General features: G+C 64.4%; 56 protein-coding genes and 2 pseudogenes (2 of these 58 only partly in view). 29 read left to right on the top strand and 29 right to left on the bottom strand.

The annotated features are described in order from the left end of the window. The 8 genes from BV95_RS06415 to BV95_RS06385 all read right to left on the bottom strand — a co-directional run. Window positions 1–137 carry the beginning of a GreA/GreB family elongation factor gene (locus BV95_RS06415; protein WP_037448880.1) on the bottom strand. Its footprint begins 334 nt before the window's first position, so 137 of the gene's 471 nt are visible here — the first part of the coding sequence; it begins with the start codon at window positions 135–137; the stop codon falls past the left edge of the window. A gap of 114 nt (window positions 138–251) precedes the next feature. Beyond that, entirely contained in the window at window positions 252–2,078 is a 1,827-nt protein-coding gene (gene cobT / locus BV95_RS06410; protein WP_037448878.1) for a cobaltochelatase subunit CobT, read from the bottom strand. After that, entirely contained in the window at window positions 2,078–2,863 is a 786-nt protein-coding gene (locus tag BV95_RS06405) for a tyrosine-protein phosphatase (RefSeq protein WP_037448876.1), read from the bottom strand. The genes cobT and BV95_RS06405 overlap by 1 nt, the downstream gene beginning before the upstream one ends. Further along, complete coding sequence (locus BV95_RS06400) at window positions 2,860–3,282, bottom strand: OsmC family protein (RefSeq protein ID WP_037448874.1); 423 nt, start codon at window positions 3,280–3,282, stop codon at window positions 2,860–2,862. The genes BV95_RS06405 and BV95_RS06400 overlap by 4 nt, the downstream gene beginning before the upstream one ends. Window positions 3,283–3,285: 3 nt before the next feature. Then, a complete protein-coding gene (locus BV95_RS06395; RefSeq protein WP_037448872.1) occupies window positions 3,286–3,660 on the bottom strand; it encodes a hypothetical protein in 375 nt (124 codons plus the stop codon). Continuing rightward, on the bottom strand, window positions 3,639–4,064 hold the full coding sequence (locus BV95_RS23450) for a HEPN domain-containing protein (protein ID WP_156028587.1): 426 nt from the start codon (window positions 4,062–4,064) through the stop codon (window positions 3,639–3,641). Before BV95_RS23450 ends, BV95_RS06395 begins: the two co-directional genes overlap by 22 nt. Window position 4,065: 1 nt before the next feature. Next, window positions 4,066–5,073: a cobaltochelatase subunit CobS gene (gene cobS / locus BV95_RS06390; RefSeq protein ID WP_037448870.1), complete on the bottom strand. Its 1,008-nt coding sequence runs from the start codon at window positions 5,071–5,073 to the stop codon at window positions 4,066–4,068. Between the two features lie 123 nt (window positions 5,074–5,196). Beyond that, window positions 5,197–5,814, bottom strand: coding sequence for a J domain-containing protein (locus tag BV95_RS06385; protein WP_037448868.1), 618 nt, complete (start codon window positions 5,812–5,814; stop codon window positions 5,197–5,199). Window positions 5,815–5,858: 44 nt separating this feature from the next. On the opposite strand from BV95_RS06385, the gene BV95_RS06380 reads away from it, so the two are divergent. Together BV95_RS06380 and BV95_RS06375 are read left to right on the top strand one after the other, a co-directional pair. Then, entirely contained in the window at window positions 5,859–6,146 is a 288-nt protein-coding gene (locus BV95_RS06380) for a BolA family protein (protein ID WP_013848261.1), read from the top strand. A 33-nt stretch (window positions 6,147–6,179) separates the two neighbouring features. Beyond that, window positions 6,180–7,085, top strand: coding sequence for a pirin family protein (locus BV95_RS06375; protein ID WP_037448866.1), 906 nt, complete (start codon window positions 6,180–6,182; stop codon window positions 7,083–7,085). A gap of 359 nt (window positions 7,086–7,444) precedes the next feature. Here BV95_RS06375 and BV95_RS06370 read toward each other — a convergent pair. After that, a pseudogene (locus BV95_RS06370) lies at window positions 7,445–8,071 on the bottom strand (thioredoxin); the annotation flags it as partial. Here BV95_RS06370 and BV95_RS06365 point away from each other — a divergent pair. Then, window positions 7,981–8,427 (top strand): annotated as a pseudogene (locus BV95_RS06365) (OmpA family protein); the annotation flags it as partial. The pseudogenes BV95_RS06370 and BV95_RS06365 overlap by 91 nt on opposite strands. A 227-nt stretch (window positions 8,428–8,654) precedes the next feature. Beyond that, the gene (locus BV95_RS06360; protein ID WP_037448864.1) at window positions 8,655–9,206 is read left to right on the top strand and encodes a superoxide dismutase family protein; all 552 of its coding nucleotides are present in this window, start codon (window positions 8,655–8,657) and stop codon (window positions 9,204–9,206) included. Between the two features lie 93 nt (window positions 9,207–9,299). Here the strand turns inward: BV95_RS06360 and thpR are convergent, their stop codons facing one another. Next, on the bottom strand, window positions 9,300–9,875 hold the full coding sequence (thpR, locus tag BV95_RS06355) for an RNA 2',3'-cyclic phosphodiesterase (protein WP_037448862.1): 576 nt from the start codon (window positions 9,873–9,875) through the stop codon (window positions 9,300–9,302). Between the two features lie 121 nt (window positions 9,876–9,996). Here thpR and BV95_RS06350 point away from each other — a divergent pair, with 121 nt between their 5' ends. Then, window positions 9,997–10,734 carry a Bax inhibitor-1/YccA family protein gene (locus BV95_RS06350; RefSeq protein ID WP_037448861.1) on the top strand — a complete coding sequence of 246 codons (738 nt, stop codon included), beginning with the start codon at window positions 9,997–9,999 and terminating at the stop codon, window positions 10,732–10,734. A 175-nt stretch (window positions 10,735–10,909) separates the two neighbouring features. Here the strand turns inward: BV95_RS06350 and BV95_RS06345 are convergent, their stop codons facing one another. The 3 genes from BV95_RS06345 to BV95_RS06335 form a co-directional block, all read right to left on the bottom strand. Further along, on the bottom strand, window positions 10,910–11,539 hold the full coding sequence (locus BV95_RS06345) for a glutathione S-transferase family protein (protein ID WP_037448860.1): 630 nt from the start codon (window positions 11,537–11,539) through the stop codon (window positions 10,910–10,912). A 143-nt stretch (window positions 11,540–11,682) separates the two neighbouring features. Next, the gene (gene clpA, locus BV95_RS06340; RefSeq protein ID WP_037448859.1) at window positions 11,683–14,004 is read right to left on the bottom strand and encodes an ATP-dependent Clp protease ATP-binding subunit ClpA; all 2,322 of its coding nucleotides are present in this window, start codon (window positions 14,002–14,004) and stop codon (window positions 11,683–11,685) included. Window positions 14,005–14,161: 157 nt separating this feature from the next. After that, window positions 14,162–14,359 carry a DUF1192 domain-containing protein gene (locus BV95_RS06335; protein ID WP_013846196.1) on the bottom strand — a complete coding sequence of 66 codons (198 nt, stop codon included), beginning with the start codon at window positions 14,357–14,359 and terminating at the stop codon, window positions 14,162–14,164. Window positions 14,360–14,450: 91 nt separating this feature from the next. On the opposite strand from BV95_RS06335, the gene BV95_RS06330 reads away from it, so the two are divergent. From BV95_RS06330 to BV95_RS06300, 7 genes are all read left to right on the top strand, one after another. Next, on the top strand, window positions 14,451–15,455 hold the full coding sequence (locus BV95_RS06330; RefSeq protein ID WP_037448857.1) for an NAD(P)H-quinone oxidoreductase: 1,005 nt from the start codon (window positions 14,451–14,453) through the stop codon (window positions 15,453–15,455). Between the two features lie 269 nt (window positions 15,456–15,724). Continuing rightward, window positions 15,725–16,588, top strand: a complete 864-nt coding sequence (locus BV95_RS06325; protein ID WP_037448855.1) for a UDP-2,3-diacylglucosamine diphosphatase — start codon at window positions 15,725–15,727, stop codon at window positions 16,586–16,588. A gap of 14 nt (window positions 16,589–16,602) precedes the next feature. After that, window positions 16,603–17,631 carry a glycosyltransferase family 4 protein gene (locus BV95_RS06320; protein ID WP_037448853.1) on the top strand — a complete coding sequence of 343 codons (1,029 nt, stop codon included), beginning with the start codon at window positions 16,603–16,605 and terminating at the stop codon, window positions 17,629–17,631. Between the two features lie 113 nt (window positions 17,632–17,744). Next, window positions 17,745–18,428 carry a DUF1013 domain-containing protein gene (locus tag BV95_RS06315; protein WP_037448851.1) on the top strand — a complete coding sequence of 228 codons (684 nt, stop codon included), beginning with the start codon at window positions 17,745–17,747 and terminating at the stop codon, window positions 18,426–18,428. 137 nt (window positions 18,429–18,565) lie between these two features. Beyond that, on the top strand, window positions 18,566–20,272 hold the full coding sequence (locus tag BV95_RS06310) for a long-chain-fatty-acid--CoA ligase (RefSeq protein ID WP_037448850.1): 1,707 nt from the start codon (window positions 18,566–18,568) through the stop codon (window positions 20,270–20,272). Between the two features lie 42 nt (window positions 20,273–20,314). Then, window positions 20,315–20,848: a peptide-methionine (S)-S-oxide reductase MsrA gene (msrA, locus tag BV95_RS06305; RefSeq protein WP_037448849.1), complete on the top strand. Its 534-nt coding sequence runs from the start codon at window positions 20,315–20,317 to the stop codon at window positions 20,846–20,848. Window positions 20,849–20,923: 75 nt separating this feature from the next. Further along, a complete protein-coding gene (locus BV95_RS06300) occupies window positions 20,924–21,190 on the top strand; it encodes a hypothetical protein (RefSeq protein WP_037448844.1) in 267 nt (88 codons plus the stop codon). Window positions 21,191–21,287: 97 nt separating this feature from the next. On the opposite strand, the gene BV95_RS06295 is transcribed toward BV95_RS06300, so the two are convergent. After that, the gene (locus tag BV95_RS06295) at window positions 21,288–22,244 is read right to left on the bottom strand and encodes an L-threonylcarbamoyladenylate synthase (RefSeq protein ID WP_037448839.1); all 957 of its coding nucleotides are present in this window, start codon (window positions 22,242–22,244) and stop codon (window positions 21,288–21,290) included. A 99-nt stretch (window positions 22,245–22,343) separates the two neighbouring features. On the opposite strand from BV95_RS06295, the gene BV95_RS06290 reads away from it, so the two are divergent. Beyond that, a complete protein-coding gene (locus BV95_RS06290) occupies window positions 22,344–23,162 on the top strand; it encodes an ATP-binding protein (RefSeq protein WP_037448837.1) in 819 nt (272 codons plus the stop codon). Between the two features lie 381 nt (window positions 23,163–23,543). Here the strand turns inward: BV95_RS06290 and BV95_RS06285 are convergent, their stop codons facing one another. Both BV95_RS06285 and BV95_RS24270 read right to left on the bottom strand, forming a co-directional pair. Further along, entirely contained in the window at window positions 23,544–24,875 is a 1,332-nt protein-coding gene (locus BV95_RS06285) for a PQQ-dependent sugar dehydrogenase (protein ID WP_037448836.1), read from the bottom strand. Window positions 24,876–24,935: 60 nt separating this feature from the next. Further along, window positions 24,936–25,109 carry a hypothetical protein gene (locus tag BV95_RS24270; RefSeq protein ID WP_169804654.1) on the bottom strand — a complete coding sequence of 58 codons (174 nt, stop codon included), beginning with the start codon at window positions 25,107–25,109 and terminating at the stop codon, window positions 24,936–24,938. Window positions 25,110–25,337: 228 nt separating this feature from the next. Here BV95_RS24270 and BV95_RS06280 point away from each other — a divergent pair, with 228 nt between their 5' ends. Next, window positions 25,338–25,541 (top strand): hypothetical protein, encoded by a 204-nt coding sequence (locus BV95_RS06280; protein WP_037448976.1) that lies wholly within the window; start codon window positions 25,338–25,340, stop codon window positions 25,539–25,541. A 147-nt stretch (window positions 25,542–25,688) separates the two neighbouring features. Here the strand turns inward: BV95_RS06280 and argC are convergent, their stop codons facing one another. From argC to BV95_RS06260, 4 genes are all read right to left on the bottom strand, one after another. Next, the gene (gene argC / locus BV95_RS06275; RefSeq protein ID WP_037448833.1) at window positions 25,689–26,630 is read right to left on the bottom strand and encodes an N-acetyl-gamma-glutamyl-phosphate reductase; all 942 of its coding nucleotides are present in this window, start codon (window positions 26,628–26,630) and stop codon (window positions 25,689–25,691) included. Then, complete coding sequence (locus BV95_RS06270; protein ID WP_037448830.1) at window positions 26,627–27,535, bottom strand: C40 family peptidase; 909 nt, start codon at window positions 27,533–27,535, stop codon at window positions 26,627–26,629. Before BV95_RS06270 ends, argC begins: the two co-directional genes overlap by 4 nt. Then, complete coding sequence (locus BV95_RS06265) at window positions 27,495–27,902, bottom strand: MarR family transcriptional regulator (RefSeq protein WP_013846211.1); 408 nt, start codon at window positions 27,900–27,902, stop codon at window positions 27,495–27,497. Before BV95_RS06265 ends, BV95_RS06270 begins: the two co-directional genes overlap by 41 nt. 61 nt (window positions 27,903–27,963) lie before the next feature. After that, window positions 27,964–29,361 carry a leucyl aminopeptidase family protein gene (locus tag BV95_RS06260; RefSeq protein WP_037448828.1) on the bottom strand — a complete coding sequence of 466 codons (1,398 nt, stop codon included), beginning with the start codon at window positions 29,359–29,361 and terminating at the stop codon, window positions 27,964–27,966. A gap of 141 nt (window positions 29,362–29,502) precedes the next feature. Here BV95_RS06260 and BV95_RS06255 point away from each other — a divergent pair, with 141 nt between their 5' ends. After that, window positions 29,503–29,706 (top strand): hypothetical protein, encoded by a 204-nt coding sequence (locus BV95_RS06255; RefSeq protein WP_037448826.1) that lies wholly within the window; start codon window positions 29,503–29,505, stop codon window positions 29,704–29,706. Further along, window positions 29,706–30,548, top strand: coding sequence for a DUF4163 domain-containing protein (locus BV95_RS06250; protein WP_037448824.1), 843 nt, complete (start codon window positions 29,706–29,708; stop codon window positions 30,546–30,548). Before BV95_RS06255 ends, BV95_RS06250 begins: the two co-directional genes overlap by 1 nt. Before the next feature lie 287 nt (window positions 30,549–30,835). On the opposite strand, the gene BV95_RS06245 is transcribed toward BV95_RS06250, so the two are convergent. Beyond that, window positions 30,836–32,509: a GMC family oxidoreductase gene (locus BV95_RS06245; RefSeq protein WP_037448973.1), complete on the bottom strand. Its 1,674-nt coding sequence runs from the start codon at window positions 32,507–32,509 to the stop codon at window positions 30,836–30,838. A 182-nt stretch (window positions 32,510–32,691) separates the two neighbouring features. On the opposite strand from BV95_RS06245, the gene BV95_RS06240 reads away from it, so the two are divergent. The 6 genes from BV95_RS06240 to BV95_RS06220 all read left to right on the top strand — a co-directional run bounded on the left by BV95_RS06240 (window position 32,692) and on the right by BV95_RS06220 (window position 38,978). Then, a complete protein-coding gene (locus BV95_RS06240) occupies window positions 32,692–33,480 on the top strand; it encodes an SDR family NAD(P)-dependent oxidoreductase (protein ID WP_037448970.1) in 789 nt (262 codons plus the stop codon). A 46-nt stretch (window positions 33,481–33,526) separates the two neighbouring features. Then, window positions 33,527–35,002: an aldehyde dehydrogenase gene (locus tag BV95_RS06235; RefSeq protein ID WP_037448823.1), complete on the top strand. Its 1,476-nt coding sequence runs from the start codon at window positions 33,527–33,529 to the stop codon at window positions 35,000–35,002. A gap of 15 nt (window positions 35,003–35,017) precedes the next feature. Then, window positions 35,018–36,337 carry an MFS transporter gene (locus BV95_RS06230; RefSeq protein WP_037448822.1) on the top strand — a complete coding sequence of 440 codons (1,320 nt, stop codon included), beginning with the start codon at window positions 35,018–35,020 and terminating at the stop codon, window positions 36,335–36,337. 109 nt (window positions 36,338–36,446) lie between these two features. Next, the gene (locus BV95_RS06225; protein WP_037448820.1) at window positions 36,447–38,021 is read left to right on the top strand and encodes an AMP-binding protein; all 1,575 of its coding nucleotides are present in this window, start codon (window positions 36,447–36,449) and stop codon (window positions 38,019–38,021) included. Between the two features lie 58 nt (window positions 38,022–38,079). Further along, a complete protein-coding gene (locus tag BV95_RS24715; protein ID WP_051749638.1) occupies window positions 38,080–38,352 on the top strand; it encodes an NmrA family NAD(P)-binding protein in 273 nt (90 codons plus the stop codon). Beyond that, complete coding sequence (locus BV95_RS06220) at window positions 38,349–38,978, top strand: NmrA family NAD(P)-binding protein (RefSeq protein ID WP_081873294.1); 630 nt, start codon at window positions 38,349–38,351, stop codon at window positions 38,976–38,978. The genes BV95_RS24715 and BV95_RS06220 overlap by 4 nt, the downstream gene beginning before the upstream one ends. Here the strand turns inward: BV95_RS06220 and BV95_RS06215 are convergent. After that, window positions 38,968–39,819 carry a metal-dependent hydrolase gene (locus tag BV95_RS06215; RefSeq protein ID WP_013849434.1) on the bottom strand — a complete coding sequence of 284 codons (852 nt, stop codon included), beginning with the start codon at window positions 39,817–39,819 and terminating at the stop codon, window positions 38,968–38,970. The two genes, BV95_RS06220 and BV95_RS06215, sit on opposite strands and share 11 nt — an antisense overlap. A gap of 166 nt (window positions 39,820–39,985) precedes the next feature. Between BV95_RS06215 and BV95_RS06210 the strand changes: the two genes are divergently transcribed. Together BV95_RS06210 and BV95_RS06205 are read left to right on the top strand one after the other, a co-directional pair. Next, window positions 39,986–41,089: an epoxide hydrolase family protein gene (locus BV95_RS06210; protein ID WP_037448817.1), complete on the top strand. Its 1,104-nt coding sequence runs from the start codon at window positions 39,986–39,988 to the stop codon at window positions 41,087–41,089. Continuing rightward, window positions 41,086–41,835, top strand: coding sequence for an enoyl-CoA hydratase-related protein (locus tag BV95_RS06205; protein ID WP_037448815.1), 750 nt, complete (start codon window positions 41,086–41,088; stop codon window positions 41,833–41,835). Before BV95_RS06210 ends, BV95_RS06205 begins: the two co-directional genes overlap by 4 nt. 87 nt (window positions 41,836–41,922) lie before the next feature. Here the strand turns inward: BV95_RS06205 and BV95_RS06200 are convergent, their stop codons facing one another. After that, window positions 41,923–42,987: an amidohydrolase family protein gene (locus BV95_RS06200; RefSeq protein ID WP_234703106.1), complete on the bottom strand. Its 1,065-nt coding sequence runs from the start codon at window positions 42,985–42,987 to the stop codon at window positions 41,923–41,925. 328 nt (window positions 42,988–43,315) lie between these two features. Between BV95_RS06200 and BV95_RS06195 the strand changes: the two genes are divergently transcribed. Beyond that, complete coding sequence (locus tag BV95_RS06195) at window positions 43,316–44,296, top strand: TauD/TfdA dioxygenase family protein (RefSeq protein WP_037448809.1); 981 nt, start codon at window positions 43,316–43,318, stop codon at window positions 44,294–44,296. Window positions 44,297–44,346: 50 nt separating this feature from the next. Here the strand turns inward: BV95_RS06195 and BV95_RS06190 are convergent, their stop codons facing one another. Continuing rightward, window positions 44,347–45,159, bottom strand: coding sequence for an enoyl-CoA hydratase/isomerase family protein (locus BV95_RS06190; protein WP_037448803.1), 813 nt, complete (start codon window positions 45,157–45,159; stop codon window positions 44,347–44,349). 141 nt (window positions 45,160–45,300) lie between these two features. Here BV95_RS06190 and BV95_RS06185 point away from each other — a divergent pair, with 141 nt between their 5' ends. Continuing rightward, the gene (locus BV95_RS06185; protein WP_156028585.1) at window positions 45,301–46,554 is read left to right on the top strand and encodes an MFS transporter; all 1,254 of its coding nucleotides are present in this window, start codon (window positions 45,301–45,303) and stop codon (window positions 46,552–46,554) included. A 7-nt stretch (window positions 46,555–46,561) separates the two neighbouring features. Here BV95_RS06185 and BV95_RS06180 read toward each other — a convergent pair whose 3' ends face one another. The 3 genes from BV95_RS06180 to BV95_RS22650 all read right to left on the bottom strand — a co-directional run bounded on the left by BV95_RS06180 (window position 46,562) and on the right by BV95_RS22650 (window position 49,164). Continuing rightward, window positions 46,562–47,467 carry an acyl-CoA thioesterase gene (locus BV95_RS06180; RefSeq protein ID WP_174544432.1) on the bottom strand — a complete coding sequence of 302 codons (906 nt, stop codon included), beginning with the start codon at window positions 47,465–47,467 and terminating at the stop codon, window positions 46,562–46,564. Continuing rightward, entirely contained in the window at window positions 47,464–48,429 is a 966-nt protein-coding gene (locus BV95_RS06175) for an SDR family NAD(P)-dependent oxidoreductase (protein WP_037448960.1), read from the bottom strand. Before BV95_RS06175 ends, BV95_RS06180 begins: the two co-directional genes overlap by 4 nt. 96 nt (window positions 48,430–48,525) lie before the next feature. Then, on the bottom strand, window positions 48,526–49,164 hold the full coding sequence (locus BV95_RS22650; RefSeq protein WP_051749636.1) for a TetR/AcrR family transcriptional regulator: 639 nt from the start codon (window positions 49,162–49,164) through the stop codon (window positions 48,526–48,528). Between the two features lie 96 nt (window positions 49,165–49,260). Here BV95_RS22650 and BV95_RS06165 point away from each other — a divergent pair, with 96 nt between their 5' ends. Beyond that, window positions 49,261–51,003, top strand: a complete 1,743-nt coding sequence (locus BV95_RS06165) for an N-acyl-D-amino-acid deacylase family protein (RefSeq protein WP_037448800.1) — start codon at window positions 49,261–49,263, stop codon at window positions 51,001–51,003. A 75-nt stretch (window positions 51,004–51,078) separates the two neighbouring features. On the opposite strand, the gene BV95_RS06160 is transcribed toward BV95_RS06165, so the two are convergent. Beyond that, window positions 51,079–51,705 carry a TetR/AcrR family transcriptional regulator gene (locus BV95_RS06160; RefSeq protein WP_037448799.1) on the bottom strand — a complete coding sequence of 209 codons (627 nt, stop codon included), beginning with the start codon at window positions 51,703–51,705 and terminating at the stop codon, window positions 51,079–51,081. A gap of 84 nt (window positions 51,706–51,789) precedes the next feature. Between BV95_RS06160 and BV95_RS06155 the strand changes: the two genes are divergently transcribed. After that, on the top strand, window positions 51,790–52,941 hold the full coding sequence (locus BV95_RS06155; RefSeq protein WP_037448797.1) for a Gfo/Idh/MocA family protein: 1,152 nt from the start codon (window positions 51,790–51,792) through the stop codon (window positions 52,939–52,941). Between the two features lie 70 nt (window positions 52,942–53,011). Further along, complete coding sequence (locus BV95_RS06150) at window positions 53,012–54,004, top strand: alpha/beta fold hydrolase (protein WP_037448793.1); 993 nt, start codon at window positions 53,012–53,014, stop codon at window positions 54,002–54,004. A 46-nt stretch (window positions 54,005–54,050) separates the two neighbouring features. On the opposite strand, the gene BV95_RS06145 is transcribed toward BV95_RS06150, so the two are convergent. Continuing rightward, window positions 54,051–54,457, bottom strand: partial view of a DUF1214 domain-containing protein gene (locus BV95_RS06145; protein ID WP_051749635.1) — the end only. 904 nt of this gene lie beyond the right edge of the window; only the last 407 of its 1,311 coding nucleotides appear in the window; its start codon lies off the right edge, out of view; its stop codon occupies window positions 54,051–54,053.

Raw genomic sequence — 54,457 nt, 5'->3', positions numbered from 1 at the left:
GCTTCCAGCGCCTCCACCTTCTCCCGCGTCAGCCGCAGGCCCCGCGCCGTCACCCAGTTAGGGCCGGGCGGCAACGGAATCTCGAAAGTGGGTTCCAGATGCTCCTCGTCACTTTCGCGACGGAAGGCGACACTCATTGCACTCTCCTACTTAAACGCCCGTCGGGGCCTTTACGAGGTCGAGATTGCCGGTCTTCTTTTCAAGGGAAGGTCCGGGTCTCGACATCGTCGAAGCCCGAACGAGCAGGGCTTCTAATCTTCGTCGAACAGGCCGGCGAGTTGCTCCACCATGGTGCCGCCGAGCTGTTCGGCATCCATGATGGTCACGGCGCGGCGATAATAGCGGGTGACATCATGGCCGATGCCGATGGCGACGAGCTGCACGGGCGAGCGATTCTCGATCCACTCGATCACCTGCCGCAAATGGCGCTCCAGATAGGTGCCGCTGTTCACCGACAGGGTGGAGTCATCGACCGGCGCGCCGTCGGATATCACCATCAGGATGCGGCGCTCCTCATTGCGCGCGAGCAGGCGGCTATGCGCCCACAGCAGCGCCTCGCCGTCGATATTCTCCTTGAGCAGCCCCTCGCGCATCATCAGGCCCAGATTCTTGCGCGCCCGGCGCCAGGGTTCGTCGGCCTTCTTGTAGACGATGTGGCGCAGGTCGTTCAGACGCCCCGGCATCGGCGGACGCCCGGCGGCCAGCCAATCCTCGCGGCTCTGCCCGCCCTTCCAGGCGCGGGTGGTGAAGCCCAATATCTCGGTCTTGACGCCGCAGCGTTCCAGCGTGCGCGCCATGATGTCGGCGCTGATCGCCGCGATGGAGATGGGCCGCCCGCGCATCGATCCGCTATTGTCGATCAGCAGCGTGACGACGGTGTCGCGGAATTCGGTGTCCCGCTCGATCTTGTAGCTGAGCGAGCGGGTGGGATCGATCACGATCCGCGCCAGCCGCGCCGCGTCGAGCAGCCCTTCCTCCTGGTCGAAATCCCAGGACCGCGACTGCTGCGCCATCAGCCGCCGCTGGAGCCGGTTGGCGAGTTTCGTCACCGCGCCCTGCAGGCTGACGAGTTGCTGGTCGAGGAAGCCGCGCAGCCGCAGCAATTCATCCTCGTCGCACAGGTCTTCGGCCGTCACGACCTCGTCATGCAGCATCGTATAGGGCTTGTAATCGAAGCCCGGCGGCAGATCGCCCATCGGCCGGTTCGGGCGGACGGGCATCATGCCGTCCTCGCCCATATCCTCCGCGCCTTCTTCGCTGTCGGCGTCGAATTCGTCGCTATATTCGGTTTCGCCGTCCTCGGTGTCGCCGCCCTGATCCTCGGCGCGGGTCTCTGCAAAGGCGTCGCTGTCGCCCGCCTGATCCTCGCCGCTGTCGCCGTCCTCCTGTTGCTGCTCTTCCTCCTCGCCCTCTTCCTGCGGTTCGGAATCGTCGGTTTCGGGCGGCACGTCGGCGTCGATCAACTGGAGATGCTCCAGCATGGCCGATGTCAGCTTCTGGAAAGCGCGCTGGTCGTCTATCGCCATGGCCAGAGCGTCGAGATCGGCGCCCGCCTTGTCCTCGATCCACTGGTCGACCATGGCGAGGCCCGCCCGCACATCCTTGGGCGCGGCCTGTCCGGTCAGCCGTTCCCGCACCTTGAGCGCCAGCGCGGTCGACAGGGGCACTTCATCGGCGGAACGCGCCCGGCGGATCGGATCGGATTTCAGCTTGAGGTCGAGCGCATGGTTGAGGTTGGCGCGCACCCCCTCCATCGCCCGCGAACCGATCGCCTCTACCCGCGCCTGCTCGACGGCGTCGTAAACCGCCCGCGCCGTCGCGTCGCCGGGTGCGGCGGCGTTGTGGACCTTCGCATTATGGTGCCGCAGCCGCAGCGCATTGGCGTCGGCATAGCCCCGCGCCAGCGCCACCTGATCGGCGGGCAGGTTGCGGCCGGGCGTCGGCACCTTGATCGCCTTGCCAGCCATATGCGGCGTGTCGGCGGTGAAGCCCACCTCCACCTCCGCATCGCGGGCGATGGAGCGCGCCGCGCCTGACAGCACATCCTTGAAGGCGTCGAGGGGGGAACGGTCGGCCATCAGTCCAGCAGCATCCCGCGCATCGCATCCCGCGTCGCGGCGTCCACGCCCAGCATGTCGTTCAAATAGCCGTCCACGCCGCCATGGCTTTCATCCAGCGCCGCGAAGAACGTGTCCAGATAGACGGCCTCCGCGCTCAGCAGCGGTTCGAGCATCTCGGTCTTCGCCAGCCGCATCCGCGCCACCAGCGTGTCGCGCTGCGCCAACAGCCAGTCCCAATCGGCATGGGCGTTGGTCGCCAGATAATCCTGAACGATGGTCGGGCGCGGCACGCCCAAAGCGGCCAGGATCAACGCCGCACCCACGCCGGTGCGGTCCTTGCCCGCCGAACAGTTGATCAGCAATGGCACCCGCCCATCCGCGATCCGTTCGAACATGGCGCGGTAGGATTCGGCATGATCGACCGGAATGACGCGATAAAGGGCGATCATCGTCTGGCGCATGTCTTCGGCCGTGGCGCCGTCGCGCTGCAGCATCTCGCCCAGCAGGCCGCTGCTTTCCGTATAGTCGCGGCAGAAATAATCGACATCCGCCCCATGCCATGACGTGGGTTCGGCAGTCCGTTCGTTGCCCCGGCGGAAATCGCAGATCGCCTTGATGCCGAGCGAGCGGAGATGGTCCGCATCCCCGTCCGTCAGCAACGCCATCGTCCCCGACCGGTAGAGCATGCCGCGCTTCACGCAGCGCCCGTCGGCGGTCGCATAACCGCCGAAGTCGCGCAGGTTGAACGCGCTCTCCAACGGCAGGCGGCCTTCCTCCGGCGTCAGGGCGACAGTCCCGCTCACGGCCGCTCGCCCTCACCCACATAGGGCACGGCGATGGTTTCGATCTGCGTTTCGACTTCGCTCATCAGCTTGTGCACCGGGCATTTGGCGGCGACGGCGATCAGCTTGTCATGCTGGTCCGCGCTCAAAGGGCCGGACAGCGCGATGCGCGTCGTCAGCCTGTAGATGCCCTTGCGTTCCTGGCTGGCGTCGCGGACCACGCCGACATGGATGCCCTCCACCGGGATGCCGTTGCGCTGCGCATACCAGAGCATGGTCATCGCCTTGCACGCGCCCAGAGCCGAATCGTAGAGGTCATGCGGGTCCGGCCCGGCGTCATCGCCGTCCGGCGCCGACATGTCCGCGATCAGTTCATGCCCTCTGATGCTGATCCGATGGGCGGTCCTGCCCTCCGGATCGATCCGTTCGACCACGATCATAGACTACACGGCCATCCTAAGGACGACACCATCCGGAAGGAAGAAGCCGTTGAAACGATTGTTGCTGAACGTTGCCGCCCCAAGCCCTTCCATATGCAGAAATTTACCCAAACCCTGAACAACCGGATGGTCGGCCGACTTCAATTCAACCGACCCTATATCCAGAGTAGGCATCTCCACTCGATGCTTTGAGATAGTTTCGGAAACCAAGCGATAGAATTCGCTTTTGTCTGTAATTTGAGCCGAAGGCACAATCCACAAGCGCCATGTTTCGGTGTCCGAACTATACACCCATACGGCCCCACGTGGCTTCACCTTGCCTTCGTCAAGATAACGAACAAGGCACTGTCCTTCTTTCACCAATGTGTTTGTATCCATGGCAGGACTCCATGCTGTTCATTTTGAATGGCATTAATCAAATAATGGGCAGAACTTTTGTCAGTAGATTCGTAACGGGACTCTGGAACCCATTCCAATGTTATACCCCAATTTGCCGAAAACTCGCTGTCTTCATCCTGCTTGGCACGGAGGTCGGCTCTCAGGCCAGCAAGACCAACCAATGAATCGAGACTGTGCGTATGTAACGAATTTACAAGTTTCTTGTCGGGGATCGTTTCCGCCGAAAATTGGGTCGCCGCACACGCCTTCAGCCCCAGCTCCACGGCATAGCCCGCTAGATAATAGGCGCTCGCCCATCTTTCACATTGGAAGAGAAGAGCGGCGTCGTCCAATTTGGAAAGGCTAAGCGCTTTAAGATGCGCCCGTGAAAGGCCTTGAACCATATTACGCCGCCCGGTGCGCCACGCTTTCGGGCAGATCCTTGCCGAAGACGCGCTGATAATATTCGGCCACCAGCGGCCGTTCCGCCTCGTCGCATTTGTTGAGGAAGCTGAGGCGGAAGGCGAAGCCGATATTCTTGAAGATCAGCGCATTCTGCGCCCAGCTTATCACGGTGCGCGGCGACATGACGGTCGAGATGTCGCCGTTGACGAAGCCCTGACGGGTCAGTTCCGCCACCTTGATCATATTCTCGACTTCCTTGCGGCCGCCCTCATGATCATATTCTCCGGACTTGGCGAGCACCACCTGCGCCTCGGTCGCGGCGGGCAGATAGTTGAGCGCGACCACCAGGTTCCAGCGGTCCATCTGGCCTTGGTTGATCTGCTGCGTGCCGTGATAGAGGCCGGTCGTGTCGCCCAGGCCCACGGTGTTGGCCGTCGCAAACAGACGAAACCAGGGGTTCGGGCGGATGACCCGGTTCTGGTCGAGCAAAGTCATCTTGCCGTCGGTTTCCAGCACGCGCTGGATCACGAACATCACGTCGGGGCGACCGGCGTCATATTCGTCGAACACCAGCGCGACCGGCCGTTGCAACGCCCAGGGGAGCAGACCTTCGCGGAATTCCGTGACCTGCTGGCCTTCCTTCAGGACGATGGCGTCGCGGCCGACCAGATCGATGCGGCTGATATGCGCGTCCAGATTGATGCGGATGCACGGCCAGCGCAGGCGGGCGGCGACCTGTTCGATATGGCTCGACTTGCCGGTGCCGTGATAGCCCTGCACCATCACGCGGCGATTATAGGCGAAGCCTGCCAGGATCGCGAGGGTGGTGTCCGGATCGAACACATAGGCGGGGTCGAGATCGGGCACCCGCTCGTCCGCCTCCGAAAAGGCGGGGATTTTCATGTCGACATCGATGCCGAACACTTCGCGCGCGTCGACTTCGCGGTCGGGCGAGGCCAGCAGCGTTTCGGCGCGGGTATCGGGCTGGACGTTCGGGATGTCGGTCATCTGCTGGTCTCTTTGAACGGTCTGGTCGGCACTGCCCTAGCCATCGGGGACAGGCATGTCGATAGAGTGGGGCCTTAACGTGCGGGGATCAAGCGGCCCATTCGGCCAAACTGGCCTGCTGCCTCAGGCGAAGGCCTCCGCCTTCCGCAGAAGCTGATAGGCCTCGATCACCCCCTGCAACGACGCCTCATGGCCCCGATCGCCGCCATTATGATCGGGATGGAAGCGCCGGAGCAGTTCGGTATAGCGCTGCCGCAGCGCCTTGCGGTCCGCGTCGATCGGCAATCCCATCACGTCCAGCGCCCGGCGGTCGTCCCGCGACAGATATTTCCCGTCCTGCCGCATCTGGCTGTCCGCCCGCGCCTTCGCCACCCGTTCCTTGAACTTGGCGCCGATGGCGTCCAGCGGATCCTGAAAATCCGACCATTTGGGCGGCGGGCTGGCGGCATTGGAGGAAAAGGCCCGCGTCTCCCGCTCCCACCCCGCATAGGGGCGCTGGGCGGCGGCGATCTCCTCCGGGCTCATGCCGGTGAAGAAATTATAGCCCTGGTTGAACTCCCGCACATGGTCCAGGCACAGCCAGCGCCAATTCGGTCCCTCCCGGTTCGCCGTGCTTCCTTCCAGCGGCGGGGCGCGGAATTCGCCCGGCTCCTCGCAGCCGGGAACCGCGCAGGGCCGGTCGCTTTCCACGCGGCCGTGGAAACGGTTGAAACGGCGTGTCGAGAAGGGATCGCTGGCCAAGATTGTCCTGATGCAAGTGCGGGCAAAAGGCCTATATAGGCGTCATGACCGAGATTGTTAAAGGCCCCGTCGCCACCGAAATCGAAGCCCGGCTGCGTGCCGCCCTGACCCCCGAACGGCTCGCCGTGATCGACGACAGCGAGAAGCATCGCGGCCATGCGGGGCATGACGGATCGGGCGAAAGCCACTTCACGGTGGACATCGTTTCCGAACGCTTCACCGGCCAGAACCGGGTTGCCCGCCAGCGACTGGTCAACGCCGCGCTGGCCGACCTGCTGCGCGACAAGGTCCACGCCCTGGCGATAAAGGCCCGCGCCCCCGGCGAAGCATGACGCCATAGCGCTACTATCCCGACTGGAGTCAGCATGACCACGCCCGACCCGATCATCCAGACCATCACGCCGACCAGCCATAATCTGGGCGATTTCCGGGTCCATCGCTCCCTGCCGGCCAGGGAACGCACCATGGTCGGCCCGTTCATCTTCTTCGATCAGGCCGGTCCCGCCCGGATCGCGCCGGGACAGGGCGTCGACGTGCGTCCGCACCCGCACATCAATCTGGCCACCGTCACCTATATGTATGAGGGCAGCTTCCTTCACCGCGACTCGCTGGGCACGGAACAGTTGATCGAGCCGGGCGCGGTCAACCTGATGACGGCGGGCAAGGGCATCGTCCATAGCGAGCGGTCGCCGGACGAAGACCGGGCGAAACTGTCGAAACTTTCCGCCATCCAGACCTGGCTGGCATTGCCCGACCGTTATGAGGAGATGGACCCGGCCTTCGAACATGTCGGCGAGGGCGGCCTGCCCATCGTCGACGGCGGCCACGCAAGGGCCCGCGTGATCATGGGCAGCCTTTGGGGCCAGACCTCGCCCGTCACCACCTATGCGAACACCATCTATGCCGACATACAGCTTTCCCCCGGCGGCTCCGTCCCTATCGACGCGGATGCGGAGGAGCGGGCGATCTATGTCTCCCGCGGTGACGCGGCGCTGGATGGGGTGATGCTCCAGCCGCAGACGCTCTATGTGCTGCGTCCCGGCATCCGGGCGACGTTGATGAGCGTGGATGGCGGGCGCGTGATGCTTTGCGGCGGGGAAGCGTTCAAAACGCCGCGCCATGTCTGGTGGAATTTCGTGTCATCCTCGACCGACCGGCTGATGCAGGCCCGCGAGGATTGGGAAGCCATGCGCTTTCCGCTGATCCCCGGCGACGATCAGGAATTCATCCCGATCCCGCAGGGGCGGCCGAAGACGGTGAGCTATCCGTGAGCCAAATAATCCATCGTGCTCCTGCAAAGGCAGGAGCCTAGGCCGCTTGGACAAATTCGAGACTCGCAGGACTGAGTGATTTGGGTGGAAAGCGGACCCTATCCTATTCCTCCCCATCGAGAGATGGGGAGGGGGACCGGCCGAAGGCTGGTGGAGGGGAAGGTGGCACGACCTGCGTATTTCCCCTCCACCACCGCCTTCGGCGGCGTCGAAGAGAGTCACGTGCCTCTCTTCGACCCTCCCCACGCTTCGCGTAGGGAGGAATTGATGTCAGCTCATGGCCATCCGAATTGTCCACGCGGCCCAGGCTCCCGCCTTCGCAGGAGCAGGTTGCGCTTAAATGCTCGGCTTTCCGCCAATCACTGCACGAAGGTCAGCGACAGATTCTCGGCATTTTTCGGAATGTCGATCCGGCTTTCGTTGATCGACGCTTCCTCGCCCGGTTTCAGGCTGGTCCGGTCGGCCTTGGTGGTCCAACTGAACACCAGCCGGTTCTGCCGGTCGCGCAACTGCACCAGCACGGGCGGCACGGGAAGCGTCTGCTTGCCGCTGTTCACGATCCGCGCACCGAAGGCGAAATATTCCTCCCCGGTCGGCAGCTTGCGGCGCTCCGCAGGCTTGGAGAGATAGAAGAGCAGGTCGGGATCGCCCTCTTCGGGCACCAGCCCCAGATTGATCGCCCAGCTTGGCGTGCCGAAATACCAGAGCGCTCCGCCAGCCGCCCCCACCGCAAGGCAGAAGGCCAGCGCGGCATAGGTCCATATCTTCAATCGGTTGCGGCGCGGCCTGGCGGGCGCGACCTCGGCTTCGGCCCGGTCTTCCCGCGCCTCCGCTTCCGCGCGGCCGTAAATATCGTCGAACCGGTAATCGGGCCTGACCGCGACCGGCGTGTCCGCCTGCGAGACCGCAGGCTCCGCTTCTTCCTGCTCCACCGGCTCGACCACGGGGGCCGCGGCTTCCTCCACCGGCGGCGGAGGTGGCGGTGGCCGAGTGCAGCCCTGGGCCGTACATCGTGTTCTTCGAATGGGACAAGTCGGACATCACGCCTGACGCCGCCACCATTTTGGACAACGCGGTTTCGGCCTACAGCAACTGCGGCAGCGCCCAGGTCATGCTGGCGGGCTATGCGGACCGTTCGGGTTCGGCCTCGTACAACGTCGGTCTGTCGCAGCGTCGCGCCGACGCCGTTAAGGCCTATGTCGCTTCGAAGGGCATCCCCGACGGCGTGATCACGACCCAGGCGTTCGGTGAAGCGAACCCCCGCGTCGAAACCGCCGACGGCGTTCGCGAACTGCAGAACCGTCGCGTGGAAATCACCTACGGTCCGGGTTCGGGTCAGTAAGATATTCCGTCCTTCGGGATGGAAGAGGATCGAGGGGCTGGTCGAAAGACCGGCCCCTTTTTCCATGTGCTTTGCGGGTTCGGCGCGATGTTTCGGGGTGGATTGCCGGGCGTGGTTGCGCGGGGCCGAAATCGGATGACAATTCGGATCGCTTAGGCAACAAAAGCCGTCATGCCGCGTTCGTCTGGCGCATCCTTTGGCAGCGTCCTTTCGGGAGTTTGTTCATCATGAAAATTGCCGCCATCATCATGGCGCTGCCCATGGCCGTCATGGCGTCGGGCTGCGCGACCGGTTCGTCCGCCGATGCGCCCGTGGCGAACGCAACTGCGCCTGTGGCCCATGCCAGGCTGCTGGCGGGGGACGGTTCTGCGCGGGGCGAGGCGACGGTGACGCAGGCAACGGATGGGCTGCATGTGCTGGTGCGCGCCCAGGGGCTGACGCCGGGCATGCATGCTGTGCATGTCCATACTGTCGGAAGCTGCACGCCGCCGGACTTTGCCAGCGCGGGCGGCCATTGGAACCCGACCGGGCACAAGCATGGGAGGGACAATCCGGACGGCATGCATATGGGCGACATGCCCAACATGATCGCGGGCGCGGATGGCGTCGGCGAGATGGAATATGTCATTCCGGGCGGGACCGTCAGCGCGGGGGCGACGCCTTTGTTGGATAGCGATGGCGCGGCGGTCGTGATCCATGCGCAGGCCGACGACAATAAGACCGATCCGGCGGGCAATGCCGGTGGGCGCGTGGCCTGTGGGGTTTTGTCGGCGGGATAGTGTTCGGAGAGCCGCTTGGGTCTCGTTTCTTCTCTTCAAGAAGTGAAGGGCTTCGACAGGCTCGGCCCGAACGGGGAGAGGGGTGGTCCTGATTCACCTTGTCGGGGTGGAGCTCGATCTGTTGGTGGGTGATGGCAGATCGGCGCGGTAGCGTTCGATCATATGGTAGGTCGAACCCGTCTGGCCTAGCTGGCTTTCATACAGGGCGAATTCGTCGACCGTGAAGGGTGCGCTCGCGAGGGCGGCGTGGAGGGCCATGAACGGCTCCATTGTACCGGCTGTCCGGCCGAAGCGGGCCAGGGTGATGTGGGGGAAATAGTTGCGGTTGTCCGGGGGAAGGCCGGTCCGGACGCAGGCGCGGTCGACCTTTTGATGCAGTTGGGCGAGGGGGTCGCGGGGCTGCACGCCCGCCCAGAGCGTGTGCACCTGGCCCTTGCGGTCGAAGCAGCCGACGCCGGAAAGGGCGATTTCGAACGGGAAAAAGCGGATATGGCCCAGCGCGTCGGCCAGATCGTCGGCTTGAGGGCGGTCGACTTCGCCGACGAAGCGCAGGGTGAGATGCAGTTGATCGTCATCCTGCCAGCGTGCGCCGACGATGCCGTGCATCAGGCTGAGCAATCCGGCGCGGATGCCGGACGGGGGACGGATGGCGACGAAAAGGCGATGCATGATCCGGCTATAGTCGTTCCGCCGCGATAAGTCAGGTTGCGCTCCACGCTTGAATATGTGGGGGAATGGGCCGATAATAGGGGAAACCGGCCGCTATCCCGCCGGTGAAGGAGATTTTCTCATGGCCAATTGGTCCGATCCGCGTTCCGACATTGCGGGTTTTGGCGGCACGACCGTCGCGCGCGGGGAGGCGTATGACGCTGGCCTGCGCAGCTATATGCTGTCGGTATATAATTATATGGCGAGCGGCGTGTTGCTGACCGGTCTGGTCGCGATGCTGTTCGCGTCGAGCGGCCTTGCCTATCAGATATTGGCCGGGCCGGGCATATTGAAATATGTCATCATGTTCGCGCCCTTGCTGTTCGTGATGACCATGAGCTTCGGCATCAACCGGCTGTCGACCTTTGCGATGCAGGCTATGTTCTGGGCTTATGCCGCGGTGATGGGCCTGTCCCTGTCGTCCGTGCTGCTCGTTTATACCGGCACCTCGGTCGCGCAGACCTTCTTCGCGACGGCGGCGGCTTTCGCGGGGTTGAGCCTGTGGGGTTACACGACGAAGCGCGATCTTTCGGCTTTCGGCACCTTCCTGATCATGGGCGTGGTCGGGTTGCTGGTAGCCAGCCTCATCAACCTCTTCTTCCGGTCGAGTGCGATGAACCTGGTGATCAGCTTCATCGGCGTGCTGCTGTTCGCGGGTCTGACCGCCTATGATACGCAGAAGATCAAGAGCATCTATGCCTATGTCGCGGGGACCGACATGATGGGCAAGTCGGTGGTGATGGGAGCGTTGAACCTCTATCTCGACTTCATCAACATGTTCCTGTTCCTGCTGCGCTTCATGGGCAGTCAGCGGGACTGAGACTGGTTTGCTCAAGATAAAGGCCCGGCGGAGCGATCCGCCGGGCCTTTTTGCATTGGAGGACAGCATGTGGGGCATACTGGACTGACGGCGGAAAAAAGAGGCGCCACCTGCGCAATTCCCCTCCACCAGCCTTCGGCTGGTCCCCCTCCCCATCTTTCGATGGGGAGGATTTTCAGGGTTTTTGCATTTGGGCGATGAGGGCGTTGTCGATCTGCTTTTGCCGCTGGTAGGCGGGGCGTTCGCGTAGGCGGGCGGCATAGGCTTCGAAGGTGGGGCGGCTGGGTATGGTGCCGAAGCTGAGGCCCCAGTCGATCTGTGCGCCGACGTAGACGTCGGCGGCGGTGAACTGGTCGCCGCAAATCCAGGCGGGGCCGGAGACGGCGCTTTCCAGCGTGTCGACCATATGGTCGAACGTGCCGTAGCCTGCCGTTCGCTCGCGATTTTCAGGGACGATGAAGCCGAGCGCCTTGTTGGTGACGGCCGCTTCCACCGGGCCGGCGGCGAAGAAGAGCCAGCGATAATAGTCGGCGCGTCGGTCCGTCGGCGGGGCGAGGTTCGCGGCGGGGAAGGCGTCCGCCAGATAGGCGCAGATTGCCGCGCATTCGGTGATCGTCCTGCCGTCATGGACGATGGCGGGAACCTTTCCCATGGGGTTGATCGCCAGATAGTCGGCGGACTTCATGCCGCCTTCGCCATAGTCCAGCACGACCATCTCATAGGGTTGGCCGACTTCCTCCAGCATCCAGCGGGCGATCTGTCCGCGTGACATGGGGTTGGTGTAGAGGGTGATGGCATGTGACATCGCGGCTCTCCTGCTGTTGGCCCGATGTCCTTTTGCGCCTGATGGGCCGGTGTCCGCAACGGATTTTCCGGAGGAGGCCGAAACGATGAAGGGCGGCCTATGGGACCGCCCTTCATCGTTTCGTCACCGCATGATCGGCGAGGTTATTTCGCCGGTTCAGCGGGCTTGGCCTTGCCGCCTTTCTTGCCCTTCTTCGGGGCGGCGGGGGTGATTTCGAAGGCGAGGGCATCGTCCTTCAGCCGGACATGGACTTCGCCGCCATGGACCAGCTTGCCGAACAGCAGTTCCTCGGCCAGCGGCTGCTTGATCTTTTCCTGCATCAGGCGGCCCATGGGGCGGGCGCCGTACAGCTTGTCATAGCCGCGCTTGGTGAGCCATGCCTTCGCCTCGTCGTCCAGGGTGATGTGGACGTCGCGGTCGGCCAGTTGCAGTTCGAGCTGGAGCACGAACTTGTCGATGACCCGCGCCACGATTTCCGGCGGCAGATAGCCGAAGGGCACCACCGCATCCAGGCGGTTGCGGAATTCCGGGGTGAAGAGCTTCTTCACCGCGTCTTCCTGAACATCCTCGCGGGTGAATTCGCCGAAGCCGATGCTTTCCTTCGCCATGTCCGACGCACCGGCGTTGGTGGTCATGATGAGGATGGTGTTGCGGAAATCCACCGTCTTGCCGTGGTGATCGGTCAGACGGCCATTGTCCATCACCTGGAGCAGGATGTTGAACAGGTCGGGATGCGCTTTCTCGATCTCGTCCAGCAGCAGCACGCAATGGGGGTTCTGATCGACCGCATCGGTCAGCAGGCCGCCCTGGTCATAGCCGACATAGCCCGGAGGGGCGCCGATCAGGCGGCTGACCGAATGGCGTTCCATATATTCCGACATGTCGAACCGCTGGAGCGGGATGCCGAGCAGCGTCGCGAGTTGCCGCGCAACCTCCGTCTTGCCGACGCCGGTGGGGCCGGAGAAGAGATAGTTGCCGATCGGCTTGTCCGGATCGCGCAGGCCCGCCCGCGACAATTTGATCGCGGAGGACAGCACTTCGATGGCCCGGTTCTGGCCGAAGACGACGCGCTTCAAATCCGTGTCGAGCGTTTCGAGCACCGACTTGTCGTCCGCCGAGACGGTCTTGGGGGGGATGCGGGCCATGGTCGCGATGACCTGCTCGATCTCCCTGGGGGTGATCGTCTTCTTGCGCTTGGACGGCACGACCAGCATCTGCATCGCGCCGACTTCGTCGATCACGTCGATCGCCTTGTCCGGCAGCTTGCGGTCGTTGATGTAGCGCGCCGACAATTCCACCGCCGCCTTGATCGCGTCGGGGGTGTATTTGACGTTGTGATGCTCCTCGAAGGCGCTGCGCAGACCGGCGAGAATCTTGATCGTGTCCTCGACCGTGGGTTCGTTGACGTCGATCTTCTGGAACCGGCGCAGCAGGGCGCGGTCCTTTTCGAAATGGTTGCGGAATTCCTTGTAGGTGGTGGAGCCGATGCAGCGGATCGTGCCGCCGGACAGGGCAGGCTTGAGCAGGTTCGACGCATCCATCGCGCCGCCGCTGGTCGCGCCCGCGCCGATGACGGTGTGGATTTCGTCGATGAAGAGGACCGCGTGCGGCATCTTTTCCAGTTCGGTGACGACCGCCTTCAGCCGCTCCTCGAAATCGCCGCGATAGCGGGTGCCCGCCAGCAGCGCGCCCATGTCGAGCGAGTAGATCACCGCTTCCTTGAGCACGTCGGGCACTTCGCCTTCCACGATCTTGCGCGCCAGACCCTCCGCTATCGCGGTCTTGCCCACGCCCGGATCGCCCACATAGAGCGGGTTGTTCTTCGACCGGCGGCAGAGGATCTGGATCGTCCGGTCCACTTCCGAAGCGCGGCCAATCAGCGGGTCAACCTTGCCCCGCGCCGCCTTCTCATTGAGGTTGACCGTGAACTGCTCCAAGGCACTGTCCTTCTTGCCCTTGCTGTCCTGCGTCTTCTTTTCCTCTTCGGCGGCGCCCTTCGTTTCGCGCTGCTGCTCAGGGACGGCCGTGCCCTTGCCGACGCCGTGGCTGATATAGCTGACGGCGTCCAGGCGGCTCATATCCTGCTGCTGGAGGAAATAGACGGCGTAACTCTCCCTCTCGGAGAAAAGCGCGACGAGCACATTGGCTCCCGTCACTTCGTCTTTTCCGGAGGATTGGACATGCAATATGGCCCGCTGGACCACGCGCTGGAAGCCGCTGGTGGGGGATGGGTCGCTGGCGCCCTCCACCTTCAGGCTGTCGAGTTCGGAATCGAGATATTGCGTCACCGCATCGTTCAACTCGCCCAGTTCCACGCCGCAGGCCTGCATCACCTTCGACGCATGTTCATCGTCGATCAGCGCGAGCAGCAGATGCTCCAGCGTCGCATATTCGTGACGACGTTCCGACGCATGGGTCAGCGCATTGTGCAGGGTGGTTTCAAGGGCGGGTGCGAAAGATGGCATGTTCTTTATACTCCTGACCCCCAAGAGGGGCTGTACTTGAACCATATGTCGGCATTGCTCGACGCCGGATCAAGATGGGCATCCTGACCGCCGGAATTGCCAGACTGCCCATGCCCGGTGAAACTCCCGACGGAGTCGCGTGGGGCGGGGCGCGGGTTCATCGCTTGAATAACGCCTCGGCGCTTGCCTTGTGGTTAACGGCGCTTTCAATCTTGGATCGGATTCGGGCGATTTCGCCCTCCAGCGCTTCGATGCGCGCTTCGAGATCGGCAAGGGACAGCGGACCCAGATCCTGTCGGAGCAGTTGGGCCAGCGGATCATCGGCCTTTCTGGGCAGATCGTCATCCATGTCCATGACTTGCAATGTTGACCGTAGGAGCCAGTCTGTCAATAAGGCCTTCATTCCCGCCCGTTGGCGCGGCGAAGATTTTCTGGCGGGATGGACGATGGCGGACGAGAGCGCAATTCCGGGCGAGATGATGGCCATCGGCATAAAGGTGCCGGGCGGTCCGGAGGCGCTGGCGCCGGAACGGCGGCCCGTGCCCGCGCCAGGCCCCGATGAAGTGTTGATCAAGGTGGCGGCCGCAGGGGTGAATCGGCCAGACGTGATGCAGCGGCGGGGGAATTATCCGCCGCCGCCGGGCGCTTCCGACATTCCGGGGCTGGAGGTTTCGGGCGTGATCGTCGCCGCGGACGGCAGCGCCGAACTGCTTGTGGGGCAGCGGGTCTGCGCGCTGGTGTCGGGCGGGGGTTATGCCGAATATGTCGTCGCGCCCGCTGGGCAGTGCCTGCCAGTGCCGGACGATTATGATCTGGTCGAGGCGGCGGCCCTGCCGGAGACTTTGTTTACCGTGTGGAGCAACCTGTTCGAGCGCGCCTATGTGGTGGAGGGCGACACCGTGCTGGTCCATGGCGGCACCAGCGGCATCGGCACCATGGCGATCTCGCTCTGCAAGCTGTTCGACATTACCGTCATCGTGACCTGCGGTAGCGACGAGAAGTGCGGGCAGGCGAAGGCATGGGGCGCGGATCACGCGATCAATTACCGCAGCCAGGATTTCGTCGAGGAGGTGAAGCGCATCACCGGCGGGCAGGGGGTGCAGGCGGTGCTGGACATGGTTGGCGGCGATTATGTTCCGCGCAACATCCAGTGCCTGGCGGAGGATGGCCGCCATGTCTCGATCGCGGTGATGGGCGGGGCGAAGGCGGAGGTCTTCATCCCCGCGATCATGAGCAGGCGGCTGACGCTGACCGGATCGACACTGCGGCCGCGATCCGTGGCGTTCAAGAGTCTGGTGGCGGATGAACTGATGCGCGTGGTGTGGACATTTGTCGAGCAGGGCAAGCTGCGGCCTGCGGTGGATAGCCGCTTCCCGCTGGCGGACGCCGCGAAGGCCCATGCGCGCATGGATGCGGGCAATCATTTTGGGAAGATCGTGCTGACGGTTTGAGGGGATAGCGGACCCATCCTGTTCCTCCCCATCGAGAGATGGGGAGGGGGACCGCCGCTGAAAGCGGTGGTGGAGGGGAATGGGGCATGACCTCCGAATTTCCCCTCCACCACTCGCTTCGCGAGCGGTCCCCCTCCCCACGCTTCGCGTAGGGAGGATTTGGTGGCCTGATGGCCGAAACCGTAGCATTTCCGTCATATTCGCTGCGGAGTTGTAACATAGCGCCGCTAAAGGATCGCTCCTGAGGGAAACAGCTCAGGGGTCGCATCATGAACGCCATCACGCGCCTGCCTTTTCTGGCGGATTTTGACGATGGCGCCGACGACAATTTCGCCATCCCGGAAAGGGAAGGGAAGCGTCGCCGTTATCGCACCATCTGGATTTCGGACATCCACCTCGGCACGCGGGGCTGCAATGCGGGGATGCTGATCGACTTCCTCGACAGCGTCGACAGCGACACCATCTATCTGGTGGGCGACATCATCGACGGCTGGCGTCTGAAGCGCCGCTTCTACTGGCCCGCCGCGCATAACGACGTCGTCTGGCGCGTGATGAAGCGCGCCAAGCGGGGCACTCGCGTCGTCTACATCCCCGGCAATCATGACGAGATGTTCCGCCAGTTCACCGGCCTTAGCTTCGGCGGCGTCGAAATAAGGCGCAAGGCGATCCATGAGACTGCCGACGGCCGCAAGCTGCTGGTGCTGCACGGCGACGAGTTCGACACGATCATGCTGGCACACCGCTGGCTCGCCTTCATCGGCGACGCCGCCTACACCATGTTGATGCGCGTCAATGTCGTGGTGAATGCGGTGCGTCAGCGCATGGGCCTGCCCTATTGGTCGCTCAGCAAGATGGCCAAGCACAAGGTCAAGAACGCTGTCGAGTTCATCTCCCGCTTCGAGGAGGTGGTGGCGCATGAGGCGGGATCGCGGGGCGTCGATGGTGTGGTCTGCGGTCATATCCACAATGCCGAAATCCGCGAGATCGCAAGTGTCCAATATTATAATGACGGCGACTGGGTGGAAGGGTGCACCGCGTTGGTCGAGCATTTCGACGGCCGCATGGAGGTGCTGCACTGGGCGGACGAGATCGCCAGCCGCACCGCCGGAGAACCTGCCCGGATCGCGGCCTGACGGGAGCGCCCGCCATGCGCATCATCATCGTGACCGACGCCTGGAGCCCGCAGGTGAACGGCGTCGTCCGCACGCTCCAGACTATGCAGGCGGAACTGGAGAGGATGGGGCATGAGGTGAAGCTGATCTCGCCCGACCTGTTCGGTTCCATCCCTTGCCCGACCTATCCGGAAATCCGGCTGGCCTTCGCTCGTTCCACGGTAGTGGGGCAGATGATCGCGGCTTTCCGTCCCGATGCGATCCATCTGGCGACCGAAGGGCCGCTCTGCCTTGCGGCGCGGCGCTGGTGCCTGCGCAGCGGCATCCGCTTCACCACCGCCTATCACACCCATTTCCCGGATTATGTGGCGCAGCGCACCGGCCTGCCCGCCGCCTGGTTCTGGCGCTATATCCGCTGGTTCCATGGACCGGCCGAAGCCGTGCTGGTTTCGACCGGATCGGTCAGGCAGCAATTGCGCGCCCATGGGCTGGCGCAGGTTCGCCCGTGGGGCAGGGGGGTGGACCTGGCCGCCTTCACGCCGCAAGCCGCGCCGCCCGCCCTCTTCGCCGACCTGCCGCGCCCGATCCAGCTTTATGTCGGCCGCGTGGCGGTCGAGAAGAATCTGGAAGCTTTCCTCGCCAGCGATCATCCGGGCACGAAGGTGGTCGTCGGGGATGGCCCTGCCCGCGCCCTGCTGGAAAAGGCCTGGCCGCAGGCGCATTTCCTGGGGCCGCTGTTCGGAGCCGATCTGGCGGGGGCCTATGCCGGAGCCGATGTTTTCGTTTTCCCCAGCCGCACCGACACATTCGGGCTGGTAATGATCGAGGCGCTGGCATGCGGCACGCCCGTCGCGGCCTATCCGGTCACGGGGCCGGTGGACATCGTCACTCCGGAAACCGGCGCCTTGTCGGACCGGCTGGAAGATGCCATCGCCGCCGCGCTCCTCTGCGACCGCAGGGCATGCGCCGACTATGGCCGGAGCTTCAGTTGGGAACGCAGCGCGCGGGAATTCCTCACCGGCCTGCACAATATCGATCCCCAGGCGCTGGACAGCGCGGCCTGACGCTTTTCCTTGCCGGGCGGGACGGGATGCACTATCTCAGGTCGGGCGTGGCCGCCCTGCTTGGGCGGCCCTTATCGTTTTTATGCCGGAGAATTCCCGTGTCCCAGCCTCTCATGCCCCATGCGACTGCCAGTTGGCTGGTCGACAACACCGCGCTGAGCTTCGACCAGATCGCGGAGTTTTGCGGGCTGCATATCCTGGAAGTCCAGGCGATTGCCGACGATACCGCAGGCACCAAATATACCGGCCGCGATCCGGTGCGCGCCCATGAAATCACGATGGAGGAAATCCACAAGGGCGAGAGCAACCCGGATTACCGCCTGAAGATGCTGAAGGGTCCGGAGCCGGTCCGCCGCACCAAGGGGCCGCGCTACACCCCCGTGTCCAAGCGTCAGGACAAGCCGGACGGCATCGCCTGGATTTTGCGCAACCATCCGGAGATTTCGGACGGGGCCATCGGCAAGCTGATCGGCACCACCCGCACCACCATCGCCGCGATCCGCGACCGCACGCACTGGAACATCTCCAACATCGTGCCGAAAGACCCGGTGACGCTGGGCCTGTGTTCGCAGCGGGAACTGGACGCGCTGGTGACGAAGGCGGCGAAGAAGGCGGGCATCGAAGCCCCCACCGATTCGCGTCTGGACGGCGACCGCGAGGCGCTGATCAACGAACTGCGCCGCGAGCGCGAGGACGCCACCCGCCGCGCCGAAGAGGCGTTGAAGACCGAGTCCGACTTCATTTCGGGCGCTGCGCAGATCCTCGATCCGTTCAGCGACAATAAGGGCCACGTATGATGCCGTAACGTCGTTCCGCCGATGGTGGAATGACGGCGGAATCTTCTGCAAAAGGGCCGCGCCTCCCATGAAGGCGCGGCCCTTTTTGTCGTGGTTGACGCTTGCGTAAAGGGAAAGCGTAACTTACACCTGTATAAATGGAGAGCAGCGAAAACATCTGGAAAACCCACTATAATCACCCCTCCCCGTGGGAGCAGTCCTTCCCCAGCCTGTCGATGGTGGAGATGGTGGAGAACAGCGCCGCGGCCAATCCGCAGGCGGTGATGATCGATTTCATGGGCCGCAAGACGACCTATGGCGAAATGTTGCGCACCATCCGGCGGATCGCCAGGGGTTTGCAGGATATGGGCGTCCGGAAGGGCGACCGGGTCGGCCTCTACCTTCCCAACGTGCCCCATTATGTCGCGGCCTATTATGGCGCGATGATGGCCGGGGCCACGGTCGTCAACTACTCCCCCCTCTACACCGCCGCTGAACTGGAACATCAGGTCGAGGATAGCGGCACGAAGATCCTCTTCACCCTGTCGGCCAGTGCGCTGCTGCCCACGGCGCTGGAGGTGCTGGACAATAGCAGTCTGGAACGGCTGGTCGTCGGCTGCGTCGCGGAGGCGCTGCCGCCCGCCAAATCGGTGCTGTTCCGCCTGTTCAAGCGGAAGGAGACCGCCACGGTCCCGCACGATCCGCGCATCACCCATTATGCCGATCTGCTGCGCCATGGCGATGATCCCGCGCCGGTCGCCATCGATCCGGAGCAGGACATCGCCCTGCTGCAATATACCGGCGGCACCACCGGCCGGCCCAAGGGCGCGATGCTGTCCCACCAGAATCTGACCGCCAATGCGCGTCAGGTGCGCCTGATCGATCCCCATCCCGAAGCGCCGGATCGCATATTGGCGGTGCTGCCTTTCTTCCATGTCTTCGCCAATACCTGCGTCCTGAACCGCACGGTGCTGAACGGCGGGGAGATGGTGATGCTGCCGCGTTTCGACGGCACGCAGGTGCTGGCCGCGATCCAGCGGACCAAGGCGACGTCGCTGCCCGGCGTGCCGACCATGTACCAAGCGCTGCTGGATCATCCGGCGACGCCCAATATCGACTTTTCCTCCCTGCGCCTGTGCATTTCCGGCGGCGCGCCCCTGCCGCTGGAGGTGAAGCAGCGGTTCGAGGCGATGACCGGTGCCAAGCTGGTGGAGGGCTATGGCCTCACCGAAAGCAGCCCGGTCGTCTGTTCCAATCCCTATGAGGGCCTCAACAAGCCCGGCACCGTCGGACAGCCGGTTCCCGGCACGCGGGTCAAGCTGGTCGACCGCGAAGACCCGACCCGCCCGCCACCCGAAGGCGAACCGGGCGAACTGGTCTTTGGCGGGCCGCAGATCATGAAGGGCTATTGGCAGCGGCCCGACGCCGACCTGGAAGTGTTCGTGGACGGCTGGCTGCGCACCGGCGATGTCGGCGTGATCGACGCGGACGGCTATGTGAAGATCGTCGACCGGTTGAAGGACATGATCGCGGTCGGCGGCTTCAAGGTCTTTCCCAGCGAGGTCGAGAAAGTCCTCTACCACCATCCGGCGGTCAAGGAAGCGCTGGTGATCGGCATTCCCGACCATTATCGCGGCGAATGCCCGAAGGCCTTCGTCACCTTGCAAGAGGGTTTCGACATCGACGGCGCGGCGCTCAAGGACTGGCTGAACCCGCAACTGGGCAAGCATGAGAAGGTGTGCGAAGTGGAAGTGCGCCTGAACCTGCCCAAGACGCTGGTCGGCAAGCTGTCCCGCAAGGAACTGGTCGCCGAGGAACGCGCCAAGGCGGAGGCGGCAGCGCGGCAGACTGGAACCGCGGGCTGATCCTTCCTATCTGCGCCGCGAGTACAGGATAAGGACGCGCATATGGCCGAAGAGATCGCAACCCTGGCCGGTGGCTGCTTCTGGTGCACCGAGGCGGTGTATCAGAATTTGAAGGGCGTTAAGGCCGTGGAGAGCGGCTATATCGGCGGAGCGCAGCCCGACCCGACCTATGAACAGGTCTGTTCCGGCGCGACCGGCCATGCGGAGGCGATCCGCATCACCTATGACCCGGCGGTGATCGGTTATGGCGACCTGCTGGACATTTTCTTCGCGACCCATGATCCGACGACGCTCAACCGGCAGGGCAACGACATCGGCACCCAATATCGGTCGGCCATCTTCCCCCATTCGCCCGAACAGGCGGAGGAAGCGAGGGCTGGCATCGACCGCGCCCAGGCGGATTGGGCGAACCCGATCGTCACCGCCATCGAGCCGGACGCGTCCTGGTATCCGGCGGAGGATTATCACCAGAAATATTGGGAGCGGGTAGGGGACAGGAACCCCTATTGCATGGCGGTGATCCCGCCCAAGCTCGCCAAATTGCGCAAGGGCTTTGCGGAGCGCATCGAAGGCTGAACGGTTCGTCGCGCATGCCTTGCCGTTGCCGTTGGCGTCTCTAAGCTGATGGGAGAGACAAGCCGGGAAAAAGATATGAACAAGATCGGATTATTGGCCGCACCGGCTTTGCTGCTGTTCCTGCCGGGCTGCATTGCCCGGACGGCGGCGAATATCGTGACGGCGCCGGTGCGCGCAGGCAGTCAGGTAGTCGACTGGAGCACCACCAGCCAGGAAGAGGCCGATCGCAATTACGGCCGCAAGATGCGCAAGCAGGAAGCGCGCGAAGCCCGCGAGCGGAAGAAGGAGGAAGAACGCCGCCGCCGCGAATGCCGTGACGCGGGGTACGATAATTGCGGGTGAGTATGTACCTGTTTCCGTTCGTTTCGAGCGAAGTCGAGAAACCTTAGGGCGCGCTATCGTTTCTCGACTTCGCTCGAAACGAACGGAGTGAATGGCGCTAAGCCGCCGCCCGCCGCAACCGGTCGTTGATCGCCACGCCAATCCCCTCGTTCGGGATCGGCGCCACGGCGATCCGTTCCGCTGCGCTCGCGTCCGCCACGTGCAACGCCGCGAACAGATGCGCGGCCGCTTCCCGCAAGTCGGCATCGGGACTTAAATTCATATGGCAGGGCATCAGCCCGAAGCCGATCAGATATTCGTCCTTTTCGGCCTTCAGCGCGTTCAGCCGCACCGGCTTGGACGGCGCATAATGGCTTTCCAACTGCCCCGGCGCCTCGATCTTTCCATTGTCCGCGCCCGCCACCACCGGCAGCCTGCTCGCCTCCTCCAGCATCGCCGCCGTCACCGGACCCGGCCGCAGCAGCCGGATGCGGTCGCTTTGCGGCGCGGCGATGGTCGATTCCAGCCCTTCGCTGGTCGGCCCTTCATCCAGGATCATGCGGATCTTGCCGTTCAGGCTCGCCAGCACATGCTCCGCCCGCGTTGGGCTGATCGAACCGCTGCGATTGGCCGACGGCGCGGCGAGCGGACGCCCGCTTTCCCGGATCAGCGCCCGCATCGCCGGATGCGCGGGCAGGCGCAGCGCCACCGTCGGCAGTCCTGCCATCACCAGCGGCGACAATCCGCTATCGGCCCGCACCGGCAAAACCAGCGTCAGCGCGCCGGGCCAGAAGCGCTCCGCCAGCCGGTCGGCCACAGGGGAAAAGTCCGCCAGACGCCCGGCCATCTCCCGGTCCGCGACATGCACGATCAGCGGGTTGAAGCTAGGCCGCCCCTTGGCGGTGTAGATCGCCGCCACGGCGTTGGAATCCGTGGCGTCCGCCGCCAGGCCGTAGACCGTCTCCGTCGGCACGGCGACCGGCTCGCCAGCGCGGATCAGCAGCGCCGCCTCGCGCAGCGCTTCGCTGCCATAACGGCTTATTCGGGTGGAAAAGACTGGATTTGGGATGGTCACGACCCCAGCGGTATAAGCCCCGATTTCCGGGAGTAAAAGGCCATTGCTACAGAAGAATGACACTGGCGCCCGAAGCGGTGGAGGATTAAGCGGGACGCCATGAACGACGCCCTGCTGACCCGCATTGCCGAAGCGCTGGAACGGATCGCTCCGCCGCCCGCTTCTTCCGCCGATCTGGCCGCCGCGCCCGCCTATGTGTGGAACGGCGCGGCGATCCGCCCGGTGGAGGCGTTCGCGCCGGTGGATTATGCCCTGCTGACCGGCATCGATGCGCAGAAGGAGGCGCTGCTGGAAAACAGCCGCCGTCACGCCGCCGGTCATGCCGCGCATGACGTGCTGCTCTGGGGTGCGCGTGGCACCGGCAAGTCAGCCGTTGTCGCTGCCGTCGTCGGTAAGCTCCAGGCCGAGGGGCAGGATATCGCCCTGCTGCAATGCGCGATCGACGAACTGGCCAGCCTGCCGCAGCTTTTCGCCCTGTTGCGCGACACGCGGCGGCCCTTCATCCTCTTCCTCGACGATCTGGGTTTCGATGAAAATGGCGTCGGCGATGCCCGCTCGCTCCGTTCCCTGTTGCAGGGCGGCACCGCGGCGCGCCCGGCCAATGTCCGCCTCTATGTGACGTCCAATCGCCGCCATATCGTGCCGCGCCATTTGTCGGAGCAGGACGACCCGGTCAATCCGCGTGACGTTGTGGACGACAAGATGGCGCTGTCCGACCGCTTCGGGTTGAGCCTGGGTTTCCATGCGATCGATCAGGATGCCTATGTCGCCATCGTCGGCGGCTATGCGGCCAGCCTTGGCCTCCATTTCGAGCCGCTGGAGGCGATCCAATGGGCGACCCAGCGCGGCAGCCGGTCCGGGCGGGTCGCCTGGCAATATGTCGTGGAACTGGCCGGGCGGAACGGCCTCAATATCTAGGCCGCGTGGACAAATTCGGAATGTCGGGAAATGACCAGTTGCGGACATCAATTCCTCCCTGCGCGCAGCGTGGGGAGGGGGACCGCCGCTGAAAGCGGTGGTGGAGGGGAAATTTCGGAGGTCATGCCTTTTCCCCTCCACCAGCCTTCGGCTGGTCCCCCTCCCCATCTCTCGATGGGGAGGAATAGGATAGGTCCGCTCTCCACCCAAATCAGTCCGGTGGGTCTTGAATTTGTCCACGCCGCCCAGGCTATTGGGGATCGACTTCCGTTGGAAGTCTGACGTGCTCCCGCGAAGGCAGGAGCCTAGTTCTACCGTCTGATCTGGGCTCCTGCCTTCGCAGGAGCACGCGCCGTTTAAAGGCTCGTCCCGCCCGTCACCTCATCTAGCCGCAGCAGTCACGCGCCAGACGACCCCGCCCACATCGTCGCTCACCAGCAACGCGCCTTTCGCATCGGCGGTGACGTCCACCGGTCGTCCACGCGCCTCGCCCTTGGCGCCCAGAAAGCCCGTCAGCACATCGACCGGCTTGGCCTTGCCCGCCGCGCCATCGTCGCCGAAGGGCACGAACACCACCTTGTAGCCCGACCGGGGCTTCCGGTTCCAACTGCCGTGCAGCCCGACGAAGGCGCCGTTGGCATAAGCCCCGCCCAGCGTCACCTTGTCGGCAAAGCTGAGGCCCAGCGGCGCCACATGATTGCCCAGCGCATAGTCCGGCCGCTTGGTATATTCGCGGACTTCCGGCCGTTGCGGCTGGACCCGGCGATCCTCATAACCGCCCCAATAATTCCAGGGCCAACCATAGAAGGCGCCGAATTCCACCCGCGTCAGATAGTCGGGCACCAGATCGCTGCCCAGCATGTCGCGTTCATTCACCACGCCCCACAGCGCGCCGCTCTTCGGCTCGAACGCCAGCCCCACCGGATTGCGCAACCCGGAAGCATAGATGCGATAGGCGCCGGTCTTGGGATTGACCTCCAGCACGGCGGCGCGATTATCCTCCGTCGCCAGGTCGTTTTCGCCGATATTGCTGTTGGAGCCGACGCCCACATAGAGCAGCCCCTGCGGGCTGGCGACCAGGCTGCGGGTCCAGTGCATATTGGGCGCTTGCGCAGGCAGGTTCAGTATCTTGCGCCCCTGGGCGGCGATCTTCGTCTCGCCCTCCTTATAGGGGAAGGCCATCAGCGCGTCGGTATTGGCGACGTAGAGCGTGTCGTCGACCAGCGCCATGCCATAGGGCGAATGGAGCCCGGTCAGGAAAGCCGTCTTCGTTTCCGCCCGCCCGTCACCGTCCGCGTCGCGCAGCAGGGTGATGCGGTTGGCGGAGGGCGCGCCCGCGCCCGCCTTGTCCATCAGATAGTTCATCACCCGGTTGGCGATGCCGCCGGTCGGCCGCGCCGGGCTGCCGGTTTCGGCCACCAGCACATCGCCATTGGGAAGGCGCAGCAGGGATCGGGGATGGTCCAGCCCCTCTGCGAAGCGATCCACGCTCAGCCCCTTTGCCGGGACCGGCTTCTCGCTACCCTTCCACGGGGTGGCTTCCGCGACGTTCATCGTCGGGATCATCTCGCTGCGGGGGCTGGTGAAGACCGGCTCCTTGCCGACATCGGCCCCGGCGGGAAGCCGCGCCGTATCCCCTCGCGCGAAATAGAAGAACAGGCCGCCAAGGACGACCAATATGATGAGGGCGAGCGCGATCAGATGCTTCTTCATGGCTCCCCGTTTATGCTGGCCCCCACATGCTGGCAAGGCGCGCAACCATCGGCGGCGAAGCTATTTTCTCCGATCGTACAGCCACAGCAATATGGCGATCACGATGCCCAGCGCCGTGCCGCCCAAAAGGCCCGCGCTTGGCTGGCCCATCAGGCCGCCCGCTATCGTTCCCCCCAAAATGGTGAACGCCAAAATGGCGCCTGCGCCGATCGGTTCTTTTCTGGCCTTGGTCATCGGCCGTTCCTTGCCACGGGTGGAGTGGCATGGCCAGAGGCTTTCCCTCTCGCGCCGTTTCGGGACAGGCGCGTCCCATCCTGGGATGGCTGTGTCAGGACGGGACTTGGCTAATGGGCCGTTCACCCTCGCAGGGCGCGCTGCCCCGTCGCCGGGCGGAACTGGCACGGCGATTGAAGCGATGTCCCTACCGTCAGGGTGGGGACTTTGGGGGGCTTGATCATGAATATGCCGTATCTTGCGAATCGCAGGAGCTATGACGACGCAGCCGAGTTGATGGCGTTGTTCGGCGACAATGCGGGTTATGAAGCCGCCGCGCGCGCCGACCGCAGCCGGGACGTGGGCAATCATATCCGTTTCTGCCACTGGCGGCAGATCGAGCGGCTGATCGTGCTGCTCACCCATGAGGGGCCGCTGGGGACGATCCACTGATCTAAGCTTCGTTCGCCCGACTCTCTACTCTCCGTCATGCTGAACTTGTTTCAGCATCCATCGTCCCCATGAGCCTTCGCCTTTGGGGAGAAATGGATGCTGAAACAAGTTCAGCATGACGCATGAGGAGATGTGCGGCCGTAGCGGTTAAAGCCGCAGGCCCGAAGTCTCCGGCAAGCCTGCCAATATGTTGAGGTTCTGCACCGCAGCCCCGGCCGCGCCCTTGCCCAGATTGTCGAGCGCCGCCACCAGCCGCGCCTGACCGGTCGCTTCGTTGCCGAAGACGAACAGCGCCAGCCGGTCGGTCGCGCCCACATGCTCCAGACGGACCTGCGTCATCGCCGCGCTGTCTTCCAGTGTTTCCACGCTGACGATGGGCGATCCGGCATAGGCCGCCGCCAGCGCCCCATGCACATCCGCCACCGACGGCGCGCCGGGCATGGCGTGCAACTGCAAGGGCACTTCCACGATCATGCCGCGATAGGTGTCCGCCACGGCGGGCGCGAACAACGGCAGATGCCGCAATCCCGAATAGCGCAGCATTTCCGGTCCATGCTTATGCGCCAGCCCCAGCCCATAGGGCCGGAACGCGCTTGGCACGCCCTCCGCGCCCTCATATTCCGCGATCATCGACTTGCCGCCGCCCGAATAGCCCGAAGCGCCCGACACCGTCACCGGCCAGTCGGCAGGCAGAAGCCCGGCCAGCACCAGCGGTCGCACCAGCGCCAGGAAACCCGTCGGCCAGCAGCCCGGATTGGCGACGAAGCGCGCATTGGCCAGCTTTTCCCGATGCCCCGGCTCCAGTTCGGCAAAGCCATAGGTCCAGCCGTCCGCCACGCGATGGGCGGTTGACGCATCGATCACCCGCGTGCGGCCATTGTCGATCAGCGCCACCGCTTCCCGCGCCGCGTCGTCCGGCAGGCAGAGGATGACGATGTCCGCCGCGTTCAGCGCGTCCCGGCGCGCCCCGGCATCCTTCCGCTTGTCCTCATCCAGCGTGATGATCGACAGTTCCGGACGGCCCGCCAGCCGCTCGTTGATTTCAAGTCCCGTGGTCCCGACGCCGCCGTCGATGAAAATCTTTGTCATGTGCCGATTCTCCGCCATGCCGATATGGGTTCCGCGTGATCCGCCGCCAACCGTCCGACGACGTCGGCCAGAGGCTCGATCACCACGCTCATCCAATGGGCGTTGGCATGCAATATATTGTCGCTGTCGGTCATGATGCCGACATGTCCCGGAAAGAAGATGAAGTCCCCTCGTCGGAGCGGCGCGTCCGGCGCGATGGGAGAACCGATAGCTTCGCGTTGCAGATCCGTGTCGCGGGGCGCCTTGATCCCGCACTGGCCGAGCGCGACCTGCACCAGGCCCGAACAGTCGACGCCGCGATGCCCGCGCCCGCCCCAGACATAGGGCTGGCCCAGATAGCGTTCCGCCACCGCGACCCAATCGCTTTCCGGCGCGTCGATCGCCGCGGCGTGACGCTGGTGCACATAACCCTCGGCGCAGGCGAAGAAATCGCCCTCCGCTTCGGCAGTGAACTGCGCGCCGCGCGGCCAGTAATCTGCGATAGGCGATTTGATGTCGGGCGCGCTGAACAACGGCGCGGTGCCGGTGACGATGCGGCTGTTCACCGCTTCCCGCACGTCCAGCGCCTCCCGCCGGACATAGCCGACATAGCCGTCATGCCCGCAAAAGCCCCAGGCCCAGTCCGCCGTCACGTCCAGCGCATGGAAGCTTTCGCCGCGCAGCAATTCGCTGACTGCCTGCGCCTTGGGCGTGTCGGACGCCAGCACCGGCGCGCCGGCGGCCACGCAGGTCAGTTCGACGGCGCGGGCATAATGGGCGGAAAACAGCACTCCGGCGAGCGCCAGATCGGCCAGGTCGCCACGCGCGGCATGGACCCGCGTGTCCAGCTTGACCGACCGGCCGTCCAGCTTGAATCGGATGCGTTCAGGCGGTGCGTTCCGCAGGGGAGTGGTTGAGGCGTTCATCGCGGCCGGTTCCTGCGATGAAATGGTGAAAGGCGTCAAGAAATTCCGCCCCTTTTGGGGTCCGGGTGATGAAAATATTGCGCCGGTCGGTGGAGTCCCGTTCCCGCCGCAGATAACCGAGCGCCGATAATTTGTTGAGAGCGCGGGTAATCACCGGCTTGGAGACATTCAGCGCCTCCGCCAGTCCCCGCACTGTATGCGGCCCCGCGCCGATATAGACGGTCAGCATCAGCGCCATCTGCCGGTTGGTGAGGTCGGGCTTTCCCGACCGCACATAATCGACCAGCGTGCGCATCCATTGGCTGAGCTGTTTCAGCCCCGGCCGGTTCAACTCTGCGGCGTGATTCTGTGCAGACTGAGCATCCATGCCCCCCTAACGCACAATAGCCAATCCGGTTGCGTAACGGCCTGCCGAAACCGCTTTCTTTTCACTTTTTGCGGTTATAGCGCGCCTGCAACATGTGAAATGCGGCGCGCAGCCCCAGCGCTTCGCCGCCCTTGGGCCGCCCCGGACGCGAGGATGGCCGCCACGCGAAGGTGTCGAGATGCACCCAGGGTGTGTTGTCGGGCACGAAGCGTTTCAGGAACAGGGCCGCCGTGATCGCCCCGGCAAAACCGCCTTCGCCCGCATTGTTGATATCGGCCACGTCCGATTTCAGCATCTCGGCATAGCCGTCCCACAATGGCAGGCGCCAGGTCGGATCGTCGACCGCGCTTCCGGCGGCGTCCATCTCCCCCGCCAGCGCATCGTCGTTGGAGAAGAGGGCGGGCAGGTCCGGCCCCACCGCCACCCGCGCCGCGCCGGTCAGCGTCGCATAGTCGATGATGAGGTCCGGCTTGTCCTCGCCCGCCAAAGTCAGCGCATCGCCCAGCACCAGCCGCCCTTCGGCATCGGTATTGCCGATCTCCACCGTCAACCCCTTGCGCGACCGCAATATGTCGCCGGGACGGAAGGCGTTGCCCGACACCGCATTTTCCGCCGCCGGGATCAGCAGATGCAGCCGCACCGGCAGGCGCGCGCCCATGACGAGCTGCGCCAGCGCCAGCGCATGGGCCGCGCCGCCCATATCCTTCTTCATCAGCCGCATCGCGGAGGAAGGCTTGATGTCCAGCCCCCCGCTGTCGAAGCAGATGCCCTTGCCGACGATGGCGATCTTCGGATGTTTCGGATCGCCCCAGCGCAATTCGATCAGGCGCGGCGCGAAGCTCTTGTCCGCCGCCTTGCCGACGGCATGGATCATCGGAAAGCCCTGCTCCAGCGCGTCGCCCTTCGTCACCTTGCATTCGGCGTCGAAGCGTTTCGCGACCTTGCGCGCCGCCGCTTCCAATTCGCCCGGTCCCATGTCGGCGGCGGGCGTGTTGACCAGATCGCGCACCAGCGCCACCGCTTCGGCCAGCCTTGTCGCCGCCTCGATCTGCGCCACCTCGCCGGTCAGCAGCACGCGTGCGCCGGAGCCATTTTCTTCCTTGCGATAGCGGTCGAACCGATATTGCGCGGTCAGCCATCCCAGCATCGCCGCGCCCGCCATTCCCTCCGCCAGCCGATATGTCCCTTCGGGCAATGTCTCGGCAAGCTTCGCAAGGCACCACGGCCCCAGCTTTTCCCGCGAAGCGACGCCCGCCACCACCGACCAGTCCGCCGCATCTTCGCCAAGCACTATCGCATGTTCATGCGCCTTGCCCTTGAATTTCTGTGCGGCGACGAGCGTCCGCACCCGCTCCGGCTGGCTGGCGAGCCAGGCTTCCAATCCTTGCGCATCCACGATGCGGATCGAACGGGCGGGTTGATTGTTATCGGCTTTGAGCAGGTCGGAAAAATCAGTCATGACGCGCCTGTTTTGGAGAAAGGTGGCTGGGATGAAAAGCGCAATTTTTCATCGCCTCTCCGCCTCCTTCGACCGCGCCATGATTTGCTTTGGATGGTCCGCAGGCCTAGATTGAACGCAGTTAAAACAAGGAGAGACAAGATGATGCACACCGATGACGGCCGCCTCCAGGCCCTTCGCGCCCGTGCCTATGTGCTGGCGGAAAGCGGGCGCTTCGCCGGAGCGCATGCGGTGGAGCAGGCGTTGATCGCGGAAGGCTGGCCCAATGCGGGCGCGGCGCTCCAGAGCAGCTATACGCGCAAGGCGATCAGCGAAAGGTGCATGGCGGCGGCCAAGGCCCACTGATGCGCGATATGAAGGGGAGGGGGCAGGCCGGGCCGCTGCTGGCAGCGGTCCTGCTGCTTGGCGCGTGCTCCGTTTCCGAAGATGGCAATGAGGCGCACCCCGGCAATGACGTCGCTGCCAGCAATTTCGCCAGCCGCATGTCGGGCCAGCCCGAACCCCCGCCGCCCGCCAAGCCCTTCGAGCGGAAGGAAAAGACCGACCTGCTCGATTTCGCCTACAGCTATCCCGCCCAGGCGGCGCAGATACCCGCATTGGTCGACAAATTCGGCAATGCGCTGAAAATCGGCAAGGCAGACGCGCTGAAAATGGCGCGGGAGGATCAAAAGGCGGCCAAGGCGTCCGGCTATCCGTTCCGTGGGCATGCGCTTCAGACCCGTTGGACCGTGACGGCCGACACGCCGCGCTTCCTGGCGCTGCAATCGGAAAGCTACGCCTTTACCGGCGGCGCGCACGGCATGACGGGCTATGACGCGCTGTTGTGGGACAAGGACCGCAAGCGCGAAACGGCGGTGGAGGCGCTCATGACCTCCCGCGCCGCCTTCGCCGCCGCCATTCGCGACCGCTTCTGCGATGCGCTGGACAAGGCGCGGGCGGAGAAGCGGGGCGCGCCGGTGAAGCGCAGCGACGATGACGATTTCACCAAATGCATCGATCCGATGAAGGAGGTGCTGGTCCCCACCTCAAAGGACGGAAAGCTGATCGACGGCGTCACCGTGGTCATCGGGCCGTACAGCGCCGGTCCCTATGCGGAGGGGAAATATGACATCGCGCTGCCGGTCGATGCGGCCATGCGCAAGGCGATCAAGACGGAATATCAGAACGCTTTCGTGGCGGCGCCTTGATACGCGCTATGCTTCCCGCTGGATGAATTGGGAATGTCGGCGCATGGTCAATAGCGGACGTTAAATTCCTCCCTACGCGCAGCGTGGGGAGGGGGACCGCTCGCGAAGCGAGTGGTGGAGGGGAAATTCGGAGGTCGTGCCCCATTCCCCTCCACCACCGCTTTCAGCGGCGGTCCCCCTCCCCATCTCTCGATGGGGAGGAATAGGATAGGTCCGGTTTCCACTCAAATCCCTCAGCAGGCGTCTTGAATTCGTCCACGCTGCCTGGTCCCGCCTTCATATCCCCATCATGCGTCCGCGAGGATCAGGTCCGCGCCCTTTTCCGCGATCATCATGGTCGCGGCGTTGGTGTTGCCCGACACGACGGCGGGCATGACCGAGGCGTCGACGACGCGCAGCCCCTCCACGCCGTTGACCTTCAGCCCAGCGGTGACGACCGCGTCCGGCCCCGTGCCCATCGCGCATGTCGACGTCTGGTGATAGCCGGTCGATCCGCTGGCGCGGGCGAAGGCCAGCAGTTCCTCATCGCTTTGCAGCGCGGCTCCGGGCGTCAGTTCATGGTCGAAATAGGGCGCGAGCGCGGGACTTTCCATCACGCGGCGCGCCCAGCGCAGCCCCCCGACCTGCGCCCGGCAGTCTGCTTCGGCGGAGAGGAAATTGGGCTTGATCGAGGGGGCGTCGTGGAAATCGCCGCTCCTGATATGGATCGAACCCTTCGACTGCGGACGCATCACATAGCCGCCGACCGTCATGCCGGGCAGCTTTTCCATCGTCATCGCGCCATTTTTCGCCAGCGCCTCGAAATCCACCGTGGCGGGGCTGGCGAAAAATTGCAGGTCCGGCAGGTCGAGCGCCGGATCGGATTTCAGGAACGCCGTCAGATTCGATCCGCCCAGCGCCAGCAGGCCGCTGCGGTTCAGGGCGAAGCGCAGCATCTGCCCGACCAGCGGCAGGCCGCGCGACATGGCGTTGAAGCTCGACGCGCCGGGCTTCAGGCGGGCGCGGATCATCGATGCATAATGATCCTGCAGGTTTTCGCCGACATTCGGGCTGTCCACCAGCGTCGCGATGCCCAACGCCCGCAGACGTTCGCCCTGCCCGATGCCGGACAGTTCCAGCAATTGGGGCGAATTGATCGTGCCGCCCGACAATATGACTTCGCGGCGGGCGCGCACCTGATGCAACCGGCCGCCCTTCCAATATTCGACGCCGACGGCCTTCCTGCCCTCGAACAGGATGCGGGTCGCATGGGCGTGGATGAAGACCCGAAGATTGGGCCGCTTCATCGCCGGGTGCAGATAGGCGACCGCCGCCGACACGCGCAGCCCCTTGTGCGCGTTGAGGCGGACGCGGGCGACACCCTCCCGCGTGGTGCCGTTCAGGTCGTTGGCCAGGGGAGCGCCCGCTTCCTCGAACGCCCTGGTCATGATGTCCAGCATGGGATGCCGCATCGGCACGTCGCTGATCGTCAGCGGGCCTTCCTGTTGGTCGCTGTTGGCGCCCTCGCCCTGCTGATTTTCGATCCGGCGGAAATAGGTTTCCGCCTCGTCCCAGCCCCAGCCGGTCAGTCCCCTTTGCCGCCAGCCGTCATAATCTTCCGGCAGGCCGCGCACCCAGAGAATGCCGTTGATGGAGGAGGAACCGCCCAGAACCTTGCCGCGCGGGAAGAAATGCTGCCGCCCGTCCGAACCCGGATCGGGTTCGGTCATATAGTTCCAGTTGACGCGCGGGTCCTTCAGCATCTTGGTGAAGCCGGCGGGCACGTGGATGTTCATCGTGCTCATCGCCTGAGCGGGATTGAAGAGATTTTGCAGCGGCCGGTCATCCCCGCCCGCTTCCAGCAGCGCCACCCTGTGCCGCCCGTTCGCGCTCAGCCGGTTGGCGAGCACGCAGCCCGCCGACCCTGCGCCGACGATGACATAATCGGCTTCCGCCTCCACGCTGTTGTGCGCCTCGCCCATGATGGCTTTCTCCTTTATCATCCACCGTGCATAGCGGGCAGGCGCGAAGGGTGCGCAAGGCTTATGTCGGACATGGCCGATGAACATCGCCCTTATGATGGCTTGCCCGGTGCCATCGAAATCCTGTCTCCGCCAGCGCTATGATCGCCCCTGAACAGGTCTTAGCCAAGGATGAGGATGGAATGACGGGGCTTTTCTCGCTCGCGGGACGCACGGCGATGGTCACGGGGGCTTCGCGCGGCCTGGGCAGGGCGATCGCGCTGGGATTGGCGCAGGCGGGCGCTTCGCTGATCCTTGCGGCGCGCGACGGGGCGAAGCTGGAGGAAACCGCCGGGGAGATCCGGGACGCGGGCGGGCAGGCGCGGACCATCGCCTTCGATCTGGCCGATCTGGATGCGGTGCAGGCGGCGACCGGGAAGCTGAATGCCGAGGGACCGGCCATCGACATATTGGTCAATAATGGCGCGATCGGCGGATGGGGGCCGCTGCACGACTCCACGCTCGGCCAGTGGGAAACCATGTTCGATGTGAACGTATCGTCCATGTATCTGCTGTGCCGCGACCTGTCCAAAGGGATGGCGGAGCGCAAATGGGGGCGGATCGTCAATTTCGCCTCCTACGTCTCCGACACCGGGCGGCCGAACCTGTCCGCCTATGTCGCCAGCAAGCATGCGGTGCTGGGCCTGACCCGGTCAATCGCGGCGGACCTGGCGCCCCATGGCGTCACCTGCAACGCCATCGCGCCCGGCTTCTTCGATACGGACATGGCCGCGCCCACGGTCGGCCATCCGGAGCGGGCGAAAATCTTCCGCAGCGCCATCGCGCTGGACCGCTTCGGCGATCCCAAGGAGATGGTCGGCCCCGTCCAGTTCCTGGCGTCCGACGCATCGGCCTATATCACCGGCCACATGCTGCCGGTGGACGGCGGCGTCGCCAATATCCTGTCGCTGCCCGTGGTCGTCGAGACCTGAGCCGCCTGCCGTCCTTATTTTTGCCGATCCAGAAGGAAAATCGCGCATGACCGATACGCTCCTCAACCTCGCCAGCCCGGAAAAACTGTTCATCGGCGGCGACTGGTCCAGTTCTTCGGCCTCCGACGGTATCGAGATCGTCTCGCCCGCGACGGAGGAAAAGGTGGGCCGCGTCGCGAAGGCGACCACAGCCGACATGGACCGCGCCGTCGCGGCGGCGCGCAACGCCTTCGACAACGGTCCCTGGCCGCGCATGACCGGGCCGGAGCGCGCCGTCTATCTGCGCCGCATCGCCGGGGAAATGGCCAAGCGCGCCGACGATTTCGCCCGTGCATGGTCGTTGCAGGTGGGCATGCCCTATGTGCAGTCGGTTTCGACCGCGCCGTTCATGGGTGGATATTACACCTATGCCGCCGATCTTGCGGAAAAGGGTTTTGAGGAAGTGCGGCCCGCCCTGGCCGGGGGGCATGCCATCGTCGTCCGCGAGCCGGTGGGCGTCGTCGCCGCCGTGGTGCCGTGGAACGCGCCGCTCGCCACGCTCTCTTTAAAGGTGGCTTTCGCGCTGGCCGCCGGTTGCACCATCATCGCCAAGCCTTCGCCGGAAACGCCGCTGGAGGCGTTGATCCTGGCCGAATGCATCGCGGCGGCGGAGGTGCCCGAAGGCGTGTTTTCGGTGCTGACGGCGGATCGCGACGTGTCCGACTATCTGATCCGGCACGAAGGGGTGGACAAGGTCAGCTTCACCGGATCGACAGCCGCCGGCCTGCACATCGCCTCCGTCGTCAGCGGGCGGTCGGGGCGCATCACGACGGAACTGGGCGGCAAGTCCGCCGCGATCATCCTGGACGATGCCGATATCGGCAAGGTGGTGGAAGGCATCATGCCCAACCTGGTCGGGCTGTGCGGCCAGCAATGCGCCGCCTTCAGCCGGATATTGGTGCCCGCTTCGCTGAAGGGCGCGGTGGAGGAGGCGCTGGCCGCCGCCATGCAATATGTGCAGGTGGGCGATCCCTTCGCCGAAACGACGCAGATGGGGCCGCTGGTCACCCAGCGCCAGCATGGCCGCGTGCTGGACTATATCCGGCAGGGCAAGGCGCAGGGCGCCCGCGTCGTCACGGGCGGCAACCGCCCCGCGCATCTCGACAAGGGCTGGTTCGTGGAACCCACCCTGTTCACCGACGCCAGCAACGACATGACCATCGCCCGCGAGGAGATTTTCGGACCCGTGGGCACGATCATCGCCTATGGCAGCGAGGAAGAGGCGATCGCCATCGCCAACGACAATATCTACGGCCTGTCGGGCGGGGTGTTCACGCAGGATGTCGAGCGGGCCTACAGGGTCGCCCGGCGCATCCGCACCGGCAATTTCGGCCATAATGGCCGGGTCATCGACTACACCATCCCCTATGGCGGCTTCAAACAGTCGGGCGTGGGGCGCGAGGGCGGCGAGGAAGGGCTGCACGGCTTTACCGAGATCAAGGCCGTCTTCATGCAGGAACTGCCTGCCCATCTGAAGGGCTGACCCTTGCACGCCCCCATGGATGCCCCCGCCCACACAAGCGACTGGCCGGACAATTACGGTCCGGTCAGCGCCTGGTGGACCGTCTTCATCCTGATGATCTTCCAGATCGTGTCGATGATCGACCGGCAGGTCATATCGGTGCTGATCCCCGAAATGCGAGCCGACCTTGGCCTCAACGATTTCCAGATCAGCATGGTGCAGGGCCTGTCCTTCGCCCTGTTCTATGGGTTGATGGGGCTGGTGATCGGCGGGCTGGTCGACCGTTATTCGCGGCGCGCCATCATGTTCACCGGAATCGTGGTCTGGTCGCTGGCGGCGGCGGGCACGGGGCTGGCGCGCGGCTATAACCAACTGTTCGCCGGCCGGCTGCTGGTCGGCGCGGGCGAGGCGGCGGTGTCGCCCGCCGGACAATCGCTCCTCTCCTCCATCTTCCCGCGCCACCGGCTGACGACGCCGATCGCCTGTCTGTCCGTGTCCGGCGTCATCGGCATATCCCTGTCCTATGCGCTGGGCGGCAATCTGCTGGCGCTGTTCAGCACGGAGCCGCTGGGCGGTCCGCTCGCGGGGCTTGCCCCATGGCGGCAGGTGCTGGTGGTGACGGGCCTGCCGGGCGTGGCGGTCGCCTTCCTGGTATTCGCCTTTCGCGAACCGAAGCGCCGCAGCCAGCCCCCGCCCGACCGGCAGGCGGCTAGCTGGGGCGCCTTCTTCCGCTATATCGGCGCGCATCCGCGCCTGATGCTGGGGTTGATCCTGGGATCGGCGGTGATGGCGGTGGCCATTCAGGGCACGATGGTGTGGACGCCGACCTATGCCCGCCGCGTGCTGGGTGCGAGCGCGGCGGATGTCGGGACGATGATGTCGGTCGCCGTCGCGCTGGGCGGCATCGTCGGCGGCCTGTCGCTGGGCATGCTGATCGACCATCGCTTTGCGCGGGGCACCCGCGACATGGCGCTGCGCCTGCTGTGCGGTTTCTGCATCGCCATCCCGCCGGTGCTGGCCATGGCCTTCGCACTGGGCAATTTCGCCATGCTGTTCGGCGCGATCACGCTGATGATGATGACCATGGGATCCAGCTATGGCCCGACCATGGCCGCCGTTCAGATGATCGCCCCGGTCGAGATGCGCGGCCGCTTCGCCGCGCTGATGGTATTGGCCTCCAATCTGTGCGGCTATGCCATGGGGCCGATGCTGATCGGTTTCCTGACGGATTATGTCTATGGCGATCCCATGAAGCTGGGCGCGGCGATCATCACCTGCCTGCTGACCGCCGGGCCGCTCGCGGCCTGGATGGTATGGTCGGCGCGGGGCGACTTCCTGCGCCATCTGGACCGATGAGGGCAGCCATCACAACCGCGCTTTTATCGCGCACCTTCTTTCTTCCAGGGCGGGTTCACCCCATGTTCGGATGCGAGATAGGCACAAATATCCTGACGAAAAGGCCATCATGACGACGACTATTCCCGCCCTTATGCGCAGCGCGGCAGCGCGTCACGGGGACCGCCCGGCTCTGGTTTCGCAGACAGACGGGGCAATCAGCTATCGCGAGCTGGACCGTCAGGCCGACCTGATCGCGAAGGCGCTGATCGCGGACGGCGCCCAGCCGGGCGACCGCGCCGCCATCTGGGCGCCCAATATGTGGGAATGGGTCGCCGTCGCCATCGGCATCCAGCGCGCCGCCGGGGTGATGGTGCCGCTCAACACCCGCCTGAAGGGCGGCGAGGTGTCGGACATCGTCCGTCGGGGCAGGATCGTCCGCCTGTTTTCCATCGGCAACTTCCTGGGCCGCTATTATCCGGCGATGCTGAAGGATGAGGCCATGCCCGGCCTGCGCCGCCGCATCGTGCTGCGCGCGACGCCGCAGGATCTGGGCGAAGGCGAAATCCGTTTCGAGGATTTCGCGGCCCTCGCCGAAAGCAGCAGCGACGCGCAGCTTGCCGAGCGAGAGGCGATGGTGAAGCCCGAAACGCTGGCGGACCTGATGTTCACGTCCGGCACGACGGGGGCGCCCAAGGGCGCGCTGTTCGATCATCGCCGGTCGCTGGGCGGCGGTCAGGCATGGGTGGACATTGCGCGCCAGACGGCGGACGACCGCTATGCCGCCTTCGGTCCCTTTTCCCACAATGCGTCCTACAAGGCGGGCTGGGTCGCATCGCTGATCGCGGGCAGCACGCTCTATTGGCCCGAAGCCTATGACCCGGCCAGCGTGCTCGATCTGGTGGCGAAGAACCGCATCACCGTGATGCCCGCCCCCCCGACCGTGTTTCAGGAGATGCTGGCCTTCCCCAACTGGCGCGACTGGGATATTTCAAGCTGGCGCTTCATGTCGACGGGATCGACCGTCGTGCCGATCGAACTGATGAAGCGGTTGCAGACGGAAACGCCGATCCAGGAGATCAGCACCGGCTATGGCATGACCGAATGCTGCGGGTCCGCCACGCACACGCGGCCGGGCGACCCGATGGAGCGCATCGCCTATACGGTGGGCACGGCCATCCCCGGCACGGAAATCCGCATCGCCGGGCCGGACGGCCGTTCGCTTGCCGTGGGCGAGCCGGGCGAAGTGCTGATCCGGGACGACAAGCTGCTGATCGAATATCTCGACAATCCGGAGGCGACCCTGGCCACGCTGGATGCCGATGGCTGGCTGCATTCCGGCGATGTCGGCTGTCTGGATGCGGACGGTTATCTGAAACTTACCGACCGGTTGAAGGACATGTATATCGTCGGCGGCTTCAACGTCTATCCGGCGGAGATCGAGAAGCAGATGACCGGCCTGCCCGGCATCCACCAGTCCGCCATCATCGGCATCCCCGACCAGCGTCTGGGCGAAGTGGGCCATGCCTTCATCGTCCGTTCCGCCGGGTCGACCATCACGGCGGAAGAAGTGATCGGCTGGGCCAAGGCCAATCTCGCCAATTACAAGGTTCCTCGCGGCGTCACGTTCCTGGACGCGCTGCCGATGAATTCGACCGGCAAGGTGATCAAGTTCGCGCTGAAGGAACTGCATGGAAGGGCGTGACCGGGGAGGCGGCGCGGCAGCGCCCCGTCCCCTTTGCGCGCCCTGAAAGGAGGATCATGTGACCATCCTGGTGACAGGCGCGACCGGCGCGCAGGGCGGAGCCGTCGCGCATGCGCTGCTGGCGCAGGGCAAGGCGGTGCGGGCATTGGTGCGCGATCCCCATTCCCCCTCCGCCCGCGCATTGGAGCGGGCTGGCGCGACCCTGGCCATCGGCCGTTTTGAGGATGGCGCTTCGCTGCGCGCCGCGCTTTCGGGGGCGGACGCGCTTTTTTCGGTCCAGACCGCTCCGGGTGCGGAGCGCGACAGCGAACGAATGCAGGCGCGGGGCTGATCGACGCGGCGCGGGCGGAAAATGTCCGCCATGTCGTGCATGGCTCCGTGTCCAACGCCGGTTCGTTTCGCACGATGGAGGGTTGGGCGGCAGGGCGGTGGGAAGCCAATTATTGGGAAAGCAAGGAAGATGCGGAAGCCATCGTGCGCGATGCAGGCTTTCCGGTTTACACGATCCTGCGTCCCGCCTTCATGATGGACAATTTCGCCATGCCCAAGGCGGCGGGGATGTTCCCCGATCTGGCGCAGGGCGCGATCCGTACCGCGATCGCGCCGGAAACGCCGATGGTGCTGATCGCGGCGGAGGATATCGCGCGCATGGCCTGCGCGGCTTTCGCGGCCCCGGACGCCTTTGCCGGGCGGGTGATCGAATTGGCCGGCGACCTGCTGACCCTTCCGGAAATCGCCCGGTTGCTGGCCATGATCAAGGGGAAGACCATCGTCTGCGAAAGCCGGGACGCCGACGCCTTGATCGCTTGCGGGCAGCATGACGGGTGGGTTCGCATGCAAATATGGATGAACATCGTCAACTATCCTGCCCGTCCGGAGGAGATGATGGATTGGGGAATCGAACCCACCTCCTTCGCTGACTGGGCGCGGCGCCACGCGGATATGATCAGCGGTTAAGGGCAGGCTCCGCCTTTTCGAACCGGCGCAGAAAGTCGAACAGCCCGGCGGGGGTCGGCTTTTTGCCGGGATCGTACCAGGGCAATAAATTCTTGAGCAGTTGCGGGAAGAATACCCTGAGCTGAAAATTGTTCAGCGCCTTGATGTCGCGATCCAGGACTGCCTGTTCGGCGTCCGTCATGGCTTTCCTGTCCTGCTCGATCAGGTAGGAGAACATCTGGGCCATATAGCCGCGCAGATGGAACATCGCATAGATGCAGCCATAGACGCGATAGAAATAGCCGTTCCAGATCTTGCCCCACAAACCGCGACTGAAGATGCGATGATAGATTTGGAAGCAGACTTCCCGATGTTCGAATTCTTCGGCCATATGCCATTTCCAGAAATCGACGGCATTGGCGTCCGCGCCTTCGATCAGCGCGTCCATCTGGCCGAACCAGATGCCGCCCTGCACCGCGCCCAGCGATTCGAAGCCGTCGGCATAGGCCAGCATGAATTTGAGCGAGCGATTGCGCAGAAAGCCTTCCAGATCGTCGGCCAGCTTCTTTTCGAATTCGGCAAGCCGGGGATAGCCCTGCGCGGCGATCACCTTGTTGAACTTCTGATGCTGGCGGTAATGCTGCGATTCCTGGCCGATGAAGGCGGTCATGTCTTCGCGCAATTGTTCCGAACCGGCGGGCAGGCGCTCCATCGCGATGTTCAGCACCTTGATCAGCCAGGGTTCGACCGGCGCGGGAATGATGGAGGTCGCGTTCTGGAACTGGGCGAAGGCGATGTTGGGCGCCCAATGCGCGCGCACCTTGGAAAAATCGATGCGTGGATAGCGTATGACGATGCCCACCGGCGCCCCTCCCTCTTTCATTTCATCACAGGATAGGCGATCGTAACACTGGTCAGTCCGCCCGTCATGGCGCCCCGAAGTCCGATCATGACTGTGATATCCGCCTGCGGATATTCGGTCGCGGCGCGGAGCGATTATGATTTGACGATCATTGAGGAGAGGCTATTTGACCCCCACCCCCTTCCGCATCGACGTGCCGCAGGCCATAGTCGACCATATTTGGCACCGGCTTGCCGATAGTCTCATCGGCTATATGCCCGATGATCCCGACCAGTGGAAATATGGCATGGACGCGCGCTATCTGGCCGAACTGGTCGATTATTGGCGCACCGCATATGACTGGCGCAAGGAGGAGGAGAAGCTCAACCGCTGGCCGCAGTTCATGGCGGAAATAGACGGCATTCCCATCCATTTCTATCATGTGCGGGGCAGCGATCCGCACAGGCCGCCGATCCTGCTGACGCATGGATGGCCGGGATCGGTTGTGGAGTTTCAGGCGGCGATTCCGCTGCTGGTGGAGGCGGGATTCTCGCTCGTCGTGCCGTCGCTGCCCGGCTATGGCTGGTCGGGCCGTCCACCGCGGCCGATCGGCCCGGCCCGCGTCGCCGCCTTGTGGCGGACGTTGATGGTGGACGTGCTGGGCTATGCGCGCTTCTTCGCCCAGGGCGGCGACTGGGGATCGGTTGTGACGACGCAACTGGGCATCAGCCATGCCGACGTGGTGGACGCGATCCATCTCAATTTCTTCATGGCGCCGCCGCCGCATGCCGATGCCGACGCGGAACTGCTCGGCTATTGGGCGCAGGTGCGCGCGATGATGGAGGCCGAAAGCGGCTATCATCATGAACATGCCACGAAACCGCAGACGATCGGCCTGGCGCTGCACGACAATCCGGTCGGCTGGGCCGCCTGGGTGGTCGAGAAATTCTGGCGCTGGGGCGACACCAAGGGAGACATCGAAAGCCGGTTCGACAAGGATCATCTGATCACCAACCTTATGTCCTATCTGGTCACGGACAATGTGATGTCGTCGATCTGGATGTATTATGGCCTGAAGGGCGACGCGCTGGCCAGCGGCCCGGTTCCGGTGCCCACCGCGCTGGCCCATTTCCCCGGCGAATTCTACCCCATGCCCGACCGCGCGCTGGCGGAGCGGCAATATAATGTGGTGCGCATGACGAAGATGGAGGCGGGCGGGCATTTCGCGGCGATGGAGGAACCGCAGGCGTTCTGCCGCGACGTCATCGAATTTTTCGAGAGCCGGATATGAATCTGGAACGGGATAATGCGCTGCTGGCCGAGGAAGCGGGCGAAGGGGTTTTGCTGCTGACGATGAACCGGCCAGCCCAACGCAATGCCATCGACATCCCCCTGCTCGACGCCATGAACGCGGCGTTCGACGCTTTTGTGCAAAATGACCGCTGGCGGGTGGGCGTGCTGACGGGCGCGAAGCCCGCCTTCTGCGCCGGGCTGGACCTGAAGACCTTCTCCGCCCCCGATGCGCCGCGCCACGCCGTGACGGCCCTGATCCGCCGCGTGCCCCATCTGGGCAAGCCGATGATCGCGGCCGTGGAGGGTGCGGCCTATACCGGCGGCCTTGAACTGGCGCTGGGCTGCGACTTCATCCTGGCCAGCGAGGATGCCCGCTTCGCCGATACCCATGCGAAGATCGGCGCGCTGTCGGGCAGCGGCATGGGATCGCGCCTGCCGCATGCCGTGGGCGCGCGCTTCGCCCGTCAGATGATGTTGAGCTGCCAGCCGATCGATGCCGCCACGGCTTTGCGGGTCGGGCTTGTCAACGAACTGCTGCCGGCGGGAGAAGTCCTGCCCAGGGCGTTGGAGATCGCGAAGGCTATCGCGGCGCACGATCCCGAACTCCTCCGCATGGCCAAGAGCGTGATCGATCGGGGAACGGAAACGACTCTGGCGGAAGCGCTGGCCATCGAGACGGAGACGCTGCGGCAGCGCAACGCGATGGGCGGCATGACGTGGAGCAGCGCCGCGTCTGCCGGATGATCGTGAAAAAGGGGAGCGAACCGCCCGGCTCGCTCCCCCTTCCCTGCCCCCAGGCCCGGCTATCCCCCGGCGGCCGGGCCGTCGCAATCAGATGCCCCAGAGTTGAGCGGCCGTTTCGCCCAGCACCTTGCGCGCCGCGTTCTCCCCTACCGTATCGAAGATGCCCTTCATGATGACGTCGCTGCGGCCCATCACGCCTTCGGGATGCGGATAGTCGGTCGACCACATCACCCGGCCCTCGCCGATGCGCGCAATATTCTCCATCGCCACATCATCCTCCATGAAGGTGGTGTAGCAATGGTTATGCCAGTACCAGCTTGGCATCTGCGCCAGCTTGGGCCGCAATTCGGTCGCATAGTCGCGCGCGACCTTGTCGGCATTTTCCAGCGTGCCGGGCACCCAGCTTGCGCCCCCTTCGGTGAAGACCACGCGAAGGCCGGGAAAACGGTCGAACACGCCGGAAAAGACGAGCTGGCCGAACAGCCCCGTGAAGGGCATCAGATTGGCGTTCAGGTTCGCGCCCAGCGAACCCCGGCCGCTATATTGCAGATAGGCGCCGATGTGGAAGGATACGGGAAAGCCGCTTTCCTGGATCGCTTCCCAGAACGGGTCCATATCCTTGCTGTTGTAGCGCACGCCCTTCGGATTGACCGGAATGTCGATCGCCTTGTAGCCAAGCTGCTTCAACTTCTGGAGATAATCCTTCGTCCGTTCCGGCCACAGGAAAGTGGGCAGCAGCGCGACGGGGAACAGGCGGTCCGGCGCGGCCGCCTTCCATTCCGCCGCCCATTCATTGCAGACGTCGACGCAGCGATACCAGAATTCCTTGTCCTGCATGCGGATCAGGCTGTTGAGACGGCCATGATAGATGATGGCGGCATCGATGCCCTCCGCGTCCATGTCCGCCAGCCGCTTGTCGACATCCCAAAAGCCTTCGCGCCCTTCGGGGAAGGTCGGCGGCAGGCCGGGAACGTCGTAATTCTGGCCGTCCACTTCCAGGTGGAAGCCGGTTTCGTCCTTCCAATATTTAGGCGCGCGATCCTTGTCCGCGCCCTTCAGCCGGTTTTCCCACAGGCCCGGCTCCTCGATCAGATGATCGTCGCTGGAAATCACGCGCATGCCGGCGGGCCTTTCCCAGGCGCGGGCCGGCATGACACGGTCCTTTGGCCACGGGGTCGCGGTGAAGCTATTCATCCTTTTCCATTCCTTCTTGGGGATATCGTCCGACACATGGGATGTCGTTCGCCACCCCGTCTTGGTTGCCCGTATAGCATGGCCGAAGGAATAGGCGCCCGTATCGATGGATGATGGACGATGTCATCAGATTTCTGATGAGTTGCCACACAGTCCCCGCAAGATCATTATTCAATGATCCTGAATGGTTTTTTCGATAATTGCCGGATTATATACGCAGCGGATGAGGTTTAGCATGCGCATATCGGCCCGCCCTCATGGCTGGAGCCATATGGTGGAGAGAATTATGCTGAAAGAAGAGGTTCACGAGAAGGCAGGACTTAAGGTCCGCGCCCTTAGCTCCGGTTTCGGCGCGGAGATCATGGGCGTCGATCTTTCGCGTCCGCTGGACGATGCGACGGCGGCCGCCATTCGCGACATATGGATCGAGGCTGGGCTGCTGCTGATCCGCGATCCCAATGCCGACGACGAGGCGCAAATGCGACTGAGCCGCCTGTTCGGCGAGATGGAGCCGGCCGCGACCGCCGACATGAACGATCCCAATAATCAGTTCATGATGACGCTGAAATATGACCCGGCGGACGACAAGCCCCGGTTCCAGACCGATTATCATTTCGGCGGGCATGACCGGGCGGGCTATATTCCCTGGCATTGGGACCAGAGCTTCATGCCGACGATCGTGCGCGGCGCGGTGCTGCGCATGGAACAGCCCGCAGCGCAGCTTGGCCGGACCGGTTTCATCGACGCGATCGAAGCCTATGAGCGGCTGTCGCCCGAAATGAAGGACAGGATCGACGGCATGGAGGTCGTCTATCATTTCGTGACGGACTTCCTGCAGTGCAAATATGGCGTGCCCGCCGATCTTCGCGCCTTGCCGCGCGACACGCCATCGGGCGGCGCGAAGTACGACTTCCCGCCCGTCGTCCACCCGATGGTCATCACCCAGCGGGAGACAGGCCGCAAGGCGCTGAAGATTTCGCCGCTTCAGGCGCAGTATATTCTGGGCATGGACCGGGCCGAAAGCGATACGCTGCTGGCCGAACTTGCCGCGCATCTGACCGATGAACGACATGCCTATTTCCACGACTGGCAGAAGAACGACATGCTGGTGTGGGACAATTGGCGGATGATCCACCATGCGGAAGGGGTGCCGTTGAACGTTTCGCGCAGCGCCCGCCGCACCACGATCATGGGCGACTATGCGGTTGGCCGTTATCTCGACCCCACGCTCGACCGCAACCGGACGGTCAAGCGGATCGTGGACTGAAAATCGCGAAGCGCCTCGTCGCCGCCTGATCCGCGACGAGGCGCCTTAGCCTATCGCCCCGAATAATGCGGCGGCCGCTTTTCCATGAAGGCGGCGGTCGCCTCGCCATAATCCTCCGTCATCGTGCCCAATATCTGGGTTCGGTTCTCCGCCTGGATCGCGGCCTCATAGCTGTTGGCGTCCAGATTGGACCACATCAGCGCCTTGGTATGCGCGACCGAATAGGGGCTGTTCGCCAGGACGGAGCGCGCATAGGCGACAGCGTCGTCGATCAGCGATCCGGGCTGGGACAGCGCCCGGACCAGACCGAAACGCTCCGCCTCCTCCGCCTCGATCGCGCGGCCGGTCAACAAGATGTCGAAGGCGCGCGCCGCCCCGATCATGCGCGGCAACAGGTAGGAAATGCCGCTTTCGCCGCCGGTCAGGCCGATCCGCACCGCCGCGACCAGAAATTTCGCGGCCGGAGTCGCGATCCGCACGTCGGCGCTCAGCGCGATTGCCATGCCCGCGCCGACGGCGGGGCCATTGACGGCGGCGATCACCAGTTTCGGCATCGACCGGATGCGCCCGCCCATGCCCGCAAACTGTTGTTGCCAGTACAGTTTCTCGATGACGCCGCTGCTGCCCGCCTGGTTGCGCTGGTTGGACGCCGCCAGATCCTGACCCGAACAGAAGCCCCGCCCGGCGCCGGTGATGATGACGGCCCGGCACGCCGCATCGGCCGCCAGTTCATCCAGCACCGCGTTGAAATGCGCGACCGTCTCCCGCAACAGGGCGTTCAGCCGTGCCGGGCGATTGAGCGTCACCAGCACGATCCCGTCCCGGCCCGCCAGCCGCTCGACCAAAATATCATCATCGACCATCGCTCTCTCCTGCCTGACATCCTGTCGATTCAGGTGGCGCCCCGGCCGTCGCGCTGGCAAGTCACGGGCTTGGTCTCTACACATATGCGTAGATTTGGGACGCGGCTGTTCCCGCCGCCCTCTTTCGCGCAGGAATAGGCCATGACCCCGCACCCTGACGCCGCCGCCGACAACACGTCCCAACTGCGCCTCATCGCCCAGGAATGGAGGCGCGCCTGGCGCCCCGGCGTGGCGGCTTTGTTCGCCGGATCGCTGGGCTATTCGCTCTATTCGGCGGTTTCCAGCCTGTTCGTGGAACCGCTGCAACAGCAATTCGGCTGGTCGCGCGGCGACATCGCGCTCGTCCACAGCTTCGGCCTGGTCATCGCCTTCATCGCGCCGGTCATCGGCCGGATGACGGATCGCTACGGCGTCAGGCCGATCCTGTCGGCGGGCCTGCTGCTGACCGCCATCGGTTATGGCCTGCTCGCCTCCATGGGCGGATCGCTCGGCTATTTCTACGTCGTGCATTTCGCCTTCGCGCTCGTGGGCATGGCGACGACCGGCATCACCGTCACGCGCATCCTGAGCGGCGCGTTCGAGCGGACGCGGGGAACCGCGCTGGCCATCGGCCGGTCGGGATTGGCGGTCGCCGGCGCATTGATGCCGATGGCGCTCTATCCCGTGATCCTGCGCTTCGGATCGGCGGGGGGATATTTGCTGCTCGCCGCCTTCATCCTGTTGATCGCGCTCCCGCTTATCTGGTTCTGGGTGCCTTCGCGCGCGGCGGAACAGCGGTCGGGACGCATCGCGCTGCCCAGCGCCGACAGCGCGCGGGCACTGCTGGCCAATGGCAAGGTCCGCATCCTGATCGCCGCGTCTGTCCTCAACTATGTGCCCGTGGTGGCGCTGCTGTCGCAGATGAAGCCGCTCGCGGTGGAAAAGGGGCTGGATACGGTCGCCGCGGTAGGGGCGGTGTCGGTGATGGGCGCGGCCGCCGCCATGGGCGCGCTGCTCAGCGGCTTGTTGGTCGATCGCTTCTGGGCGCCCGCGGTCGCCTTCGTGCTGAATCTCGCGCCTGCCATCGGATGCGCGTTGCTGCTCCAGCATGATGTGCCGCCCGCGCTTTTCTATGGAGCGGTGCTGATGATCGGCCTTGGCCAGGGGGCGGAGATCGACATCGTCGCCTTCATGATCGCCCGCTATTTCGGCTTGCGCAGCTATGCCACCATCTACAGCCTGTCGACGCTGGGCATCGCCCTGGGAGTCGCGGTGGGCGCCAGCCTGATCGGCATGGCCTATGATCATTTCGGCAACTACGACGTCGCGCTGCTGGCATGTTCGGGCAGTTTCTTTCTGGCGGCGCTATTCTACCTGATGATGGGCCGCTATCCGGCGGGCGGGCAACCGGACTGATCCGGCATCAGGCGCGGAAGCGGCGCATCAGGCATTCCTGGGCGGTCGATGCGATCAGCCGGCCATCGCGGTCGAAAATCCGCCCCGTCGTAAGGCCCAGACCATCGCCCGCCGAGGGGCTGGACGTATCGTGCAGCATCCACTCCTCGCACCGGGCGGGGCGGTGGAACCACATCGCATGATCCATGCTGGTGATGAGAAATTCGGTGCTGTTAGTGGGCAGGAAATGCGGGATCGCCGCCGCCCCGGCCAGCCAATAGTCGCTGGCGAAGGCGAGCAGGCACTGCTGCAACCGGCTGTCCTCGACGGCGGCGGCCCCCGACTGGCGGAACCAGAATGATCGCGCCGCTTCGGTCGGCCGGGCGAGGAAATAATTTTCCGGCTCGACCGGGCGCATCTCGATCGCCAGGGCGGCGGCGAAATTATGCGTCACCGCCTGCTCCAGTTCCGCTGCCCGGTCGCGGACGAAATGCTGGATCGGCGCGACATGTTCCGGCGGCGGCACGGCGGGCATCGATGCGTTCTGATGAACGAAGCCTTCCTCCGGCGCGTGGAATTCGGCCATCATCGTGAAGATCGCCTGCCCCTCCTGCCAGGCGGTGATCTGACGGTTGGCGAAGCGGCGGCTGTCGCGCAGGCGCGTGACCCGGTAATCGATCGGCTGACCGGTGCGGCCCGCGGCAAGGAAATAGGCATGGAAGGAACTGGCGGGCAGCGTTTCCACCGTCTTCATCGCCGACAGCAATGCCTGCGCCAGCAATCGCCCGCCGAACACGGTTCCGATATGATTTCTGGCCCCCGCCGATCCGATGAACCGGTCCGGCCCCGCCTCCGTCACATCGATTATGTCGGAAATCGGGTCCCGCGTCGGCATCGGCCCGTCGTCATCCACCGGCCCGTCCGCCACGATCATGCATCCAGTCCCAATGCGCGCCGGGCCGCCAGCACCGTGTCCATCTCATCCAGACCGCTCAGCGGCACGTCATAGCCCGCCCGGTCGTCGATTTCGCCTATATGGGCGGCGATGTCGTCGCAGCTCGGCGCGTCCGGACCGGGGCTGTACCAGCCCCGCGTCAGGCCCACGAACAGCCGCGAATATTTGCCGCCCAGCACCGAATACATATGCTGGGAAGCGTCGCATTCCCGGCTGGCCATGTAACAGGCCAGCGCAGCGACGAATTCCGGCTTCATCCCTTCGATGAAATGGCGGGTGCGGGCGCCCGCCGCCTTCAGGAATTCGATATCGGGGCGCTGCTCTATCGGCGTCCCGCCCAGCCGTCCGCCCTGCGCGTTGGGGAAGAGGGTGTTGACGACAACCCCCGCCGGAGCCTCCTGCGCGATGACGTTCATCAGGCCGATCAGCGCGGTCTTGGCCGTCCCGTAATTGGCGCGATAGGGATTGCCGAATATGCCGGATTGCGAACTGACCAACACCATCCGGCCATAGCCCTGATCGGTCATGGCGCGGTAGGCAGGCTGGCATATGTTGAACGCGCCCTTCACATGGACGGCAAGGACGGACTCGATATCCTCCTCGCTCAGCGCGCCGAACGCGCCGTTGCGCTGATTGCCGGCGTTGGAGATGACGATGTCCACCCGCCCGAAAGCGGAAAGCGCGGCATCGATGATCGCCTTGCCGCCCGCCTGCGTCGCCACCGTGTCGTAATTGGCGATGGCGCGGGCGCCCAGCCCCTTGAGTTCCTCCACGACCGCGTCGGCATAGCCGGTCGATCCGCCCTGCCCCGTCGGGTCGCCGCCCAGATCATTGGCGACCACGGCAGCGCCCCTGCGCGCCAGTTCCCGGCAAAAGGCCGAACCGAGAGCGCCGCCCGCCCCCGTCACCACAGCCACCTGCCCCGTGAAATCGATCGCCATCTCTGTCTCCTTGCGGAGGACCATGGCGGCAGCCCGGCCTTCCGCCAAGCCGGGCGATGCAATTTCGACCATGTGATGAATGGGGGACGGCGCCGCTCAAATCGACTTAGGCGCACTCGCCTTGAAGAGCATCCGCGCCAGCACGGCTTCCTCGACGCCCGCGTCCGGCCCGCCTTCCGGAAAAAACCAGTCGCCCAGCAGAACCGACCCCGCCAACATGCCGAAACCATAGCGGACCATCAATTCCGGCGGCACGTCGAATTCCAGTCCCGCCTGCCCATATTGCGAACGAATGCGGGCGACGGCGCGGGTGAAATAATCGTCCAGACCATGGATCGCCGCCGAATCGACGTCGCCCCTGGACTTGACCATCGCCAGCAACAGATCGGCATGATCGCGCAGGAAGGGATAGAGCGCCTGTACATAGCGCATGCTCCGCTCCTCCCGATCCGGCGGCAGAGTGTCGCTATAGGCCAGGAATTCGCGAAAGCGGGCGTTGAACGGCTCGATCACCGCCTCTGTGAACAGCGCCTCTTTCGTGCCGAAATTGTTGAAGATCAGCGGTTCCGCCACTTCGGCGCGTGCGGCGATATGGCGCGTCGTCGCCCCGGCAAAGCCCCGCTCCGCGAATATGAAGCGGGCCGCGTCGAGTATGAGGGCGCGGATTTCCGCCGTCGACCGCCGCGCGCGGCGACGGGGGGCGGCGTCCATGGGCCGATCGGAAATGTCATGCATGCGTCATTAGGCCATTGTCCTGCGTTTGCCGATGCTATAAATAGCACATACTATTTATCTCCGCGACTCCGTTGCGGTGACTCTGAAAGGAGAGGCATGAGCAGTCAATTCGATCTGGTGATCCGCGGCGGCACGATCGTCGACGGCACCGGCGGCCAGCCCTATGTCGCCGATATCGGCGTGAAGAACGGCATCATCGCGCACATCGGGGCGATCGACACATCGGCGTCCGAGGAAATCGACGCGCACGGCCTGACGGTGACGCCCGGCTTCGTCGATGTCCACACCCATTATGACGGCCAGATCACCTGGGAAAACCGCATGGCGCCATCGTCCAATCACGGCGTCACGACCGTCGTCATGGGCAATTGCGGCGTCGGCTTCGCGCCGGTGCGCGATGGCGATCATCAGTTGATGATCAAGCTGATGGAAGGCGTGGAGGACATTCCCGAAGTCGTCATGGCGGAAGGCGTGCCGTTCAACTGGAACAGCTTCCCCGAATATCTGGACGCGCTGGATCAGCGCGTGTCCGACGTCGATTTCGCCGCGCAAATCCCGCACAGCCCGCTGCGCGTGTTCGTCATGGGCGAGCGCGGCGCCAATCTGGAACCGCCGACGCTGGAGGATCTGGTCGACATGCGCCGCTGCGTCAGCGAAGCGGTGAAGGCCGGTGCGCTGGGCGTCGCCAGTTCGCGCAACCTGTTCCATCGTTTCCGTTCAGGCGAACTCGCGCCTTCGGTCACGACGGAACTGGACGAGGTGTTGGCGCTGGCCGAGGGTCTGAAGGATGCGGGTGCGGGCACGTTCCAGTGCAACCCCAATCTCGACAATGATGCGGAGGTCGAATTGAAGATCTTCCGCACCATCGCCGAGCAGGCGGGCGTTCCCGTGACCTTCAGCCTGATCGCCATGCCGACGCGGCCGGAAAATTGGGGCCGCTATGTCGCGGGCGTGCGTCAGGCGGCGGCGGACGGCCTTGCCATCCGTTGCCAGTTCATGCCGCGTCCGATGGGCGTGATGTACGGGCTGGAACTCAGCTACCATCCCTTCTCGCTCAACCCCAGTTTCCGCCCGCTGGCCAAGCTGCCGCTGGAGGAAAAGGTGGCGCGGATGCGCGACCCGGAACTGCGCGCGCGCCTGATCGCGGAGGAGCCGGACGATCCGAACCCCGCCTTCGTCGGCCTGATCAAGTCGATCAGCGCGCTGTTCCGCATCGGCGATCCGGCCGATTACAATTTCGCGGCGGAAGACAGCATCCAGGCGGAAGCGGCCCGTCGCGGCGTCGACCCGCGCGAGATGATCTACGATGCGCTGCTGGAGGATGAAGGCCGGGCGATCCTCTGTTCCTATTCGTCCGACGTGCCCGAATATCTGGCCAACAGCCGTGACCTTATCGGACAGGATAATATGATCGTCGCGCTGGGCGACGGCGGCGCGCATTACGGCATGATCTGCGATGCGGCCTATACCACCTATCTGCTGACCGGGCGGGTTGGCCGCGACGGGCTGGACCTGCCGACCGCGATCAAGGCGCTGACCAGCCAGCCGGCGAATTCCGTGGGGCTTGGCGATCGCGGCGTGCTGGGCGTGGGTTACAAGGCGGATATCAACATCCTCGACATCCCCAACATGATCCTGCACCGGCCCCAGGTGATCGCCGACCTGCCCGCGGGCGGCAAGCGCCTGTCGCAAAAGTCGAAGGGCTATGTCGCGACCATCGTCAGCGGCGCCGTGACCTACCGCAATGGCGAGGCGACCGACGCCCTTCCGGGCCGTCTGGTGCGCGGCGTGCGCGGCGCGCCTGCCGCCGCGCAGGCAAGGCAGCATGAGGTTGCATGATAGGGCGCGTCCTCGCGGATAAGGGGCGCGTGGACACTCCTGAAGACCGGCACGGCATGCCCGTGCCGGTCTTTTTCATTGCGGACGGAATAAGGGCCGGAACAATGCGGTTGCGGCGGCGATCCGTTTCCCGCTTTCCTGCGCGGAACATTGCAGCAGGCCATCATGGCCGCCGGTCACGAGCGCGCCGAACTGTCGCGCCAGCAGGGCGGGGTCATGGCCGGAAAGCCGCCCGTCCCGCGCCAGACCTTCCAGCCAGACGATGAGGGGCGCGGCCACGGCGCGGCTTTCCAGCAATATCTGCTCCGCCAGTTCGGGAAACCGTCGCGCCTCGAAAATGGCGAGGCGCAGGAACCGGTCGGCCGCCGGATCGGCGGTCGCCTCGACAATGGCGACGGCAAAGTCGGCCAGCACATCCTCCGGCTCGCGTCCCTTTGTCGCGACCTCCGCGAAGCGATGCGCCGGAACACGGCAGGCATAGCTGCAAATCGCGCGGAACAATGTGGGCTTGTCGGGATAGCGGGCGTAAAGCGTCGTCTTGCTGATGCGGGCGCGGCGCGCCACTTCGGCCATGGTCACGCCCGCAAAGCCCTGCTGTTCGAACAGCGCCGCCGCCGCTTCCATGATGGCCTGTTCGCGCATCTGGCTTTCGTCGGCGGTGGGGCGCCCCCGCCGCCTCGCTTCCGGCCGTGCATTCATCATATTCCTGATCCCCTTCCCGCTTGCACGGCCATCATTTTAATTGGACACATAGGTCCAATTAAATCAGGGCAGAGGTGCAAGGCAATGGCGGATACACTCAGGGTCGGCATCATCAGCGCGAACTGGAGCCTCAAGGTCCATGGCGCGGCCTGGCGACGGATCGAGGGCGTGGAAGTCGCGGCCATCTGCACATCCCGCCAGGAGACGGCGGAGCGCGCCGCACGCGAATATGATATTCCCAAAGCCTATTGGAATCATGAGGAGATGTCCGCCGATCCGGATCTGCACATCATCGATGTCGGCACGCGGCCATCCTTCCGCTTTCCGATGGTCATGGCGGCGTTGAAGAACGGCAAGCATGTCTATGACGCCCTGCCCTTCGCGGTCAGCCTGTCCGATGCGGAAGCGATGCGCGACGCGCAGAAGGCGGCGGGCGTCGTCGGCGTGGTGGACGCGCAATTCCGCTGGTCGCCCCATGCGCAGAAGATGAAGCGGATGATCGACGAAGGCTTTATCGGCCGCCCGCTGGGCTTCAACGTCCAGTTGATGCTGCCGCTGATCGTCGCCGACGACAAGCCCTATGCCTATTGCGCCTATTCCGAACACACCGATCCCTATTATTGGCTGGCGGAAAAGAGCAGCGGCGGCAGCGCCTGGCGCAATTTCGCGACTCATTCGCTGCTGTTCCTGACCCATCTGATCGGCCCGGTGGCGGAGGCGACCGGCATGTTGACGACCGGCGTGCCCGAATGGTTCCTGCCCAATGGCGAAGTGCTGCGGCCGGAGACGCACGATCTGGGCAGCGCGGTGCTGCGCATGGAAAATGGCGCGATCGGCAGTTTGCAGGCGGGCTGGTGCGTGCCCGATACCGAAGGCTGGCGCGTGGAAGTGTGGGGCGACAGGGGCCGTTTGCTGCTGGTCGACGACAGTTTCGGCAACTTCCCCTCGGCAAAGCTGTACGCCGGGGATGCGCGGCTGCTGACCTATGGCCAGCGCACCTGCGAGGAAGTGCAGGTGGATGATTATTATGCGGTGCCCGGCGTTGCCGGCGCCACCGCGGAGCCGCGCCCCTTCGCGGCCATGGACTGGATGTTCAGGAATATGGTCGATGCCATTCGCAACGGGACGAAAGGATCGCCCAGCTTCACCGAAGCGGCGGCCGTGCATCGGGTGGTGGAGGCTGTCGAGCGCGCCGATGCCGAAAGGCGCTGGATCACGATGCAGGAAATGGGCTGAACCGGCCCGCGCATATCATGAGAGAAACGATCCCCTTGCAGCGCAGGGGGCATGTGCAGGGAGAGAAGATGTGCTGAGGGTGCATAAGCATATTGACGTCACGACGGCCGCCCCGGAATTGGGCGACAGGGTGGAAATGGCCGTGACGCTGACCTTGCCCGATCCGTCCGCCATGCCGGACCGACCCGTCGCGATCTTCGCCTGTCCGGGCGGCGGCTATTCGCGCCATTATTTCATGATGAATTTCGACGGCCATGAAGGCTATGACGAGGCGGAATGGCAGGCCCGGCATGGCCTGATCCACGTCGCCATCGATCATCTGGGCGTCGGGGAAAGCACGATACCGGACCTGTCGCGGATCGATTTCCAGATAATGGCGGCGACCCATGACGCCTGCGTGCGGCAGGTCGCCGCTTCCCTGCGCGACGGCACGGCGGCGGAGGGCTTTCCCCCTTTGCCGTCGCTGCGTCTGGTGGGCATGGGCCAATCCATGGGCGGCGGCGTCACCATATTGACGCAGGGCCGTTTCGCCACTTTCGACGCGATCGCGCCTTTCGGCGTCAGCGCGATCCACACCGCCTTGCCGCAACGCGACAAGGCCGCCTTCGAACATGGCATACGCCGCTTCGACAAGGTCGCGAGCGGGCAGGTAACAAGCCATCTGAACCACGACCATGAAGGGGTCGATTATGTCTACCCCTTCCACTGGGAAGATGTCCCCGCCGACATATTGGAAGAGGATATGAAGGGCGGATATCCGATCCGGCAGACCGCGCCCATATTCGGCAGCATCACCATCCCGCACTGCGCGGTGCAAATGATGCTGCCCGGCGTCTTCGCGGAGGATGCCGCGCGCATCACGGCGCCGGTCCTGATCGGCGATGGCGAGCGGGATACCTGCCCGCAGCCCTATCGCGAACCGGCCGCCTATTCCGCCTCCCGCGATGTCTCGCTCTTCATCGTGCCGCGCATGGCGCATATGCATAATTTCGCTTCGACCCGCGAAATATTATGGCGTCGTCTGAATGACTGGTCGCGCATGGTGGCCTGCACGGGAATATAGGCGATAATTCCGGCATCCCATTTGCTGGAGATGCCGGAATGATTTTCTACCAGCGCCGCCGCATCTGAAGCCCCAGATTGCGCTTGCGCAGCGCGGCCTCCCGCTCGGCCGGCGTCACCCTGGGCGTGTCGGCGGGCAGATAGCTGGCGACTTCGGCCAGCGGCACCTTCCTGATCGTCGGCATCGGATAGCTGTCCGCCCCGTGCCAGCGGCCGACCAGCATGCCGCGCATGTGCCCGCCACTGTCCAGCCAGTTGGCGACGCCCGGATCCTCCAGCGCGATGACGGCGCGAAACTTGCCGTCGCTGTCCAGCTTTGCCTGCGCCGCGTTCAGGCTGCTCTGGCGATAGCCGAATTCTATCTGGTTCCAGAGTTCATCGTTCAACTGCACATTCCAATATTTGCAGTTTTTGGGCAATTCCGTTTCTATGATCAGCGCTTCGCCCGGCTGAT

Origin of the sequence: Sphingobium chlorophenolicum (assembly GCF_000722875.1) — a bacterium.
Lineage (GTDB): Bacteria > Pseudomonadota > Alphaproteobacteria > Sphingomonadales > Sphingomonadaceae > Sphingobium > Sphingobium chlorophenolicum.
The sequence above is the reverse complement of the archived record's forward strand: the minus strand, read 5'-3'. Positions and strand labels throughout refer to the sequence as shown.

What these genes read in the sequence shown, in the direction of transcription:
- cobT (WP_037448878.1), bottom strand. Translation starts at nt 2,078, where the DNA reads ATGGCCGACCGTTCCCCCCTCGACGCCTTCAAGGATGTGCTGTCAGGC.
- BV95_RS06400 (WP_037448874.1), bottom strand. Translation starts at nt 3,282, where the DNA reads ATGATCGTGGTCGAACGGATCGATCCGGAGGGCAGGACCGCCCATCGG.
- BV95_RS06395 (WP_037448872.1), bottom strand. Translation starts at nt 3,660, where the DNA reads ATGGATACAAACACATTGGTGAAAGAAGGACAGTGCCTTGTTCGTTAT.
- BV95_RS23450 (WP_156028587.1), bottom strand. Translation starts at nt 4,064, where the DNA reads ATGGTTCAAGGCCTTTCACGGGCGCATCTTAAAGCGCTTAGCCTTTCC.
- cobS (WP_037448870.1), bottom strand. Translation starts at nt 5,073, where the DNA reads ATGACCGACATCCCGAACGTCCAGCCCGATACCCGCGCCGAAACGCTG.
- BV95_RS06380 (WP_013848261.1), top strand. Translation starts at nt 5,859, where the DNA reads ATGACCGAGATTGTTAAAGGCCCCGTCGCCACCGAAATCGAAGCCCGG.
- BV95_RS06375 (WP_037448866.1), top strand. Translation starts at nt 6,180, where the DNA reads ATGACCACGCCCGACCCGATCATCCAGACCATCACGCCGACCAGCCAT.
- BV95_RS06360 (WP_037448864.1), top strand. Translation starts at nt 8,655, where the DNA reads ATGAAAATTGCCGCCATCATCATGGCGCTGCCCATGGCCGTCATGGCG.
- thpR (WP_037448862.1), bottom strand. Translation starts at nt 9,875, where the DNA reads ATGCATCGCCTTTTCGTCGCCATCCGTCCCCCGTCCGGCATCCGCGCC.
- BV95_RS06350 (WP_037448861.1), top strand. Translation starts at nt 9,997, where the DNA reads ATGGCCAATTGGTCCGATCCGCGTTCCGACATTGCGGGTTTTGGCGGC.
- BV95_RS06345 (WP_037448860.1), bottom strand. Translation starts at nt 11,539, where the DNA reads ATGTCACATGCCATCACCCTCTACACCAACCCCATGTCACGCGGACAG.
- clpA (WP_037448859.1), bottom strand. Translation starts at nt 14,004, where the DNA reads ATGCCATCTTTCGCACCCGCCCTTGAAACCACCCTGCACAATGCGCTG.
- BV95_RS06335 (WP_013846196.1), bottom strand. Translation starts at nt 14,359, where the DNA reads ATGGACATGGATGACGATCTGCCCAGAAAGGCCGATGATCCGCTGGCC.
- BV95_RS06330 (WP_037448857.1), top strand. Translation starts at nt 14,451, where the DNA reads ATGGCGGACGAGAGCGCAATTCCGGGCGAGATGATGGCCATCGGCATA.
- BV95_RS06325 (WP_037448855.1), top strand. Translation starts at nt 15,725, where the DNA reads ATGAACGCCATCACGCGCCTGCCTTTTCTGGCGGATTTTGACGATGGC.
- BV95_RS06320 (WP_037448853.1), top strand. Translation starts at nt 16,603, where the DNA reads ATGCGCATCATCATCGTGACCGACGCCTGGAGCCCGCAGGTGAACGGC.
- BV95_RS06315 (WP_037448851.1), top strand. Translation starts at nt 17,745, where the DNA reads ATGCCCCATGCGACTGCCAGTTGGCTGGTCGACAACACCGCGCTGAGC.
- BV95_RS06310 (WP_037448850.1), top strand. Translation starts at nt 18,566, where the DNA reads ATGGAGAGCAGCGAAAACATCTGGAAAACCCACTATAATCACCCCTCC.
- msrA (WP_037448849.1), top strand. Translation starts at nt 20,315, where the DNA reads ATGGCCGAAGAGATCGCAACCCTGGCCGGTGGCTGCTTCTGGTGCACC.
- BV95_RS06300 (WP_037448844.1), top strand. Translation starts at nt 20,924, where the DNA reads ATGAACAAGATCGGATTATTGGCCGCACCGGCTTTGCTGCTGTTCCTG.
- BV95_RS06290 (WP_037448837.1), top strand. Translation starts at nt 22,344, where the DNA reads ATGAACGACGCCCTGCTGACCCGCATTGCCGAAGCGCTGGAACGGATC.
- BV95_RS06285 (WP_037448836.1), bottom strand. Translation starts at nt 24,875, where the DNA reads ATGAAGAAGCATCTGATCGCGCTCGCCCTCATCATATTGGTCGTCCTT.
- BV95_RS24270 (WP_169804654.1), bottom strand. Translation starts at nt 25,109, where the DNA reads ATGACCAAGGCCAGAAAAGAACCGATCGGCGCAGGCGCCATTTTGGCG.
- BV95_RS06280 (WP_037448976.1), top strand. Translation starts at nt 25,338, where the DNA reads ATGCCGTATCTTGCGAATCGCAGGAGCTATGACGACGCAGCCGAGTTG.
- argC (WP_037448833.1), bottom strand. Translation starts at nt 26,630, where the DNA reads ATGACAAAGATTTTCATCGACGGCGGCGTCGGGACCACGGGACTTGAA.
- BV95_RS06270 (WP_037448830.1), bottom strand. Translation starts at nt 27,535, where the DNA reads ATGAACGCCTCAACCACTCCCCTGCGGAACGCACCGCCTGAACGCATC.
- BV95_RS06265 (WP_013846211.1), bottom strand. Translation starts at nt 27,902, where the DNA reads ATGGATGCTCAGTCTGCACAGAATCACGCCGCAGAGTTGAACCGGCCG.
- BV95_RS06260 (WP_037448828.1), bottom strand. Translation starts at nt 29,361, where the DNA reads ATGACTGATTTTTCCGACCTGCTCAAAGCCGATAACAATCAACCCGCC.
- BV95_RS06255 (WP_037448826.1), top strand. Translation starts at nt 29,503, where the DNA reads ATGATGCACACCGATGACGGCCGCCTCCAGGCCCTTCGCGCCCGTGCC.
- BV95_RS06250 (WP_037448824.1), top strand. Translation starts at nt 29,706, where the DNA reads ATGCGCGATATGAAGGGGAGGGGGCAGGCCGGGCCGCTGCTGGCAGCG.
- BV95_RS06245 (WP_037448973.1), bottom strand. Translation starts at nt 32,509, where the DNA reads ATGGGCGAGGCGCACAACAGCGTGGAGGCGGAAGCCGATTATGTCATC.
- BV95_RS06240 (WP_037448970.1), top strand. Translation starts at nt 32,692, where the DNA reads ATGACGGGGCTTTTCTCGCTCGCGGGACGCACGGCGATGGTCACGGGG.
- BV95_RS06235 (WP_037448823.1), top strand. Translation starts at nt 33,527, where the DNA reads ATGACCGATACGCTCCTCAACCTCGCCAGCCCGGAAAAACTGTTCATC.
- BV95_RS06230 (WP_037448822.1), top strand. Translation starts at nt 35,018, where the DNA reads ATGGATGCCCCCGCCCACACAAGCGACTGGCCGGACAATTACGGTCCG.
- BV95_RS06225 (WP_037448820.1), top strand. Translation starts at nt 36,447, where the DNA reads ATGACGACGACTATTCCCGCCCTTATGCGCAGCGCGGCAGCGCGTCAC.
- BV95_RS06205 (WP_037448815.1), top strand. Translation starts at nt 41,086, where the DNA reads ATGAATCTGGAACGGGATAATGCGCTGCTGGCCGAGGAAGCGGGCGAA.
- BV95_RS06200 (WP_234703106.1), bottom strand. Translation starts at nt 42,987, where the DNA reads ATGCCGGCCCGCGCCTGGGAAAGGCCCGCCGGCATGCGCGTGATTTCC.
- BV95_RS06195 (WP_037448809.1), top strand. Translation starts at nt 43,316, where the DNA reads ATGCTGAAAGAAGAGGTTCACGAGAAGGCAGGACTTAAGGTCCGCGCC.
- BV95_RS06190 (WP_037448803.1), bottom strand. Translation starts at nt 45,159, where the DNA reads ATGGTCGATGATGATATTTTGGTCGAGCGGCTGGCGGGCCGGGACGGG.
- BV95_RS06185 (WP_156028585.1), top strand. Translation starts at nt 45,301, where the DNA reads ATGACCCCGCACCCTGACGCCGCCGCCGACAACACGTCCCAACTGCGC.
- BV95_RS06180 (WP_174544432.1), bottom strand. Translation starts at nt 47,467, where the DNA reads ATGATCGTGGCGGACGGGCCGGTGGATGACGACGGGCCGATGCCGACG.
- BV95_RS06175 (WP_037448960.1), bottom strand. Translation starts at nt 48,429, where the DNA reads ATGGCGATCGATTTCACGGGGCAGGTGGCTGTGGTGACGGGGGCGGGC.
- BV95_RS22650 (WP_051749636.1), bottom strand. Translation starts at nt 49,164, where the DNA reads ATGCATGACATTTCCGATCGGCCCATGGACGCCGCCCCCCGTCGCCGC.
- BV95_RS06165 (WP_037448800.1), top strand. Translation starts at nt 49,261, where the DNA reads ATGAGCAGTCAATTCGATCTGGTGATCCGCGGCGGCACGATCGTCGAC.
- BV95_RS06160 (WP_037448799.1), bottom strand. Translation starts at nt 51,705, where the DNA reads ATGATGAATGCACGGCCGGAAGCGAGGCGGCGGGGGCGCCCCACCGCC.
- BV95_RS06155 (WP_037448797.1), top strand. Translation starts at nt 51,790, where the DNA reads ATGGCGGATACACTCAGGGTCGGCATCATCAGCGCGAACTGGAGCCTC.